Origin of the sequence: Rivularia sp. UHCC 0363 (assembly GCF_034931125.1) — a bacterium.
In the GTDB taxonomy this organism is placed as follows: domain Bacteria; phylum Cyanobacteriota; class Cyanobacteriia; order Cyanobacteriales; family Nostocaceae; genus Rivularia.
This window is the reverse complement of sequence record NZ_JAYGHM010000012.1, coordinates 63,033-105,114: the sequence shown is the minus strand read 5'-3', so window position 1 is coordinate 105,114 and position 42,082 is coordinate 63,033. Positions and strand designations below refer to the sequence as shown.

The following is a 42,082-nucleotide window of genomic DNA, read 5'->3' as shown; positions in this document are numbered from 1 at the left end:
GTTAGGAGTTAGGAGTTAGTAATTATCTTCCCAATTACCAATCCCCAATTACCAATGCCCAATTCACACTCAAAAATCATTACGATGGAAGAAGACGTAACAAAATTTATAATTTAAAGTCGGAAATCTAAAATCTAAAATCTAAAATTTATATGACTTTACCTTCACCGGAAGCCCAGAGCAATAATTATTCCAGTACTGAGGAATTAGATCAGGCAATTTTCACTTTTGAAGAGATTCAGGCAGAACTTCACTATAAACAGGCAAAAACGGCGCTGAGCGCGATGGTTGCAAATCTGGACTTGAGTTCTGCGGAAATTCAAGGGCTGGAAATGGAAATCGCCGATCTCGAAAGTATGGTGACGAAGTTGGAAAGCATGACGGTACAAATTGCTGCTTTTGGGATGGTGGGACGGGGTAAGTCTTCTTTACTTAATGCAATGGTTGGACAAGAGGTTTTTGAAACTGGTCCACTACACGGTGTAACTCGCGATGCCCAAAGGGTTAATTGGACTATTAATGAAGAAGTAGTTGGTGAGTCTCAACGGGCTTTACGAGTGACTCTCCCTAGCAGTAGCGGACAATCCCAAGTAGAGTTGATCGATACACCAGGCTTAGATGAAGTTGATGGTGAAACTCGCACTGCATTAGCCGAACAAATTGCTAAACAGGCAGATTTAATCTTGTTCGTGGTTTCTGGGGATATGACGAAGCTCGAACATGAAGCTCTGTCCCAGTTGCGAGATGCACGTAAACCAATTTTATTAGTATTTAATAAAGTAGATCAATATCCTCAAGCTGACCGAATTGCAGTTTACGAGAAAATTCGGAATGAGCGCGTCCGGGAGTTGCTTTCACCTGCGGAAATTGTCACCGCTGCGGCTTCACCTTTGGTGAGAACGTTAGTACGTAATGCTGATGGTTCTAAGAACGTCCAGTTACGTAAAGGTAAACCTCAAGTTGAGGAATTAAAACTGAGAATATTGGAAATTCTGCACCGTGATGGTAAAGATTTAGTTGCTCTTAACACCATGCTTTACGCTGATGACGTGAACGACCAACTAGTGCAGCGTAAACTGAAATTGCGCGAAGCTGCTGCGAATCAGTTGATTTGGAAATCCGCGATCGCCAAAGCTCTGGCTGTGGCTCTTAACCCGGTGACTGTATTAGATATTATCAGTGCTACGGCGATCGATGTGTTCTTAATTTTGGGATTATCCAAGCTTTACGGCATTGCGATGACGGAATCTGGGGCGGTAAAATTGTTACAAAAAATCGCCCTGAGCATGGGCGGCATTAGTGCCAGTGAATTACTCGCAAATTTAGGATTGGGTTCGTTAAAAACTTTACTTGGTATTTCCGCACCAGCTACTGGTGGCGCAACGCTCGGTCCTTATATATCCATTGCACTTACTCAAGCCGGTGTAGCTGGTGTTTCTTCTTACGGTATCGGACAAGTAACTAAGGCATATTTAGCGAATGGAGCGACTTGGGGACCTGATGGACCAAAAGCGGTAATCGGTAAAATTTTGGCAAATCTTGATGAATCTTCAATCCTGAATCGGATCAAAAGTGAGTTACAAGTCAAGTTGAAAAAAAGTGTGAAGTATGAAGGATGAAGGATGAAAATTCTCGATTCACCCGAAGTGGAGGGGAGAGGGAATAGAGAAGGGAAATGGAGAACAGGACATAAAAAGTAGGCAACAGTAAAAGCGAAGATATACTAAAACTTTATCTAGCTAACCTATTGCTCCCAGCCTCTCCCCTATTCCCTTTTGATTTCATGCTTCATACTTCATACTTTTCTAATTTTTGCTCTTAAAAGAGTTTAGCCATTGCTGTACTTGTTGAGCAGCAATATCGCGAGAACCAAGTCCGAAAGAGAGGGCGATCGCCACCGCTACAGCACCCAACAACAGACCAAAAGCTAAATTGACGATATCAGGAGCAACGCCGATTTGCTGCAATGCCATCGCCGAAACTAACACAATAATGGCAATTCTGGCTACTTGACCCAAAATTCTGGCTTGAGCATTACCGGAACTGGTAATAAGGCTGAATGCGAGATTTGCTAAGAATAAACCAACACCAAATACTACCAATCCAGCTAAAATTCGTCCCAAGATAATTACAATACCCGTGATTAGTGCAGTCAAAGCTGGAATATTCAGGATATTGATTGCCGCAACAGCAGCAAAAAGCATAATACCAATAAAGGCAATAATGCCGACGAATTCTGATGGGGTGCGGGATGTTGGTGAAGGTATTTCTCCCTCTGATGTAACTGTTGTTCTTCTCGCAGGTGTGGGTAAACCCAGGATGGAGAAAATATTGTTGAAGCCGATGCTGGTAAGAATGCTGGTGACTAATTCCGAGACAAATCTTCCCAAGAAATAAGCAACAGCCAAAATTGCCGCAGCAGTAAAGATTAAAGGTATAGCATTGAGAACCTGTTGCAGCATTACAATTGCAGGTACCGAAATAGCCTGAATTTGTAACGCATTAAGCGCTGCGATCGCTACAGGAATCAAAATTAAAACGTAGACAATCGTACCCAAAATCGACGATAAGGATTGTCCTGCTGTCGAAGTTTGTGAAAGTCCAAATCGACTTCCTAAATGGTCAATTCCAGTTGTGGCAAGCAGGTTAGTTACGATCCGGCGAATGATATTAGCTGCAAACCAGCCAACTGCGCCGATAATTACCGCTGCTAAGATATTTGGCAGAATTCCTAAAATTTCCGAAACTAAGCCTTCTATCGGTGCAAGAGCTGCTTCCAACTGGAAAGTATTTAGTACCGGAATCAGGAATAGTAAAAAGATGAACCAGTAAAGAGCAGTACCAATCGTCTGAGCAATCGAAAGTTGATTAGTACTAGCAGTAGTTGCATCTTGCTGTGCGTTTAACCGTTCGTCTACGTTTAAAGCGTTGAGGGCATTTACTGCCAAAGTTTTGACGAGAGTCGCGACCACCCAAGCCACTCCTAAAAGGATCCCCGCACCTAGTAATCTAGGCAAGAATTCCCCGATTGTATTGAGAAATCTATTCAGTGGCTCAGAAGCTACCCTTAGCTGTAAGGTATCTAGAACCGCAACTACAGTAATCAGCAGAATAGTCCAAAAAACCAAGCCACCAATGAATTTCTCTACTTGGAGAGAACTATTACCCGTTAATCCAGCAGCAATACGGTTATCGATGTTAGTCCGATTGAGCAGTCCTTGGACTATAGCTTTAGCTATGTAAGCAACCAGCCAGCCAACAAACAGAATCGCAACTGCACCCAGCAAGCGAGGTAATAAGTCAATTACTTGTGCAAAAGCATTCCGGCTATAAGCTTCAAATCCCTCTGCTCCATTTTGAGACAACGAAGGTGATTGTGCCAAAATTGTCCCTATTCTTATTGACAAATCAGCACCCACCACTTGGGTTATATCTTGCCAAGTTGAAATCATAGTTTTCCAGTTTTAAAGTTTGGTTTTATTGCGAAAAACACCTTAGATGATAAGGTAGTGCATTGCCTGAAACAATACCATACCGTGACAACTTCATCGGTGTTTTGCAACCTAATTTACCAGTAAATCTTACAAATAATTTATATCAAGGTTATTTTTTACTTTTTTTATTTTTATTCACTCTTTACCCAAAAGAAAACAAATGGGAATACTTGAAAATTACGCAGCTTGTTGTATTTTTCGATACAGCCAAAAGCATTGTAAAATACTTTGTAGTATTGCTGAAAAGCTTGTTTTATAGTGCTTGTTTTACGTTAATCTGAATGCGGAGATTACATGAAAAACTCAAAATGTCCGACAAAAAAGTTTTTGAGCAATCGGTTGATATTAATGCTACATCCGCAGTAGTAGAACAATGTATCATAGACCGTGTTTTAATGCATCGATGGTTAAATCCCGCTTTGTGCTGTGAACCAATTGGGGATTGGAGTACGGAAGTCGGTAGTAAAAGTAAATTTATTATTCAAATACCAGTAATAAAACCCACATTGATTAGTACAGTTGTGGAAAAGCAACCAGGTTTGGTAGTTTGGGGCTTTGATGGATTTTTTAAAGGACGCGATCGCTGGGAATGTCAACCGATAAACACGGGAACTCGTTTAGTTAATCGTTTTGAATTTGAGATTCCCAACCCTCTAATTAGTTGGGGATTTCAAACCTTTGCCGAAAAGTTCACAAAGGAAGATATGCAAGCACAATTGCGTCGTCTCAAACGGGTAGCAGAAAGTCTTGGGTAGGAAGATCCGGGATGGGGGGATGGGGAGATGGGGGGACAATTACCAATTCGCAATTACCAATTACCAATTCCCAATTCCCAATTCCCAATTCCCAATTGATTTACAAATTTCCCATTTGTGCGAGCAAACGTCTGATGGTAGAAGCGTCTTGAGCGTCGGGGACTTGGAGTAAGTATGCTTGTAAGTCAAGTGAGGCTTGATTGAAGCGTCCAGTTTGATAGGATAGTAAACCGCGATCGCGTATTTCTAATGTCGCATTGGGAAACAATAGTAAAATTCTTTCAACACACAATAAAGCTTTTTCTAATTCCTGCTGTTTGAGATAAATATATTTAAGGTTAGTTAGCATTCTTGCTAAAAATTGCCTGTTCGTAACTGGTGCCAAAAATTCTGGTTTTAACGTTACATTTTGCTGATAAATTTGATTGAGGCGTTCTTGGCAGTCTTGGAGAAACATAATTTCGCCATTGTTAAAAGCATCGACAAAAATTTCAACTTCCGGAATATCTGGACGAATCAAAAAATGTCCCGGCATTCCTATACCTATCATAGGAAAATCGATGCGACGGGCAACTTCGATATAAAGTAATGCTAAAGTAATGGGAATTCCGACTCTACGTTCGATAACATCATTCAAAAAACTATTTCGAGGGTCATAATAATTTTCTTTGTTACCAGTAAAAGCTAAGTCATCATAGAAATATTGATTAATGCATTGAATAATTTTTAAAGGATAATTTTCCAATGGCAAACGTTCTTCTAGTTCAATTGCCATTGCCTCAATCGCGTTAATATATTCTTCTATGTCAAGGTCGAAATACTCTTCTTGAGCAATGTATAAAGCAGCTTTTACTAAGTTAATATGTTCGTCGGGTTGTTGAATCTCATCACGAAAATATTGCCATGCTGAGGATAAATTCATAGGTAGTGTGACCAAAATTCTCATGTTTGTGAAATCTATAAAGATTCCTTATATTCATATTATAAAATTTGCGGAATTGGAGCCATAGAATTCAAACGTAAAAATCTGAATTTATTATGATATTTTATAATGATAATAAAATTTCAAAACGCACACAACTAGCATAAATTACCTACCTTAAGAAAGGTAGACGCTGATTCTCTGTAATCAAATAGCAGTAAAAAATTAATGTCAAGATTTAATATATTCAGTACAAAGTCTGTAAAAAATAATTCTCAGGAGTCAGCTATTTTACTAAGAAAAAAAATCGCTGCTTGGAATAACTGGCGGGGATTTTTGTGGGCGACTCGTACCCGCATCCTATTTTGGTACGTACTAATTATTACGTTTATTTATCTAGTTTCAATTCCGGCGTTTCGTAATCTGTTGTATTCCCGTGTCGATACACGAGTTCGTAGGGAACTGGTGGAAAAGATGGAAATATTTAACCAACTAATTGAAAATGGATCTAACGTCGAACTAAATCAAGCAGAATTAGAGGATTATGGTTGGATAAACGAACCCGATAGTCGTCTGGTAACTCCATCTTCCGAACAAGAATTGAAAGGTTTTTTTAATGCATTTTTAGCTAAACAGCTTCCGGAAGACGATACTTTTTTGCTTACTTTCGTAGATGGAGAGTTTTTTAAATCAAGTCCGAGAGGACGACCAAAAATATTTGATCGAGATTCAGAGTTAATGCGTAACTGGGCAAATTTAGTTAAACCAGAAGAAGGCGAAATAGAAGTGCCTGAGAGTCAAGTTGGTGGTATTATTTACAAGGCTCAACCCGTAAAAATACAGGGTGGAATTGTTGGAGTATTCATAGTAGCTCATACTATCAGGGGTGAGCGTGAAGAAGTAATTGAAGCCGTAGGGGTTGTGATTCAAATTAGTATTTTTGTGATGCTTGCAGCTTTAATATTTTCTTGGGTAGCTTCTGGAAAAGTGCTAGCTCCTTTACGTTCTTTTAGTAAAACTGCTCGTTCAATTAGTGAATCCGATTTAAGTCAGCGCATTCCGATTCAAGGTAAAGATGAACTTGCAGAAGTAGCAATTACTTTCAATGAAATGATGGATAGATTACAAACAACTTTTACTACTCAGCGCAATTTTATTAATGACGCAGGACACGAATTAAGAACCCCGATTACTATTATTCGCGGACATTTGGAATTAATGAGCGAGGATGATCCACAAGAAATCAATGAAACCGTAACTTTGGTAATTGACGAATTAGATCGGATGAGCCGATTTGTAGAAGATTTAATTCTGCTATCAAAAACGGAGCGCCCAGATTTTCTACTGTTAGAAACAGTTAATATTAAAACTTTGACCCAGGAGTTGTTTGCTAAAGCTCAAGTTTTAGGGGAACGTAATTGGTGTTTGGATAAAATTGCCACAGGAATCATTGTTGTAGATCGACAAAGATTGACGCAAGCGATAATGAACCTTGCACAAAATGCTACTCAGCATACAACTAGTAATGACACAATTGCAATTGGTTCTTCCATGACCAAAGGAAAAGTAAAATTTTGGGTACGTGATACAGGAGAGGGAATTCCCGAAGCTGATCAACAACGAATTTTTGAACGCTTTGCTCGTGCTGCTAATAGTCGTCGTCGTTCCGAAGGTGCTGGTTTAGGATTATCTATTGTTAAAGCGATCGCAGAAGCCCATCATGGAGAAATTACATTGCAAAGTCAGCCGGGAAAAGGTGCTTTTTTCGCTATAATTTTACCAGTTAAGAATTAATAATTAGTTATATTTTCTCTGACTATATTTTATAATCTGAAATCTTAATTATGAGTCAGATTCTCATTGCTGAAGACGAATCTCGCATTGCTGCATTTATTGCTAAAGGTTTGCGTGCAAATGGTTTTATCCCTACGATTGCATCGGATGCTAAAGAAACTTTGAATTTGGCAATAGGTAACAATTTTGATTTGCTGATTCTGGATTTAGGACTTCCTGGTAAAGATGGTTTGGAAGTTTTGGAAGAAATACGCGGACAAGGAGAAAATTTAGCCGTAATTATACTGACAGCTCGCGATGATATCAATGATAAAGTTGCAGGTTTAGAAGGTGGTGCTGATGACTATATGACCAAACCATTCCGATTTGAAGAGTTGCTTGCACGGATAAAGTTAAGGTTACGAGATAGTCAAACTTCTCAGAGTCGGGAAGAACATATTCTCTCAGCAGGTAATGTTTTGCTCGATTTACGAACTCGAAAAGCACGAGTATGCGGTGATACGATTGATTTACCAGCCCGTGAGTTTACTTTAGCAGAAACTCTTTTTCGTCATCCTGGGCAGGTTATGAGTAGAGAACAACTTTTAGATAGAGTATGGGGATATGATTATGACCCCGGTTCAAATATTGTAGATGTTTATATTGGTTATTTGCGTAAGAAATTGGGTAATGAGCTAATTGAAACCGTTAGGGGTATGGGTTATCGCTTGCGAAGATAATATTTTATTTTAATCTAGACGCAGTTTCAACCGCCGGATAAATTATTCTAAAAACCCGACTTATAATATTTGGAATTATTATTTCATGAGATTTTAAAATTATTTTAATCTCTTTTATTCTAAAAGTATTTATTATTATTGCCTTTTTGATAAACTGGTATTACTATCGTAATAGCAGGTGATAATTAGCCTGTGATTATGACTAAATTTTATCTATGAAATCTAACTGATATTCAGAGTAATATTCATTGACGAGAGAATTTATCTACTCGTTTTATAATCGATCAGCGATATTTGTTCGGATAAGTAACAAATTATCTTGTAGTAATTAGAAATTAAATAGCTAGGGATTCTTACTTTGATTCTACAGTGACTTTACTATTGTTTCAAGGTAGACAGTTAGTAAAAACTAATAGAGTCTAAGCGAGAAGTAAGATTAATTAATTTCACCTGTTCAGCTTTATTCGGGAAGGTAAAACTGCCGTATAAGCGAAGGAATAATATTGATTTTAGGGCAAGCTATTAATAATTTACAAAATAAAATTATCCAGTAGACGGCTTAAGAATAAAGCTTCATATTGGGCTAAATACTTATGTTTGCAGACTAAAAGCATCTAAACAAAATTATATTTTTGAGAGAAATATCAAGTGGAAAGCAGAAAAATATTTGTTCTACCGCATAAGTTGTTAATTGCTTTACTTCTTTTTACTATTACCTTATGCTTGAGTCTTGTAATACCGAAAAAGTTGAATTTATCTCAAATTATCGGTATAAATAAACCCGAAATCGAAATAATAAATTCTCAAGCAGACAATCAACAGCGAGTTGCAGAATTTCAAATTGCAATGGAAGCAAGCTTGAATCAACAGTTAAAGCAAAAAAGCTTACTTTCTGCTGCACCAAAAAGCTTTGATGGAAAGATAATTTATGAAATCAAACCTGCTGGAAATAAAAAAATTATTGCTTTAACTTTTGATGATGGACCATGGAAAAATAGTACTAGACAAACATTAGATATATTGAAAAAAAATAATATTAAAGCAACGTTTTTTGTAGTCGGACAAGCACTTAAAAATAATCCTCAATTAGGAAAGCAAATTATTACTGAAGGTCATGCAATAGCCAACCATACTTGGCATCATTGGTATCATTTTATGAATCCCCAAGCTGCTGCTTTTGAAATTGATAAAACAACAGAATTAATTTATCAAGTTACAGGTGTCAAAACAAATTTATTCCGTCCACCGGGAGGACATTTAAGTAATGGCTTGGTTTCTCACGCTAGAAATCAAAAATATGCTACTTTGATGTGGTCTGCGGATTCGAGAGACTTCCAGCAACCCGCACCAGCTACACTCGTAAATAATGTGATAAAAAACGCCGGTCCTGGTGGCATTATATTACTACATGATGGTGGTGGCGATCGCACTCGCACAATCCAAGCTTTACCTCAGATAATTGCTAAACTTAAGCAGCAGGGTTATAGCTTTGTAACTATCCCCGAACTGCTCGAAATGGAAGCAAAATAGCTGTTATTGAGTGATTAAAGTCATATATTCAAAACTAAACTAGAATATGGCTATTTTTAGAATTTTTTATCTAGAAATTTAAAATGAAATTTTAAATATCTGATTCTATGAAGACCCCCTACAGGGGATATTATTTTTATGACTTATGACTGATAATATAATTACTATAGAAATCCTACTTGAATCTTGCTAGGTATACTGAGAATCAAACCTTTGTACAGTAAGCTTTGAGCTAAATTATTTTTTCAAAAATAAAATAATAGTCCTATGTAGATGATAATTTTCTCATAAAAAATTAATGTTTTTTCACATTTACAACGTTATTATAATGATTATGATTAAAAAATAGGTTATTTTTTGAGATAAAAGCTCAAGCTGTTATTAAATATCAATAGTCTATAAAAATTGAAATATAACAATATCTTACAGAATTTGATTAGCTTAAATATTCTGATTTGTATATTATTATAATTAGGGCTTGCTGAATAGAATTGATAAGCCTTCTAGGTAAGGTTTTCAAGCATTTTGAATCAAAATAAGTGCAAGCTTATAGGAGCTACAGGCTCATAACCCTTGCACTTCTACGAGAAATTTTTAGGGAAGTTTAGTATTCAAGCCGCTAAACCCGCTATTTTGCTTGCTATATGGACTCTATTTTAAATTTGGAGGCTTTTTCAGCAAGCCCTAATTAATCTTTAATGATAAATATTATTTTTTATTTTGTAGGATATCAGGGATACGAAATGACCCATATATTAATTGTTGAAGATGAAACTCGTCTTGCAGCTTTTGTAGAAAAAGGATTACGAAAAAATGGTTACATTACTGTTATAGCTGAAAACGGAAAAGAAGCAATTGAGATTGCTTTAAACAAACAATTTGATTTGATAGTATTAGATTTAGGACTACCAATTAAAGACGGTTTTATGGTTTTACAAGAATTACGTAGCAAAGGGAAAAAGCTACCAGTTATTGTTGTTACTGCTCGTAGTGATGAGCAAGATAAACTGAAAGCTATCGCTTGTGGAGCAAATGATTATATTACTAAACCGTTTCGCTTTCAAGATTTACTTACCAGTGTAAAGGAAAATTTAGTTTTAATTAAAAGTTAACAGTTGTTCGTAACGTACCAAGATAAATAGTATCGTTATCACTGTTATGTTCTGGGTTCGTAATGATGACAATACCAGGAGTGACTGTCATATTATCATTAATTTGAAAACGATAAAAGGCTTCTAAATGTAAAGAAGTATCTCTATCTATATATTTTTCATTATCTAATTGATATTGATTATTTATAACTTTAGGTGGTTGTCCAATGATAATTCCACCTAGATTACCTTTATCACCTAAATCTGGAAATGCTAAAGTCAAAGCCCAGTTAAAAATATTTGCAGTAGGTTTATTTGGTAAATCGTTTGCTTGAGCGTCAGTATAACCAACCCAGCTTCCCAAGAAAATCTTTTTATTCAGAGCGACTGAACCTTGTAAACCGAAAGAATCGGCATTTATAGATTCACTATTATCATCAAACGGGTCATTAGCGCGATTGCTGCCAGTATTAGTATCGATGTTATTGTAAGAATGGATATAGTTTAGACCAAGTAAAAACGTTTTATTTGGTTTAAAAGTTAGTTGTGCGATCGCAGCATAGTCTGACTTATTTAAACCAGTTTTGGGTTGATCAGCATCATCAGCAACGTATCCCAAACCAAGTTCTAAACTATCACTTATTTCATATTCAAAACCGATTCCAGCACCTCCTCCTTGACGGTAGATAGGATTACGCTGTGCAAAACGAGAAACAGCACCATCATCATTAGCATCCAAATAAGGATTAATAGTATCAGCAAAATCATCGATTTCTAACCCTGTTGAACCGATATGAACTCTAGTTCTTTTTCCTACAGGAAAGCGATATGCAAAATCACCTAACTCAAATTTATTTTCATCATCACCTTCAGAACTTAAACGTGCCATATTGGTTCCTGTCGCTGAGTCAAGTGGCTGAATATTACTGGTTTTTAAAGAAGTTTTCAATCTATCTTTACCAGTGAAGGTAGTATTTAACTGTAATTTAACGCGACTACTCAAAGTTATATTACTATCAATTCTTTCATCATCATCAGCCTGATTTCCTTCTCCTACACCACTGAGCGCAAATATAACTTCTCCTCTCAGTTTACTTGTTGTAGAGAATTGGGGAAAGGTCTGTTTCTCTAATTTATTTATTCTTTTGTTGATAATATTTAATTCAGACGTAAACTCATTTTGTAATTTACTTAAATATTTTAATTCTTCCTGATTGATTGAGTTAGTATTATTGATATTTGTATTTGTAGTTTGTGAATTATTAATATATTGAATAACTTCATTTAATAGCAGAGCAAATTCATAACGTGTAATTACACCCTGACGCTGTAAATTGGCTAAAGGATATTTCGTATCAATGTTATAACGTTGAATAAAATCTTGTAAAACTTGAAAATTCCATTCTTCAGATTCAACCTCAGATAATTCAGAAACGCTGGGAATTTCGGTCATATCTTTGTGTATATTTTGTATTTCTTGAGCTTGTACTTCTGATGATAAAACCAAAGAAGTTACAAAAAGTTGTAAAGTAAACGCAGAAAATTTTTTGAATAAATATGACATTCTATGTTTTAAAATAGATGGAACTTTCGTTTTCTCATGATGCGATATACCTTATATTATTGTAGATAAATTATTAATTAAACATTATAAAGTAGAGATAATTTTTCTCACTAAATTATCCTCAGAGAATATAATCGATTTATTCGGTAATTTGAAAAACTGTCTGAGTTTCAGATTTATAAAAATCTTTATACCAGCGCACAAAATGTTCAATTCCTTGCTCAATATTAGTAGTCGGTTTAAACCCGACATCACGCATTAAGTCATCAACATCTGCATAAGTACGGGGAACATCTCCTAGTTGCATCGGTAAAAAATTCTTGATAGCTTCTTTACCCATAGCGTTTTCAATTACTTCAATAAAAGTTAATAACTCTACAGGTTGATTATTCCCAATATTATAAATTTTATAGCGAGCATTATTATTCTCATTAGTAAGCTGTGGTTTTGGAGGCTGATGCATTACTCTGACAACACCTTCAATTACATCATCAATATAAGTAAAATCTCGCTGCATTTTTCCATAATTAAATATATTAATTGGCTGATTTTCCTCTATTGCTCGAACAAATTTAAAATAAGCCATATCAGGTCTACCCCAAGCACCGTATACTGTAAAAAAGCGTAATCCAGTGATAGGTAAACTGTATAAATGGCTGTAGGAATGTGCCATCAATTCATTGGCTTTTTTAGTAGCTGCATACAGAGAAACGGGATTATCTACATTATCACTAACTGAAAAGGGAATTTTGGTATTTGTACCATAAACCGAACTAGATGAAGCGAAAACAAAATGTTGTGGTTGGGTATGACGACAAGCTTCGAGAAGATTGGCAAAACCAACTAAATTACTATCAATATAAGCAAAGGGGTTTTCTAGAGAATAACGTACCCCTGCTTGAGCTGCAAGATTAACTACACAATCAAAATTTTCCTGTTGAAATAGTTGTAATATTCCTTGACGATTATTTAAATCTAACAGTTGAAATTGAAAATTACTATTTGGTGTTAATTGCGCTAAACGTGCTTTTTTTAAATTAACATCATAATAATCATTAAGGTTATCAATACCATAAATTTGTTCGCCATCTAAAAGTAATCTTTGTGCTAAATGATATCCAATAAAACCCGCAACTCCTGTGATTAACACTTTCATAATTTTTATCCAAATATTTGTATTTAATAGCTCTAAGTCTGATGCAAATTTATAAAATCTCAGTAATATTCATCGCTTGCAGTACTGGTTTACTCTGACAGTTGGGATAAAAAAGAACACTTAGTTCTCCGGAATTTATTTGTAGGGATGTTGCTGAGTTTAACCCCAGAGCTTGACTTAACAGACTAGAAATCATGTTTGTATTCGCTATGACCAAACCAGTATTGAGCTCATTACATTTTAACGAACGTTTGGATATTTGTTGATGCCAAATATCGAGAAAATCTACTCGCGAAACTTGTAATATAAATGGAGGATTTGACTGATTGATAATTGATTCTATAATTAATTGAGTATCATAAATATCATGAGTAAAACAAAAATTTAATTCAACCTGTTTGAGAAAACTACGTAATTTTCCCAGATTACAATTTGCTTGGTTATTTGATAAATTAACAGGCAATAATAATAATCTCAAACCATGTTTACCATTTTTTAACTTTGGTAAAACCTCATCTAAATGCTGCGTTAAATTAATAGCAGTAATTCTAGCGTTTGATGAAAATGTATTTTGAAAATCGATAATGCTAATTCCGCTATTTGATTGTTGAATAGCATGATAATTATGAGCTTGAATTTGAGTTGCAGTACTGATTAAAGCGCGAATTGTACCACCATGACTTACGACTAAAACTGTTTTTCCTTGATGTCGTGGTAATATTTCTTGCCAAAAACTTTTAGCTTGTTCATAAAGCTGTAAAACAGGCTTAGTTTTAGTTTTAATTAATGTTTGTCCGCTAATTTCGGTTTTTTCTATAGTAAACTCATGAGGACTTTTTTCCCAAGTTTTATATTCTTCTTTTAATTCTTGACGAACATATTTATACTCTAAACCTTGCCATCCAGGTAAATCAACTTCTTTTAGATTTGAATTTAGATGTAATTGTACGGAAGAATTAGTAACCCTCAAAATTTCTTTTGCAGTTTCCTGAGTTCGTTTCAATGGACTAGCATAAATAGCATCAAAATTAATTTTACTTAATGCTATTCCCGTTTGAAAAGCTTGCTGTTTTCCTTGTTCTGTAAGTACAGATTCATCACAACAACCTTGATAACGTTGTTGCTCATTATATGTACTTCGTCCGTGACGTACAAGTATTACACGAGTTTGGTTAAAAGATTTATTTTGATGCATAATTTTTAAAGGTTAAAGTAAAAAAACTCCTAACTCCTAACTCCTCACTTCTAACTCCGTATTCCCATTACCCACAGCAGATTGTAAAGCATACATTGCAGCATACCTTCCACTTAAACGTATTAGTTGATTATGAGTTCCTTGCTCTAAAATTTTTCCACCTTCAATGTAGAAAATTACATCTACATCTTGAATCGCTTTGAGATTATGAGAAATCGTAATAGTTGTTTTTTCTTGAGTTAATCTATCCAAAGCTTCATTAACTAAATATTCGCTTTCTTGGTCTAAACCAGTAGTCGGTTCATCTAAAATTACTATAGGTGCGTTACGTACCGCAGCACGAGCGATCGCAATTCTTTGTCTTTGTCCCCCCGAAAGTGTACATCCTCTTTCTCCTAGTACGGTATCATAACCTTCGGGTAATTCCGTGATAAAGTTGTGGGCATTTGCTAAACGTGCTGCTCGTTCGATGTCTTCGTCAGTGGCAGCTAAATAACCGTAAGCAATGTTATCTCTAACACTAGCAGCGAATAAAATACTATCTTGCAAAACTATACTCACTTGCCGACGGTAGGATTGTAATTTATATTCTCTCAAACTATGACCATCTACGTATATTTCTCCTGTCGTAGGGTCGTAAAGTCGAAGTAATAAATTTGTCAAAGTTGATTTACCACCGCCGGAAGCACCTACTAAAGCAACACGCTGACTGGGTAAAACTTGAAAATTGATGTGTTTAAGTATCTTATTTTCTGGTTCGTAACCAAAACTTACATTATGAAATTCTATACATCCTCTTAATGGTGGTGCATCAATTGCAAAACGGCTATCACGAATATTGGGAACCCTGTCCAAAATATCTAATATACGTTCTCCAGAAGCTGTAGCCTTAGTAATTTGTCCCACATACTTTGCTAAAACGCGCATTGGTTTAAAAGCGATGCGGAAGTAGTTAACAAATATCAGTAAATCTCCGGGGCTAATATGATTTTCTAATACTAAATATACACCCCGCCATAAAACAAAAGCCGTAGCGAACCCGACTAAAAGCTCTACCAATCTTTCTAAACCAGCAGAGAGTTTTCGGATTTTGACAGTAGCTTGTAAACTTCTGCGGTTTTCGTCAGCGAAGGATTCTTCTAGCATTTCTTGTAAAGAAAGTGCTTGTACTACCTTAATTGCGCTGAGGGATTCCGCAGCTACCGCAGCAAGGTTTCCTTCACGTTTGCGATGAGATTTGACTACACCCCGAATGCGTTGCGTGAAACGGTAAGTAGAGTAAATAAATAAAGGAAATAAAATAACTGCAATTAAAGCTAATTCCCAATGCAACCAAAACATGATAAAAATCATACCTATGATAGTTAAGGAATTGGCAGCTAAAGGAAGTAGTGCCATTACCGTAACTTCCCGGATTTTGTCTATATCAGAAGTTATACGGGTAATCAAGTCACCAGTTTTGGCTTTATTGTGAAAAGAAAGCGAAAGGCTTTGAATATGGATGTAAAGTTCGGTACGAACTTCAGTCAGTACGTTACTAGCAGCAAGTGCCATTCCATACACACTAAAGTAAGCTGCACAAGCGCGTAGAGCTACAATAGCGATTAGAGAAAGTGAAAAAATTGTTACCAATGTAACAGGAGTAAATCCTGATAATAAAGGTAACTCGGAAATTTTATCTTTAAAATCTGGAACTAAGATATAGTCAAAGATTAATTTTAAAGGCCAAGGTTCAAGCAAGTGTAAAGCAATTTCAGCCATTAGTCCTAAAAAGGACATAATTAGCAAGTTTTTTTCTTTCTTGATTTGAGGTGCAAATCGCCGTAAAATCTGACTGATTCCAGGTAAAGCTTGTTTGATATTCTTGGGTTTATCGGGTTTGCTTTTTTGAGAATCTTGACTAACCATTTTTTAATTGTTTAAAGGAGTAGGGAATAGGAAGCTTGTACTGAGTGAAGTCGAATTCTAGAGAGTAAAAAAAGAGATATTAAAAATTTATTTTGCGATTAATTTTATAGTATTCGATTGCATCGATTCCGAAGGGTTGTAGAGACGTTATATGCAACGTCTCCTACAAGTTTTTACATAAAACGGACGGCTCAGATTTTAGAATTAATTAGTTACTAATTCTCGGTTTTTTTCGATAGCTTGAGGTGATGATAATTTTTGCTTTTGAGGAAGATTTTTCTCGTAATTATCAGTAATCCACTTATTAATTTTATGTTCAATAGAAATTGCCCATTTTTGTAACCATAAAGGATTCCAACCAAAAGTCAAGAAACTTAAAAAAGGTTTTAAGAAACCGTTATGACGACGATAACCCATCCGGTTATAGCGTTTTTCAAAATATTTATCTTTGGTAGGTAAATTCCATTTATCAGCAAAATGTTCTAAACTTGCAATTTCCCAAGCATCACTCCAACGCAACATAAAGAAAGATAATTCTGGAATTTCCCATTTCAAATCTGGTACGTAGGTAACAACAGAAGTCGGTTCGCAATAAATACTTCCACCAGCATGATTCACAGTCATGCAAAAATCAATATGTTCGCGAGTACTGAGAAAGCCTTCATCTAACAACCCAATTTGATCGAATATTTGAGTGCGAACTAACATACAATGAAATTCCGCAAATTCACATTTTTTACGATGTAATTCTTCTTTTACATCTGCAACTTTTCGATTAACAAAGTAGTGTACTTCATGAACTTTGCGCTTAGTTTTACCTTTATTAGTTATCTTTTCTTCAATCCGAGCTTCACCACCAGCTAAATGAATCTTCTCTCCAATATTCTTACCAATGCAAGTAAGTGGACAAACTACAGTAGCTTCGGTTTCTTCGGCACATTCTAATAAAGTTTTTAACCAACCCCGACTAACCAACACATCATTATCAACAAACAATAAATATTCTGTATCAACATGAGGTATTGCTAAATTGCGGGCTTGATTTGGTGCTAAATAATAATCCGTGCGAATTAATTGAAATCCTTTTTCTTGGGATTTTTCTTGAAGATATTTTTTGATTTGATTAGGAGAATTACCGTCTACATAAATTAGTTGAAAAGGTACAGTAGTATTTTCGTAAATACTTTCTAATGATTCGCGGCTAAAACTAAAACGTTCGCGAGGAGATACAACGATAGTTACTTTTGGTTGGTGCATCATAGTTAATTACTCCAAATTATCATTTATTTTTGATTTTTATTACTGGTAAAAGTTGTTTTTTTATGTAGTAAGTAGATGCAATAAAAAAAGATATCGTAATCAAACAACTTTCAATTCAGGAATTCGTACAAGATTAGAACTGTCTAATAATTCTTGATAAATACTCAACCAATTATTTAATTCTACTTGTGGTGCTAACTGTGTTTGTGCTTTGATTTTTGCGGCTTTTCCAAACTGCGATCGCAATTCGGATTTATCTGCCAAATATCGTAATGCTGCTGCTAATTCTGCTGAATTTGCCGGATTAACTAATAATCCACTGACACCATCTTCAATAATTTCCCCGATTGCATCAGCATTACTCCCAACAATTGCACAACCTGCTGACATTGCTTCTAATAATGCATTCGGACAACCATCAGTCAAAGAAGGGATAGCAAAAATATCCAAATGAGGTAAATACGCTAAAGTTTCTTGACGGGTATTCATTCCAGTTATCTGCAATCGAGAACCTAAGTCGTAATTTTTTAATTCTTGTTCCCAATAGCTTTTTTCTTTTGCAATAAAATCCCCAATTAGTAGCAAAGTTATTTCTACTTCTTTGCTTAATTTGCTGCAAGCCTCTAAGAGATATTCAATTCCTTTTTTACCACGAAATCTTCCTGTTGTACCAATTATTAAACCAGGTAATCCATTCATTTTTTCTGGCTTTGATAAATTTTCAAAATCAATTGGTGTAATTGAATTCCAAAAAGCACAAGACTTTATTTTACTATTAGGAGAAATTAAACCCGCTCTTTTTTGCAAAGTACGACTTACAAAAGTAGTCCAATCCGAATTATCTAAAACCCATGAAATAGGACCATGATTTTTGGGACTAAAAATATGTTTGTGTAAGTCAGCACCGCGCACGCTATTAATTACTGGTACATCATTTTCCTTTGCTAAAAGTGTTGTTACATAACCTGTTTCGATTAAGAAAAAAGCATGAAACAAATCATATTGATATTTTTGATACAACAATTTTAGCTGAAAATAAATATCACTTAAATAGCCACTTAACTCTGTGATATCAGAACTAATTGATGACTGAATGCGATGTACAAAAATCCTATCTTGTACAGTTGTTTCATAACCTGCTCGTCTATAAGTTTCATCAACACTACTTCTTTGACTGGAACGAAAAACAGCAATGTGAACTTCATAACCGCTGTTGTCAAGCATTTTAGCAATGCGATGTACAGATTCACCAACACCACCAATATCAGGTGGATATTCGATTGTTGTGATGCAAATTTTAGTTTTATTCATGATTTGTTGGATTAATTGATATAAGTAAGATGATTAAGCTACTTTCTGCTTAAAAACTAGATTGCTTATTAATGCTGCGGTATTTTCTACACCATTCGCATCAAATTTGATTGTGTTCGGTTCTGTTGCTAAATAATCAATGACTTGTTTTGCAAAAATTTCAGGTTGTAAATCTGACTCGTCAAGCATTTTTACAACACCTAAATTATCTAATTTACTAGCTCTAATTCTTTGCTCTTGGTCGTCATTACCTTTAAATGGTAAAATCATTGCTCTCACTCCTGTAGTCATCACATTCAAAGTAGTGTTATAGCCTGACATACTTATTGATAGGTCAGCTTTTTGCATATAACTTAATAAGTTACGAGTGTAGCGATTAACCCTGATATTACTCTTATTCTCAGTCAAACTTTGCCATTCTTGTATTTTTTCTTGCGGTGCAAATGGCCCAGTAAAAATTTGAATTTGATGTGGTATTTTTTCTTCAAAAATATCAGCACTTGCAACTATACAATCAATCAATTCATGACCAAATCTTCCACCACCAATACTAACTAAAACTAATGGTCGTTCTGAATCAATTATATCTTTATCTTCTTTGGTTAATTCCGGATTTACTTGAGGCTTCTGAACCACATAACCAGTATATTTAGTTTCACACTCAATATCATTTATCCGCTCAAAACTTTCATCTAAAGGTACAAAATTTTGGTCTCCATGAATCAATAACATATCAAAATATTGATTCATCAATCGACAAACTTTTTCTTCATATTTTTCTTGATTTGTTTTTGTAACAACAATATCGCGTAAACTAGAAACGATTTTAACTGGCTTCTCGCTAGCACGCAATTTTTCTAACAAAGGAATTAATTCAAAAGAAAACTTTCCTCTTCCAAATGGAAACAATTCAATCATCAATACATCAGGTTGAAATTCATCGGCAATTTTTAAAAGTTTATTCTTTCTAAATTCTTGAACTTCAGCCAAAGATAAAGAAGTATCCACAACTTCTAACTGTTTAAATTCCGAATCAGTTTTAATCGCGGGTAAATTTACTACCTCAATTCCTGATGGAAATTCAAATTCTTGAATTACTTGTCCACCATTGATAAAGCATACTTGAAAGTCTTGCATCAAACCGCGAACAATTTCCATGCTACGGACTAAATGTCCCATACCTAAAATATGCTGACAATAAAACAAGAGTTTCTTCATATGGATTGATTCCTAGAATAGATTTTAACTAATCGTGAATAATCACCACAGACACATTAAAAAATGTTCAACTAGCTAATAATTGCTGAAATTGGTTTGGCTGGGGATAAATCAATTCTGGTTGAGCTTCAGTAATCTTATCTGTTAACAAATTTCTAATGTGACGAGCAATTCTTGGTAAACCTTCTAAATCTATATTTTTTAGCTGTTTAGGGTTTTCCAATACTTGAAATAATTGTGTCATCAAAACTTGTGGAGTTAAATCCTTGGGATGTATGCTTTTCAACAAACCCAAATCCCGCATTCTTTCCGCTCGTACTAATTGTTCTTCGGAAGGTTTGATTCTGGGTACGATTACCGCAGGTTTAGCCGCTGAGAGAATTTCACAAATGGTGTTGTAACCTCCCATAGATACCACTGCATCTGCTGCTGAGATATAACTCATCAAGTTATTGGTAAACTCTCTCATTTCTACTTGAGGAAATTTAGTTGCGAGTTTATATAGTTCTTGCTTTTGTTCTTTAGGCATTTCCGGACCGCAAAACACTAAATTTTTGATAGAATATTGACTATTTTTTAATAATTCTTGTCCTTGAAGATATGTATTAACTAATTGATAACCATCTTCTCCACCACCGGGAGTAACTAATACTAATTTTTGTTTCGGTGTTAACTGTAATTCTTGACGAATAATTTTACTTGTTTTACATCCGTGAGGACGACGAATATAACCGCAAAAACGCACTTTTTCAACTATTGTTGCTGGAAGTTTATACTCTTGACACAAATCAAATACCTCTTCCAAGCCAACGACTAAAAGAAGTTGGTAAAATTTATCAATAGTTTGATGATATTGATGTTTTACCCACTCATTAATAGTTTTTTCTGGTGCATCTAAAATATCTCTCAAAAGTAGAACTAGTTTAGTTTTTGGTAAATGTTTGTGTAAATAATTAACAGTATTCTTTAACTCATTTTTGATTCCTAATGGTTTTTTATCTACTAAAAACACATCTGGCTTAAAATTTATTGCCGCTGATAAAATTAATTGCGACCGTAATTTTATTGTTTCATCTATACCCATTTCCAAGAATTTTACTGCAACTTCACCCGTGTTTCCCCGATTCAAACAAGGCAATTTAATATAATCTAGCCGTTTTGGCAAACGAAATCCTTGAAGCATTGGAGAACCAGACAGCAATAAAATTGATAGTTGCGGAATTTCGTTGACCAAGTGTTCGCAAATCGCTAACATTCTCCGAATGTTACCTAGACCAAATGCATCGTGAGAATATACCATTAATCTCATAATTTTTATTCCTAAAATTCACTTTGAATTAGGTACTTAACTGTATTCAACAAGTGCTAATAATTAACGTGATATATTCCATTTACAATACACAAATATTTATTCATTACAGTATTTTTTCTGTAGTATCCTCGCGTTTTGTTTGCTATATATATACAATCAACCTTACTGATGAAGTATCTGTGAAAGTTACATGAGAAAGTTCTCACAAAATTAATCTTTAATCATCAAGATTATGTAAGAATACTTACAAGTTATAATCAATGCAAGCGTGCTGAGACCAGTAACTTTAAAATATCTGAATTAAAGTTAGCTACAATACAAAAATATTATGTGACAAAATAATTATTAAGAGTTTAAATTTACGGAATTCTATTTTAGGAAGTGAATTAAACAGTAAGTGAAATGGCATGACGTATGCTCTCTTTGCAATTTAGTAAAGAGGGCTATTTTCTTTAGGAGTGAGGAGTTAGTTGACAGTTGACAGTTGTTATTCATTTCCCCCCATCCCCTTGTCCCCTCATCTCAAAAAGTTGTTGCTCAATTTTTGGCTAATAATAGTGTCGTTCGGTGCTAATCTTGAAGATGACATGAGTTAATCTTAAAGTCTCTACGTCTGTAAAGAGTAAAAATATAGCTTCGTAATTTAGGCTCAGTATGGTTTCCACCGCAGAAAAAACAAAAACTGGTTACATTACTCAAGTTATCGGTCCAGTTGTAGACGTAAAATTTCCTAACGGAAAAATGCCCGCTATCTACAACGCTTTGATAGTTAAAGGTACTAACGAAGCAGGACAAGAAATGTCCGTTACGTGCGAAGTGCAGCAGTTGCTGGGCGACAATCAGGTGCGGGCTGTTTCCATGACTTCCACCGATGGTTTGGTGCGGGGAATGGAAGCGACAGATACCGGCGCTCCCATCAGCGTACCTGTAGGAAAAGCTACCTTGGGTAGAATTTTTAATGTCCTCGGCGAAACTGTAGACAACAGAGGTCCCGTAGATACTGACGAACGTTCTCCGATTCACCGCGATGCTCCTAAACTTATCGACCTGGAAACCAAGCCTTCCGTATTTGAAACCGGAATTAAGGTTGTTGACTTGTTAACTCCCTACAGACGCGGTGGAAAAATCGGTCTGTTCGGCGGTGCAGGTGTGGGTAAGACCGTTATTATGATGGAGTTGATCAACAACATCGCTACTGAACACGGTGGTGTATCAGTATTTGGTGGAGTAGGGGAACGTACCCGCGAAGGTAATGACCTCTACAACGAAATGATTGAATCCAAAGTTATCAACTCCGATAACTTGAATGAATCAAAAATTGCCTTGGTGTACGGTCAGATGAACGAACCACCCGGTGCAAGAATGCGCGTTGGTTTATCTGCATTGACAATGGCAGAATATTTCCGCGATGTTAACAAGCAGGATGTACTGTTATTTATTGACAATATCTTCCGCTTTATCCAAGCAGGTTCCGAAGTATCGGCGCTGTTGGGAAGAATGCCTTCTGCTGTGGGATATCAGCCCACATTAGGTACTGACGTAGGTACGCTGCAAGAACGAATCACCTCTACCAACGAAGGTTCAATTACCTCGATTCAAGCGGTATACGTACCTGCGGATGACTTCACCGACCCCGCACCAGCAACAACCTTTGCTCACTTAGATGGAACCACAGTATTGTCTCGTGGTTTAGCAGCAAAAGGTATTTACCCCGCTGTTGACCCATTAGGTTCTACTTCTACTATGTTGCAACCCAACATCGTTGGTGAAGAACATTATCAAACAGCCCGTGCGGTACAATCCACACTGCAACGTTACAAAGAACTTCAGGACATTATCGCCATTCTTGGTTTAGATGAATTATCCGAAGATGACCGTCTTACAGTAGTTCGCGCTCGTAAAGTAGAGCGTTTCTTGTCTCAGCCATTCTTCGTTGCAGAAGTATTCACCGGCGCACCTGGTAAATACGTTAAGCTCGAAGACACCATCAAAGGCTTTAAAGCAATTCTTGCTGGCGAACTAGATGACTTACCAGAACAAGCTTTCTACATGGTTGGTAGCATCGACGAAGCCAGAGCAAAAGCAGAAAAAATGAAAGGTTAGTATTAGTTATTAGTTGTTAGTGTCCGCATCTTGCGGACATTGTAGCAACATCTTGTTCGTTATTAGCAATATCTTGTGGAGATTGTCACGAGCGACCAAGATGAATGTCACAAGCGACCAAGATCAATGTTGCGAGCGACCAAGATCAATGTTGCGAGCGACCAAGATCAATTTTGCGAGCGACCAAGATCAATTTTGCGAGCGACCAAGATGGTCGCACTACTGTAACCATCAACGAACAACTATGATTTTGGCTGTTCTTTCAAAGAGAAGACAATCTAAAATCTAAAATCCAAAATCCAAAATCCAAAATCAAAATGACATTAACCGTTCGTGTAATCTCCCCAGATAAAACAGTCTGGGATTCAACGGCTGAAGAAGTCGTTTTACCAAGCACCACCGGACAACTTGGTATCCTTAGCGGACACGCACCACTATTAAGTGCCTTGGATACAGGTGTAATGCGGGTACGTGCCGATAAAAATCAAAATTGGGTAGCGATCGCTCTTTTAGGTGGCTTTGCAGAAGTCGATGAAGATGAAGTCACAATTTTAGTTAACGGTGCCGAAAAGGGTGAATCAATCAACCTTGAAGAAGCCCGTAATGCTTTTAACGAAGCCCAAACTCGTCTCAACCAAGTTGCACAAGGGGACAGACAAGCCCAAATCCAAGCAAATCAAACCTATAAACGCGCCCGCGCTCGCTTTCAAGCCGCTGGTGGTATGGTGTAAATACTTAGTTATTTGGTATTTAAATCAAATAAATCAAAAACTCCTCCTTTGTATTGCCTTGGAGGAGTTTTAATTATGATGAAGGAGAGAAAAAGTCAAGAGTTAGGAGTTAGGAGTTAAGAGTTAGGAGTTAATAATTAAAAACTATCTTCCCATGCCCAATGCCCAATTACCAATTACCAATTACCAATTACCATCTTATTTCAATTCATATTTTAAACTAGGCATCAATCGCTGTAAATTCTTCAATAACTTTGCTTGCCAACTATTAGCGTTAGAACCGATAATCATGATTTGAACTGTCTTTTTCTTGCGCGTAGTAATAATAAACTTTGATAGCATATCGATTCCCGAACTATTGATCAGTTCTAGGTTTTGTAAATCAATAGAAATTAAATTTGCGTTTATTTCTACTACTTTATCAAACAAATCAAAAACAACAGTATATTCTTGCAATCCCCTCAGTCTGACTCTACCAGTGAAGTTGACAAATTTAGTATTACTATCGTAAAAAATATTAAAATTTTCGCCCTTAATTTCTAATTCAGTCGCAGCTTGGTTCGGTTGTTCGGTTTGCTTTACCATCAAACGCACTAAAGTAGTAACGCTCATTAATAAAGGATTTTGTTCTAAAGTTTGAAACTTCCAGCCTAACTTGGCAGAATAGTCATTAATTATGGTTAAAAAACCCAATCCAGAACTTGTATTGTCTTCTAATTCAGCTTCTGCTGTTTTTTCTAGCTGACGGATATAAAACTCATCTGGATCTGAATCAGTTAATTCTTGAATAAATTCTTTTAACTTTTCGGCATTTGCAGGAATAACTGTATTTTCCAGAAAAAATCTGATTTCATTAGCTGCTAATTCTACATGAAAAGTAACAGGATAATGTGTTTGTTCGTTGCAATATTTCATCCCATTTTCAAGCAATTCATTGGCAATATAGCTAGCCGAGCTTTTTATCTCAGCTAAATAATCTGCATTTTCAGATTCATTTTCATCAGCGTTTAATATAGTTGTTAAATAATCAGCAATGTAATCAGCAGATAAACCATTATTACGCCAACGTTCTTGAATTGGTACCGCAGAAGGAGAGAACCCTAAAGTTAAATTTTCTTTTTCTCGCATTGATTCAACGAAATCACCAAATACTTGCACCACCGGGATATATTCCTTTTTTAATAAATTTTGACTGTAATATGACCTATTAACAATTAACTATTAACGGTTAAACACCAATCGGTTCTAAATTTTCAGACTCAAGCTGATTTAAACTAAAACCTGTATCTTTCTGCTTCAAAATTAATAGCGTGATATCATCAAATACCTGTTGTAAACCAATATGCGATCGCACATCTTTAATTACAGCATCTTTAATTCCATTAGCATTAAAGTAACGGTTTTGTTTGACCATTTCACAAAGCCTTTCAATTCCGTAAAAATTTCCGTGAAGATCTTCAGCTTCGGTAATTCCGTCGGTGAAAAGTACTGCAATATCACCAATTTCTAACTGTATTTTCTTTTGAGCAATAAAATCGGCAATTTCGTCATCTAAACCAATTGGAAAACCAAGGTCTGTAGTATCTAACAGTTCAACTTCACCATTACTGCGTACTACTATCACTTCTTCGTGTTGTCCTGTCAGTTTGAGTTCGCCTTCGCTGTAATCAATTAATGATAAAGTCAAATTCTTACCAGAATCCATCCGCTGGATATTTTTGTAAATGGTACGGTTTAATATATCCATAAACCTTACTGGATTGGTTTCTTCAACTTCTTGTAAAGTACGGACGGCTGTTTGCACCATCAACATCAGCATTCCACTTTCTAAACCATGTCCGGTTACATCACCAATACCAATTTTTACACTTCCATTCAAATTGAGAACATCATAATAATCACCACCCACTTCATCAGCAGCTTCCATAAATCCAGCAATATCGAGTCCTTCCACAGATTCCAACTCCGAAGACTTGGGTAGAATCATTTGCTGTAAACGTTTGGTAACATCCAACTCAGACTTCATACGCATATTATCAGCCTGCAACCGTTCGTTGAGTTGAAGAATTTGTGAATTTGCTGTTTGAAGTTCTTGATCCACTCTTTTTAAGCGCTTAAAACTGCGGGACAAGAGAACGAAAAAGTTTCCTAAAACTAAAGCCATTCCTACAAGCTGAATCAGTTGCAAATATCCACTTCTTGTCTGAGAAATTTTTTCTTGTTCAATAGTTAACTGATTCATTAAGTCAAGCAACTTGAGATTATTTGCGCGAGAATAGTCAATAGCAGCTTGTAAGTCTTTAAATTGAATTGCTTTATCTGCTTTTAAAATCGGTTGGATCTTCTCTTTATAAGGGTTCCATAGTGCTAAAGCTTCTTTGAGAATTTGTTTACCTCTCTCAGTTTCTACAGCTTTTAAGTAAACTGGTTCAGTATCAGCATTTTTAACTATTTTTCCTTCTTGGAAAGCATTTAGAGTATTATCAAATAATTGATAAGCTTGATTTAATTCTTCTTGCTCCTGCTTAAAAGAATTGCCTGTTTCCTGTCTATTTTTTACTTCTAATAATGATTTAGACATCTTTTGAGAAAGCATTCTTTGCCTTCCCGCCAAATTAATACTTACTGCATCTTTTTTAAGTAATGTAGAAAAAATATAGTTAGGAATCAACACCCCTAAATCAAAGCATAAAAATAGTACTGCTGATATGAGAAGTGGTCGATATTTTTTTTCACTAAATATACTATGTAAGAAATTATCGTTCTTTTTATCTTGCATATCACATTTATCCTTCTATTTTAAAATAAAAAATTTGTAATTATTATTGGAAGCAGAATCGCTTCCTATTTATATAAAAATAATTATTGTAAATCTAAAGTTAATCCCGGCATCAATCTCTGTAAATTTTTCAGTGATTTGCCTTGCCAAGGAACATTAGTAGAACCAATAATTTTCATTTGTATGGATTTTTTTCGCATCCCAATTACAAATTTTGACAGCATACTAATTCCCGAACTATTGAGAAATTCCAAGCCCTGTAAATTAATTACCATATTTGGCGGTTCTGTAGAAGCTATTTCATTTAGTAGCTGTAAAATTGGTGCGTAATCTTGCATTCCGGTAAGTCTTAATGCACCATTAAAACTAACCGCACCATTATTTTTATCGTACCAAACGTTATAATTTTCACCCTTAACTTGCATTTCTAGTAAGCTCCTTATCTCCATATTAGTAGATTAAATATTCTAAACACTTTAAACAGCTAACTCAACCATAGTAGTTACAGTCATCACTGGCGATTTTTTCTCGACAGTATCAAACTTCCATCCAATTTTGGCCGAATAATCATTAATCATTGTCAAAAAACCTAACCCAGAACTAGAAGTATTTTCAGATAAAGCATTTTCTTCTAATTTACGAATAAAAAGCTCCTCCGGGTCAGACTCAAGTAATTCTTTAATAAAAATCTGAAAATTTTCTATTTGTGAAGCAAGAATACTATTATCAACAAACAATCTAATTTTATTATTATCCAATTGAATATGTAATGTAATCGGATAAAAGGCAGTTGTGTCAGAATATTTCATCGAATTTTCTAACAGTTCATTAGCAATATAGCTAATAGCACTTTTCATCTCCGCTAACTTCTCTATGCTGCCGGGTTCATCTGCTTTTGGTGGAAAAAATGTCGCTAAATAATTAGCAATGTAATCTGCTGATAAACCATTATTACGCCAACGTTTCTTTATGGGAATAAGAGACGGCGAAAATCCTAAAGTTAAATGCTCATCTTGTTGCGGTCTTTCCACAAAATCACCGAAAATCTGAGCTTTTTCTAAGTTATCCTTAGCGAATAAATTTTCTAAAAAGTTTCCAAATATCTGAATCACGGTTATCCTATCCCCGCTGACCTATCTTTGCTAAAAAATTGTGTACAGTGCTTCTATATGATATTTTTACAGAGCAAGCTATACACTTAAATAGTTGTTTTCTAATAATGCGTACTTGTTCGATACGATTTAAACAAAGTAATTCATACTAAATTACAATTACTTATTTATCTAATATCTGTTAACCATATTGCAACGATATTATACTTTATGCTTCAGTAATAGCACTCAAAAAAAACCATTCTACGTAAAAAACGGCTATTAGTCATTGAAACGCTTGAATTCAGACTATTCTAAGACTTTTGCTTGCTAAGTATTTTTTCTTACTTTACGCTATTGAAAAACCCGGTCTTTTCAAACGAAAAACCGGGTTTTTTAATTTTTACTTTGGTACAGCTTGCTGTCGTCTTATATTTTCATTACGATACCAAAGGTTAAAGTACGAATTTTAACCAAGATCCAGATTACTAGTTCCTTAATTACTACCTGTAAAAATAACTTCAGGAAATTTACCTTGAGCTTCTGACATCGGACGTTTTCTACCTTCTTCTTGCCAGTAATTAATAACTTCTGTTGCTTTGTTAAGTATCTCGACTCGCTCCACTTCATCAATCCAGTGTTTCGACTCTAACTCATTTTTCAACTCTTCCCACGCATCAGTCCGAGGCCAGAAAAAGTACTTTGTCAAAGGGCTAAAACCTTTACCTACCACCTGATCGACCGCTAGAGCGACGTTATCATCTAACCACAAAATCTTCAAAATAAACTTGGCTAACTCCTCTTGAGTTGGAGTTGAAGTTAGAGTTGGTGTTGGAGTTGCTGTTGGTGTTGGTGTTGGAATTGGATTTTCCATATATTTAAGTAACCATTAATAACAAGTAGCAATCGCCTATTTTAACTTATTACTTCACCACCTGAGCAATTGCATTTGGGAGATGGGGGGGATGGAGAAGAAATATTGATTCCTTCGTAGCTGGTAACTGGTCGCTGATTATTGTTAACTGATAATTGATAACTGATAACTGATAATTGATAACTATGAATCAACATTCTATTCCTGCGATTATTATTTTTGATATTGATGGTGTCGTGCGTGATGTGTCGGGTTCCTATCGACGAGCGCTAGCAGATACTGTAGAGCATTTTACAGCACAAGGATATCGTCCTACAGCAGATGATATTGACCTGCTTAAGTCCGAAGGTGTGTGGAATAATGATTGGGAAGGTTCTCAAGAGTTAATTTATCGTTACTTTGAAACTCTAGAACAATCTCGCGAGCAAATAAATATTGATTATGAATCGATTGTGGCTTTTTTTCAATCCCGTTATCGAGGTGCTGACCCGAATAATTTGACGGGATACATTCGCGACGAACCATTATTATTACAACCGAGCTACTTAAATCAACTTACCGAAGCTGGGATTCGCTGGGGATTTTTTAGCGGTGCAACTCGCGCTTCAGCGACCTATGTTTTGCAACAACGTCTGGGTTTACAATCTCCCGTATTAATTGCAATGGAAGATGCACCAGGAAAACCAGACCCCACAGGACTATTTTCGACACTGGAATTACTTGAACATGACATTGATAATGGGAATAATTTCCCAGCAGTCATTTACGTGGGAGATACGGTTGCGGATATGTACACTGTAGAGAAAGCGAGGAGTAATAAACCAAATCGTACTTGGATTGGTGTAGGAGTATTACCTCCTCACGTTCAGAAAACATCACAAAAGCGAGATGATTACGCTGAATCCCTTAAAAAAGCCGGAGCAAGAATAGTTTTAAGTAACGTCCAAGAATTAACTCCAGAAAAAATTCAGGAGTCAATTTAGCAGTTAATAGTTAGGAGATTTTAGATTTTGGATTTTAGATTTTGAATTGAAAGTTAGGAATTAAAAATTCTTTCTTCCCCATCACCTTGTCTCCCCATCTACCCATGTTAAAAAACAGACAACTTGCTGCCCACGAGCAAGCAATGGAAATTTTAAATAATCTTGCGGCTTCGTTTCATATTGTGACGATTAGCCGCATTAAAGGAATTGTTGGTGAAGAATTGCTCAGACAAGCGCTTGATGTTACTCAAAGTCGTCATCCTTTACTTAATTCTCGGATTGTCGCAAAATCAAATAGTTTTTGGTTTGAAACAGGAGCCGAGAAAATCCCATTATCAGTTGTGCAGAAGCAACAAATAGAGCAGTGGGAAGAAGTTGTTATCGAAGAATTAAATCAAAAAATCGATAGCGATCGCAATCTGCTACGAGTCACGCTGATTAATTTTGAGGAAGACGAAAATACTTGTTATCTGCTCACAACCATACATCACGCGATCGCAGATGCTTCATCATCCATCCAATTACACTCGGAAATATTAACTAATTGTCAAAATATTGCGGAAGGGAAAATAGAAACTAATGTTAATCGGTTAACTCAATTACCTTCTATTGACAAATTAATACCAAAATCAATTCAGGGTTTTACAGGACAAATAGGTAATATTGTTTATTTATTGAACTTGAAAATACAGTTATTGCGTTATCAACCTATAACTTTAATTTTTGAAAAAAACATACCTTTAGAATCTCGTAGCTGCGGAATGGTGCATAGAAAGCTAGATCCAGAATTAACTACACGCTTGCTAGACGTTTGTCGGCAACAAAAAACTACAGTACAAGCTGCTTTGGGTGCTGCAATGTTGTTTGCAGTTGCTAAAAAAACTAATACTTCCCAAATAAAAAATAATTATTTCAGCTTTCGCTCATCTGTGAGTTTACGCTTGCGTTTAAAACCACAATTAAATAACGAGGATCTAGGTGCAATAGCTTCTGCTATTCTTTCTTTTCATAATTTCCAAATAAACGATAATTTCTGGGATTTAGCACGAGATATCAAACAAAAATTAGAAAAAGGTTTAGCAAGCGGCAGTGCATTCAGACAAATGTTGATGTTTAAAACGATTATGACATCTTTTCTCAAAAGTCCTTATCAATCGGCTGTAAGTGCTGCTTTAACTAATATTGGTCGGATTAATATACCGCATAATTACGGTCAATTTGAATTAGAAGAAATTAGCTTTGTTACAGCACAATCAGCATTTGGAGGTGTTTTTGCTGCTGCTGTTTCTACTTTTCGCGGGAAAATGTTGTTGAATTTTATGTTTTCTCAACCTTCAATTAGTAAAGAAACAGTGCAAATTTTGGCTTCGGATATGATTTCTATTCTTACCGATAATTTGGTGCAAGTTTAAGTTTAAATAAACCTGAGTTCTATAAAAATAATTCAATTGTCAGAAGTCGGGTTTTTAGAAAATTTGTAAGGGTGTTACAGATACTCCCATTTCAAAGCCCGACTTCTCAACCCAATTTAGTCAACGCTTTTAAGGTTTTTGAGAGGTCGTTTTTTCGCGTCGAACTCTTCAAAAATAAAATTAATTATTATAGATACTTACAGTTTCAATCAACTGCTTGCTTCTAGGAATTGTAGATTTTTTAGTCGAAACTACTTTTTGAGCGCGAGACTTTTCGACTATTTGTTGTCCGGTTAGATAGTTCTGACTAATCAAAGTTGAATCACCATTCACACGATCAAAATCAAGAGTATCTTTACCAATTAATACTAATCTCTGAGAAGATTTATCTATCCAAAAACGGTATACAGTATTACGTGCCGATCGAGAACCACTTAACTGAGATATTGTAATAACTCCCGATTTAATTTCAATATTTGTGCCTGCTCCATCTGGACTACTGAGAACACCTGCACAGGATGAGCATAGTAATAATTTATTCGCAACTGCTAGACGTTGTAAATTTCCATTTGCCTGCTTGATTAAAACTACTACTGCACGGCTACGTTCAAATTCTGTTCCTGCTTCAATTAAGGTTAATACCGTATCTGGTTTCCCATCGCGATTGATATCTCCTTCCACTTTATCCTGAATTTTCCAACCTTTAGGAACAAAATTTTGAACTGTTTTTCCTTGAACTGGTACTAAATTTGGATTTAGCGATCGCACTGATTGAGCATTTGTAATTCCTGCGAACATCGAAGACACTGTAGTGGACATTACAATTCCACTGGTGAATAATCCGATACTTTTCCAGTTCATAGAAAATTTTATCCTTAATTACGTATTTATTTTATTTATACATAATCATCATAAATAAATACGTAACAAATGTAATTTTTAGTAGGATTTAAGTTGTAGTTGTCTCAAAAATATAATACAAGTAAAATCACTGCAACTTCAAAAACTTTTCCAAAGCAGCTACCATACTATCGGGCCAGCGTCGCACGTTTTTCACCCAATCAATATCTTTATAACGACGGTCTAATCCATAAGCTGCAACCCAATTACTTTCAGCTTCACCTTTTTCTCCTGCTACCCAAAGTGCAGCCGTAAGTGCAGCCCGTACATCGGGAAACTGAGGATATTTACGGATAATATTTTTCATCTCCCGAATAGCTTGATCTTTTTGATCCGTTTCATAAAGCGCAAGAACGTAATTAGCCCGAGCAAAAGCGAAATTTGGAGCAATTTCAGTTGATTTACGATAGTCTGCGATCGCTTCATCCCATTTTCCTAAACCAGCTTCGGCATTTCCCCGGTTATTGTAAGCCATTGCATCGTTGGGGTCTAATTCCAAAACGTGATTATAATCTGCGATCGCTTCATCCCATCTTCCTAAACCTTCTAAAGCGGTTCCTCTATTTAAATAAGGATCTGTGACATTAGGTGCAAGCTCTACCGATTTATTAAAATCTGCTAATGCTTGCTCTAATTTATTTTGACTAACTCTAGAGTTTCCCCGATTGCTTAAAGCTGCTGCATTATCGGGGAATGCTTCAATAATTTTCGTCCAATATTTTTCAGCGGTAGCAAAATCACCTTTGTTGGTAGCATCAAAAGCCTGATTTGCGAACTCATCCTGTTGGTTTAATTGGTCTTGTGTCAGGTTAAGAGGCTGAGTTGTTAAAGCAGCAACGGGTTCAACCCAGCTAAATATTAGAAGTAAACTTAATAAGATTGCAATTAGTTTGGTCATAGTAATTTCAATTGATATAGAAAGGACGGACTCGAAGCCCATCCCACAAAAATGTAAGTAGATAGGGAAAATTTATCAATAATACTTAACTCCGAACACGGATTAAATGGATGACACTGATGACACTGATTAATAACTTTTAACTCCTAACTTTTAACTCCTAACTCCTAACTCCTAACTTTTAACTCCTAACTCCTAACTTTTAACTCCTAACTCCTAACTCTTTTTATGTTAGGAAAGCAAAGATAATTGTTCGTTTGGTGGCTTAAAACCTAAATGCTTGTAAGCCGCAGGTGTTGCTACCCTACCACGATGAGTCCGCTGTAAGTAACCAATTTGCATTAAATATGGTTCGTATACTTCTTCAATAGTTTGGGTGTCTTCACCTGTCGCAGCGGCAATTGTGTCTAATCCCACAGGACCACCATTGAATTGTTCGACGATGGTGCTTAACATTGTGCGATCGGTCCAATCTAAGCCGCAGGGGTCTACCTGGAATAATTGCAGAGCTTCGGCTGCTACGCTTTCGTCGATCTTGCCAGTTGTTTTGACCTCAGCATAATCGCGGACGCGCTTGAGTAATCTATTGGCAATACGCGGCGTTCCTCGCGCTCTACGGGCGATTTCTAAGGCTCCATCTTTGGTTACATCAGTCTTCAGTAATTGAGCAGTTCGCAGGACAATTTGGCTGAGTTCTTCAACTTCATAAAATTTTAGTTTTTGAATTAAACCAAAGCGATCGCGCAGGGGAGAACTCAAGGCTCCGACGCGGGTTGTTGCTCCAACTAAGGTATATTTCGCTAGGGGAATGCTGCGAGTACGAGCGCTAGAACCTCTACCTACAGTAATATCCAAACGATAATCTTCCATCGCCGGATATAAGATTTCTTCGGTCATCCGGGACAAGCGATGAATTTCGTCAATAAAGATAATGTCTCCAGGTTTAAGATTGATTAGCAGTCCCATAATGTCTCGGGGACGTTCCAAAGCAGGGGCGCTGGTAATTTTGTAATTTACCCCCATTTCGGATGCTAAAATCATTGCCATTGTAGTTTTACCTAGCCCCGGAGGACCGTAAAGCAGCAGGTGATCTAGTACTTCACCTCTGGATTTGGCTGCTTTGATTGCAATTTCAAGTACATCTTTTAAATCTTTTTGCCCAATATAATCGGCAAACCGCTGTGGACGAATACCCTCTTCTTTATTATCAGTCTCATCTACGGCCGCTTGGGGTTGCAAAAGATTTTCATCGCTGGGTTCTTTAACAACTTCCTTTCGCTGACGCGGTTCTTTGTTTGGTTCTTGGGGCTGTTTTTTAGAGGAGATAATCGCCATAATCCGCTTATAGATAGTTTTTTGATTGTTTCAATTGGAGCAATGAGTCAGAATTTATCGCCGCAGTAAATGCGAGAAAGCACGGATGCCAAAATTTTTTTTGTCGAGTAAGCAAGTCAGTTCTAAAATTTATATTTCGGGTAAATACGATGGGAGTGCTTTCATAAATCATGCTAGCTAAGAGAATTTTACCGTGCTTAGATGTCAAGGCGGGACGAGTTGTCAAAGGAGTTAACTTTGTAGACCTCAAGGACGCTGGCGACCCAGTAGAATTAGCAAAGGTTTACGATGAAGCTGGTGCAGATGAGATCGTGTTTCTGGATATTACAGCTACTCATGAAGACCGAGGCATCATTCTTGACGTGGTTTACCGTACTGCCGAACAGGTATTTATTCCGCTAACCGTAGGTGGTGGAATCCAAACCTTAGAAAATGTTAAAGAACTGTTACGAGCTGGAGCAGATAAGGTTAGTATTAATTCTACTGCGGTACGAAACCCAGATTTCATTAATCGAGCCAGCGAACGTTTTGGTAATCAGTGTATAGTTGTGGCGATCGACGCTAAGCGAAGGTTAGATACAGATAATTTTGGTTGGGATGTTTATATTCGCGGCGGACGAGAAAATACTGGTTTAGATGCCCTTCATTGGGCGCAAGAACTTGAAAAACGAGGTGCAGGAGAACTGTTAGTAACAAGTATGGATGCTGATGGTACTCAAGCTGGTTATGACATTGAATTAACTAAGTCAATTGCCAACTCTGTAAATATTCCGGTAATCGCCTCTGGTGGTGCGGGAAATTGCGAACATATATATACCGCAGTTACCGAGGGACAAGCTGAAGCAGCATTGTTAGCGTCGCTTTTGCATTACGGACAGCTTAGTGTAGCGCAAATCAAGAATTACTTAAATGAGCGAAAAATTCCCATCCGAAACTCGCTTTAAAAAGTAAAATCTTCGCTTCTTCAACATCTAAATTAGTTCAACACAGTTCTTAGAAACGATGTTAATATAAGTTAACAATAATTAATATAACTTAAGAAAAATGTTGATACCTATTTTAGTTCTTGATGTAGCGTTAGTAGCTTGGTCTTTACACTTAATGGAAAAGGCTTTTGAAGACAAAGAATTTTCGTTGATGCTAGCTGGTATGTTAGTTGCTCTAGCAGCCGCCGCGATGATGGTAGTTTACTTTCTCATGGGACACTGTATGAGCTACTTGCTACAAGCTTCATCATAATTTTTTTGTTATTTTATGGTTATGATTAATTTCATTGTTATACTTCTTAGTTAAACATCTTCAAATTTATATATTGACAAATTGTAGGTTATTCAGGCATCATGAAAGATGCATTTTGCGGGGTTATAGCTCAGTTGGTAGAGCGCCTCAATGGCATTGAGGAAGTCAGCGGTTCGAATCCGCTTAGCTCCATTTTTACAATTAACAATGAGTAGTTATCAATGTGACTTTACTCATAACTTTGCCGCAACGGCAAGCTTATGCTTCCAATAGAATGTGGCAAACTTATTGTTCCGATTTTTGGATAGTTTTTAACCTGTATTTCGTGTTTCACTTTGTAGTATAAAGCAATATAAAAAATATGGTTAGCTTGGTGATTTTTTACTTACAAATACTTTACTTTTGCAAATTTTGTGCTTGCCAAGTTATCTATACTCCATAATCATTGCGTATTAGATAGTGAAGTGCAGAATGTGGGTTGTTAGTGTTTGAACAAGCAGTTGGCAAGGATTTGCAGTTATTGGGCGATTTAGGGAGAATCATGAAATCGTTGAAGATTGCCTCAAAAACAAATCAAAGTCAACCTTATCATTTGATAAAGTTGATTCTCTTCACCCCATGCGTCTTTACGGATGGTGTCTAGGGTAATGTTTTTCCCTTCCCAAATTCCGACTAGGGCGAAAAAGTCTTGATCTTGTTGGGGAGGTGTTTCGGGTTGTTGGCGATCGGCTTGAAATTCAAGGAATTATACAAATTCGATCACTTTTTTTTGTTGTTCGAGGGGGAGTTGTTGGATTTTTTGAATGGCTATTTCTAGGGTTAGCATATTGGGCAATAATGAGTAATGCTTTGATTCTATTCCCCATTCCCTGGTTCAAGGGTTAAACCGCGATAGACTTGTTCAATGGGGAAATTAAGGTTAATGCTTTTGAGTTCGATTGTGTCGCCTACTTTGTAGTTGATAATCAACCAGTCGCCTGCGTCGTTTTTGTGATACAGGTCGATTTCGATGCTGGTGGAACTGACTAGTAGGTAATCAATTAAGGCTGGGTTTTGGCGGTACATTCTGAATTTGCCACCGCGATCATAGGCTTCCGTAGTTTTTGAGAGAACTTCAACGATTAAGCAGGGGTAGGTAATATATTGGGTTGTGGTTTTATCGCGATCGTCGCAGGTGACGCTGACATCTGGATATGTGTAGTTATTTGTGCCAACAATGTTAATTCGCAGGTCTGAAGTTGCGGTGTCGCAGCCACTCCCTTCTAAATGACTAGTAAACAATGTGATGAATTTGGCAGCAAGTAAGCTATGGTTTTTGCTACCACCGCTCATGGCATAAGCTTGACCGCCGCCCATAGCATAAACTTGACCGTCGATCAGTTCGTGTTTTTCTAGTTGCTGTTCTTCCCAAGTGAAATATTCTTCGGGGGTTAGGGTGGGGAAATTTTCTTTGGCTGCGATCATGGTTCGTTACCTCCTATGGTTTGCAGTTGCTTGGGGTCAGTTTGGCTCTGGATTAGTTGATTTAATTTTAACAATCTACACAAACAGTTTTTGCGGTAAGCCTTTTTTGAATTGTTCGGTTTGGTCGATTTGACGGGAGAGGGTTTCGATTTTGCGATCAATCGCGGTTAGGAAGTTGGCTATTTTTTCTTGTTCTTTCTCATGGGGAAATTTAAATGGGAACGTAGAAATAAAGTCCCAATCAGATCTAGGCATTTTAGAACCTAAAGTGACATTAGATATTTTAAAAAATATATCTGATTGAACTAGATATAATTAGGAATCACGTTCTCCGGGTAGTTACAAGGCTCTAGCCAGCGCAGGCGGGCTTCGTAATTGTAGCCCCAGCCTTCTAGGCTGAGGGCGGTTGCTCAGGCATTATATTCGCCAGATAATTTTCCCTAAGACTATGGTGTGGGAACTGGCTTAATATCCTTAGCTTTATAAAAAGTCTCCAAACTATCGCGATCGCCAACAAATCTCCAGTGCCAAGGTTCGTAACTCACGCCTTGTATATTATCTTTAGGGAATGACAATTCAAAACTGTAACGTGCTGCGTTGGCTTGCAACCATTTAAAGGCTTGGGTGTTTTCAAAATTTGTACTCAGATTCGTTGCTGGGACCGCACCATCACCGATATCTACAGCGTAACCCGTGTGATGTTCGCTGTGTCCGGGAGGAGCGCTAACTGATGCTCTTTGGGCTGGTGTTTGATTGCGTGTAGCACCTACTTGAAAAAATAACTGTTCCTGTTCTTTGATGGAGCGAAACCCTGAAATTGGCACTAATCTAATACCCGAAGCACGGGCATCTTTGACCATCTGCTCAAATTTTTTAGCCGCAGATTCTCGCAGTCTTACCCGCCCGTTGGCATTAATTGCTACAATTTGCTTTGCTGAAGCTTCTTGGTATTTTAGATGACCCAAAATAGATTCTTTGTTAGAATTAGTATTTTGTGTATCGGGAGAAACCGAACTAGTAGGTTCCGGCTGCTTAGCAGTATTTTTCGGTGCAGCAGCGTAAAAGATCAAACCACTGATTGCAGCAAGCACAACAACACTCGTTACTCCGGCGATCGCTAAAAACCAGGGGCGTAAACCTAATTTGGGTGCCGCATCAGGAGTATCGCGCAAAGCTTGGGGAATATCTTCGCCAATTTCTGAGGGGGTTGAGTTTTGTACTTCTTCGGAAAACTCATTATTCAAGGCTCAACTCCTGATGAATGTTCACTAATCATTAAAGATTGTAGACTGTAGAGAAAGAAACCTGTTAGATTACAGGTTACATATGCAGTTTCCGATTTTGTCTTGATAAACCTCTTGGCTTCAATCGTAAGAAGCCTTACACTTTCCTCAAGTCGGGAAACTCGCCCACGAAAGTGTGCTTATAAATTACCTTCACTAAGTGAGCCGTTAGGCTAACCCGATTTTTAGTAAAATCAAAATGTAGGTGTAACCCAATTAAATGTAGAAATGCAGCCTACATATTAACAGAAAATTAATAAAAACCCGGTGCGGAGGGGCATCCCGTATCGCGAATAAAGCTCGGTCAATGTTCGATGGAATACCAGGAGTCACCGAGAAGCCTATACTGTAGGCAGTAGCATCAGTGTAGGAGTATGTCACAACTATACCTTAAGCTGTTTGGATTGGTTTTAATCGGATTTATCCTGGGACGCAGGCTCCCTTCAACGGTTCCAAATCGCTTAGGTCAGTTTCTCTTTTGGATCGGAGTACCTATAGGAATTGTTGCTTTTTTGCGCCAAGCCGACTTATCAGGAACAGTTTGGGTTGCACCCGTAATTGCTTACGCAGCCATTTTCCTAGGAGCCTTTTTTGCTTGGTTGGGAATAAAATGCCAAGCTTATTTTACAAATACAGTTCCTCAGTTGCCGACTCAGGGAAGTTTTATTTTATCGGCAATGGTAGGAAATACGGGTTTTCTTGGTTATCCCATAGCACTGTCAATATATGGGACTGAGTATTTTGCCTGGGCAATATTTTACGATTTATTGGGTTCGTTGTTCGGTACTTGGGGTTTGGGTGTGGCTCTTGCAGCCCGTTTTGGTGGTAGCGCTACCAATTTTTGGCAAAACACTAAAGCAATCTTAATCAATCCGGCTTTATGGAGTTTCGGATTCGGCTTGCTGTTTCGTCAAGTGAAAATTCCCCTCTTTGCAGAATTTTATTTAGAAAAACTCGCTTGGAGTGGGGTAATTTTATCTTTACTTTTGATGGGAATGCGACTGAGCAAGTTAAAATCTTGGCACAATGTACCCCAAGCAGGAGTTAGCGTCGCCATAAAAATGCTGCTAGTACCCCTCATCTTAGGCAGTACCTTACCACTTTTAGGTATAACAGGTACTCCAGCAAAAATAATTTTACTGCAAATGGCAATGCCTCCCGCCTTCTCCACTTTAATAATTGCTGAAGCCTTCAATCTCGACAGTGATTTAGCAGTAACAACAATTGCTCTAGGAACCGTATTATTACTCATCACCCTGCCGATGTGGCTCTGGCTATTTTAGATTTTAGATTTTAGATTTTGGATTACAAAAACGGGAAGACGCTTCCGCGTCAGTGGATTTTGGATTTAGAATAGGGTATCAAGCATTGGGAGAAATTTATACAGCTAACTCTTAAATCTTCACTCCTAAATCTTCTAATCCATTCGCGTAGCGTGTCCGCAGCACAAATCCAAAAAACGCATCAGTTGTTAAAATCCCATAACTGCTAAATCTTTTAATCCAAAATCCAAAATCCAAAATCCCTTAACTCCTCACTCCTAACTTTTGTTCGGCAAGTTCGGCTGGATTAATCGATTCATAATGTTCAAATGGTTGATGAATCCAAGGGTTATCAGATAGGTAATCTGTATAGTAATTAGGAGCGATTACCGAGCAAGCTTTATACCAAATAACGGCAGTACGAATTTCTTCAATAGGGGTCTGAATATTTTTCTTTAACCAAGGAATAGTTTCTTCGAGCGTAACTCCTGAATCTACCAAGTCATCAACCAAAAGGATTCGCGAGCCTAATGTTTCTGTAGTCATTGTTAAATGATGAGAAAAGGTTAATTGCCCCCTTTCTTGCTTGCCCGCACCGCTGTAAGATGATGTTGCTAATATTGCTAGCGGTTGCTGGTATATACGGGATATAATATCCCCTACTCGCAGTCCACCTCTAGCAAGGCAAACTATTTGGTTGAATTCCCAGCCGGATTGATAGATTTGAGCAGCTAGTTGTTCAATTTTGTGGTGATAATCTGACCACGAGATATAAAGGTCTGGCATAAGGGAGGTATAAAAATAATAGTAGATGCCAAACTCTTTATTGTAATACGAGTGTGGGTATTATGAACGATTCTGCTGCTGATGGTTATCCCCAAGTCGGTAAAGATAAAAAACTCAACTTAAAAACTAAGCTAGCTTACGGTGCGGGAGATTTGGGTCCGGCTATTACTGCAAATATTTCCGTATTCTATTTGCTGTTTTTCTTTACAAATGTAGCCGGTATTCCAGCAGGTTTAGCTGGCAGTATCTTGATGGTAGGTAAAATTTGGGATGCGGTTAATGACCCAATAGTAGGAGTTTTAACAGATCGAACTAAATCGGGTCGTTGGGGTCGTCGTCTTCCTTGGCTATTGTATGGTGCAATTCCTTTTGGGATTTTCTTCTTTTTGCAGTGGATTGTCCCAACTACCAACGTTTGGGGATTATTTTGGTATTACGTGATTATTGGAGTAATATCTCAAGTATTTTATACGGTGGTCAATTTGCCTTATACGGCAATGACTCCAGAATTAACTCAAGATTACGACGAAAGAACCAGTCTTAATAGTATCCGCTTCGCTTTTTCCATCGGCGGTAGTATCGTTTCATTATTACTAGCACAACTAATATTTTCGCCAACATTTTCGGAAATTTTTAACCGTCAACAGCAGTATTTAGTTTTAGCAGCGGTTTGTGCGGTAATTTCAGTTTTAGGATTATTTTGGTGCGTTTGGGGAACTCGCGATCGCGTTTTGGCTTTTGAAGCGAAACGTATCCAAAGTGAGGAAAGCGAATCGCTTCCCATTGCAGAACAAATAAAAATTGTTTTTAGTAACAAACCTTTTCTATTCGTCATTGGGATATATCTTTTTTCCTGGTTGGGGGTACAAATAACCGCTAGCGTTATCCCTTACTTTGTGATTTATTGCATGAAGTTAAACGAATCAGATGTACCCGCAGTCATGATCGGGGTACAGGGAACCGCTTTATTAATGTTATTTGTCTGGGGTGCATTAAGTAAACGAGTTGGCAAAAAAGCCGTTTACTTTATGGGAATGTTTTTATGGATGATCGCAGCTACGGGATTATTCTTCTTACAGCCTGGTCAAATTGGTTTAATGTATTTTTTAGCAGTAATGGCAGGTTCTGGGGTATCTGTGGCTTATTTAGTTCCTTGGTCAATGATGCCTGATGTAATTGAACTAGATGAATTACAAACCGGGCAACGTCGCGAAGGAGTATTTTATGGTTTCATGGTACTACTGCAAAAATTTGGTTTAGCTCTTGGTTTGTTTTTAGTCGGAATAGCCTTGCAAACTTCCGGCTTCTTAGCAAATATCCCCGGACAAACTCAATTACCCATCCAGCCAGAATCCGCACTTTCAGCTATCCGTATCGCTGTCGGTCCCGTTCCCATAGTATGTTTAATTTGCGGATTATTTTTAACCTATTTTTATCCCATAACCCGCGAAATGCACGCGGAAATGTTACTCAAACTTGAAGAAAGACGGAATAAAAGGAGTTAGAAGTTAATAGTTAGGAGTTAGGAGTTAGGAGTTAAGAGTAGTGCGAGCATCTTGCTCGCTGTTTAACTACCCCATCCCCTCATCCCCTCATCTCCCCATCCCCTCATCTCCCCATCCCCTCATCTCCCCATCCCCTCATCTCCCCATCCCCTCATCTCCCCATCTCCTCATCTCCCCATCCCCTCATCTCCCCATCTCCTCATCTCCC

The 42,082-nt window shown here is 36.9% G+C and carries 36 protein-coding genes and 1 tRNA gene; 15 read left to right on the top strand and 22 right to left on the bottom strand.

Going from position 1 to position 42,082, the window contains the following annotated elements:
• Nucleotides 1–152 precede the first annotated feature (152 nt).
• A complete protein-coding gene (locus VB797_RS09565; protein ID WP_323237438.1) occupies nucleotides 153–1,619 on the top strand; it encodes a GTP-binding protein in 1,467 nt (488 codons plus the stop codon).
• Nucleotides 1,620–1,805: 186 nt separating this feature from the next.
• Here the strand turns inward: VB797_RS09565 and VB797_RS09560 are convergent, their stop codons facing one another.
• Nucleotides 1,806–3,452, bottom strand: a complete 1,647-nt coding sequence (locus tag VB797_RS09560) for a mechanosensitive ion channel (protein WP_323237437.1) — start codon at nucleotides 3,450–3,452, stop codon at nucleotides 1,806–1,808.
• Between the two features lie 350 nt (nucleotides 3,453–3,802).
• On the opposite strand from VB797_RS09560, the gene VB797_RS09555 reads away from it, so the two are divergent.
• Nucleotides 3,803–4,249 carry an SRPBCC family protein gene (locus VB797_RS09555; protein ID WP_323237436.1) on the top strand — a complete coding sequence of 149 codons (447 nt, stop codon included), beginning with the start codon at nucleotides 3,803–3,805 and terminating at the stop codon, nucleotides 4,247–4,249.
• Nucleotides 4,250–4,349: 100 nt separating this feature from the next.
• Here VB797_RS09555 and VB797_RS09550 read toward each other — a convergent pair whose 3' ends face one another.
• The gene (locus VB797_RS09550) at nucleotides 4,350–5,171 is read right to left on the bottom strand and encodes a SirB1 family protein (protein ID WP_323237435.1); all 822 of its coding nucleotides are present in this window, start codon (nucleotides 5,169–5,171) and stop codon (nucleotides 4,350–4,352) included.
• A 228-nt stretch (nucleotides 5,172–5,399) separates the two neighbouring features.
• On the opposite strand from VB797_RS09550, the gene VB797_RS09545 reads away from it, so the two are divergent.
• From VB797_RS09545 to VB797_RS09530, 4 genes are all read left to right on the top strand, one after another.
• Nucleotides 5,400–6,965: a sensor histidine kinase gene (locus tag VB797_RS09545; RefSeq protein ID WP_323237434.1), complete on the top strand. Its 1,566-nt coding sequence runs from the start codon at nucleotides 5,400–5,402 to the stop codon at nucleotides 6,963–6,965.
• Between the two features lie 50 nt (nucleotides 6,966–7,015).
• Entirely contained in the window at nucleotides 7,016–7,684 is a 669-nt protein-coding gene (locus tag VB797_RS09540; protein ID WP_323237433.1) for a response regulator transcription factor, read from the top strand.
• 648 nt (nucleotides 7,685–8,332) lie between these two features.
• The gene (locus VB797_RS09535) at nucleotides 8,333–9,214 is read left to right on the top strand and encodes a polysaccharide deacetylase family protein (RefSeq protein ID WP_323237432.1); all 882 of its coding nucleotides are present in this window, start codon (nucleotides 8,333–8,335) and stop codon (nucleotides 9,212–9,214) included.
• 743 nt (nucleotides 9,215–9,957) lie between these two features.
• A complete protein-coding gene (locus VB797_RS09530) occupies nucleotides 9,958–10,326 on the top strand; it encodes a response regulator (protein WP_323237431.1) in 369 nt (122 codons plus the stop codon).
• On the opposite strand, the gene VB797_RS09525 is transcribed toward VB797_RS09530, so the two are convergent.
• From VB797_RS09525 to VB797_RS09490, 8 genes are all read right to left on the bottom strand, one after another.
• Nucleotides 10,316–11,869 carry an iron uptake porin gene (locus VB797_RS09525; protein ID WP_323237430.1) on the bottom strand — a complete coding sequence of 518 codons (1,554 nt, stop codon included), beginning with the start codon at nucleotides 11,867–11,869 and terminating at the stop codon, nucleotides 10,316–10,318. The two genes, VB797_RS09530 and VB797_RS09525, sit on opposite strands and share 11 nt — an antisense overlap.
• A 139-nt stretch (nucleotides 11,870–12,008) precedes the next feature.
• Nucleotides 12,009–13,025 (bottom strand): NAD-dependent epimerase, encoded by a 1,017-nt coding sequence (locus VB797_RS09520; RefSeq protein WP_323237429.1) that lies wholly within the window; start codon nucleotides 13,023–13,025, stop codon nucleotides 12,009–12,011.
• Between the two features lie 49 nt (nucleotides 13,026–13,074).
• Complete coding sequence (locus tag VB797_RS09515) at nucleotides 13,075–14,220, bottom strand: histidine phosphatase family protein (RefSeq protein WP_323237428.1); 1,146 nt, start codon at nucleotides 14,218–14,220, stop codon at nucleotides 13,075–13,077.
• Nucleotides 14,221–14,256: 36 nt separating this feature from the next.
• Nucleotides 14,257–16,128 carry an ABC transporter ATP-binding protein gene (locus tag VB797_RS09510; protein WP_323237427.1) on the bottom strand — a complete coding sequence of 624 codons (1,872 nt, stop codon included), beginning with the start codon at nucleotides 16,126–16,128 and terminating at the stop codon, nucleotides 14,257–14,259.
• A gap of 204 nt (nucleotides 16,129–16,332) precedes the next feature.
• Nucleotides 16,333–17,385 (bottom strand): glycosyltransferase family 2 protein, encoded by a 1,053-nt coding sequence (locus VB797_RS09505; RefSeq protein WP_323237457.1) that lies wholly within the window; start codon nucleotides 17,383–17,385, stop codon nucleotides 16,333–16,335.
• A 102-nt stretch (nucleotides 17,386–17,487) separates the two neighbouring features.
• The gene (locus VB797_RS09500; protein ID WP_323237426.1) at nucleotides 17,488–18,699 is read right to left on the bottom strand and encodes a glycosyltransferase; all 1,212 of its coding nucleotides are present in this window, start codon (nucleotides 18,697–18,699) and stop codon (nucleotides 17,488–17,490) included.
• 33 nt (nucleotides 18,700–18,732) lie between these two features.
• On the bottom strand, nucleotides 18,733–19,917 hold the full coding sequence (locus tag VB797_RS09495) for a glycosyltransferase family protein (protein ID WP_323237425.1): 1,185 nt from the start codon (nucleotides 19,915–19,917) through the stop codon (nucleotides 18,733–18,735).
• Between the two features lie 67 nt (nucleotides 19,918–19,984).
• Nucleotides 19,985–21,226, bottom strand: a complete 1,242-nt coding sequence (locus VB797_RS09490) for a glycosyltransferase family protein (RefSeq protein WP_323237424.1) — start codon at nucleotides 21,224–21,226, stop codon at nucleotides 19,985–19,987.
• A gap of 657 nt (nucleotides 21,227–21,883) precedes the next feature.
• On the opposite strand from VB797_RS09490, the gene atpD reads away from it, so the two are divergent.
• Nucleotides 21,884–23,332 (top strand): F0F1 ATP synthase subunit beta, encoded by a 1,449-nt coding sequence (atpD, locus tag VB797_RS09485; protein ID WP_323237423.1) that lies wholly within the window; start codon nucleotides 21,884–21,886, stop codon nucleotides 23,330–23,332.
• A gap of 317 nt (nucleotides 23,333–23,649) precedes the next feature.
• The gene (gene atpC, locus VB797_RS09480; RefSeq protein WP_323237422.1) at nucleotides 23,650–24,063 is read left to right on the top strand and encodes an ATP synthase F1 subunit epsilon; all 414 of its coding nucleotides are present in this window, start codon (nucleotides 23,650–23,652) and stop codon (nucleotides 24,061–24,063) included.
• Between the two features lie 198 nt (nucleotides 24,064–24,261).
• On the opposite strand, the gene VB797_RS09475 is transcribed toward atpC, so the two are convergent.
• The 5 genes from VB797_RS09475 to VB797_RS09455 form a co-directional block, all read right to left on the bottom strand.
• Nucleotides 24,262–25,224, bottom strand: a complete 963-nt coding sequence (locus VB797_RS09475) for a DUF6272 family protein (protein ID WP_323237421.1) — start codon at nucleotides 25,222–25,224, stop codon at nucleotides 24,262–24,264.
• Between the two features lie 67 nt (nucleotides 25,225–25,291).
• Nucleotides 25,292–26,842 (bottom strand): SpoIIE family protein phosphatase, encoded by a 1,551-nt coding sequence (locus VB797_RS09470; protein WP_323237420.1) that lies wholly within the window; start codon nucleotides 26,840–26,842, stop codon nucleotides 25,292–25,294.
• 83 nt (nucleotides 26,843–26,925) lie between these two features.
• Nucleotides 26,926–27,267: a slr1659 superfamily regulator gene (locus VB797_RS09465; protein WP_323237419.1), complete on the bottom strand. Its 342-nt coding sequence runs from the start codon at nucleotides 27,265–27,267 to the stop codon at nucleotides 26,926–26,928.
• 51 nt (nucleotides 27,268–27,318) lie between these two features.
• On the bottom strand, nucleotides 27,319–27,954 hold the full coding sequence (locus VB797_RS09460) for a DUF6272 family protein (protein WP_323237418.1): 636 nt from the start codon (nucleotides 27,952–27,954) through the stop codon (nucleotides 27,319–27,321).
• A 475-nt stretch (nucleotides 27,955–28,429) separates the two neighbouring features.
• Complete coding sequence (locus VB797_RS09455; protein ID WP_416350852.1) at nucleotides 28,430–28,717, bottom strand: 30S ribosomal protein PSRP-3; 288 nt, start codon at nucleotides 28,715–28,717, stop codon at nucleotides 28,430–28,432.
• Nucleotides 28,718–28,992: 275 nt separating this feature from the next.
• Here VB797_RS09455 and VB797_RS09450 point away from each other — a divergent pair, with 275 nt between their 5' ends.
• A complete protein-coding gene (locus tag VB797_RS09450) occupies nucleotides 28,993–29,790 on the top strand; it encodes a TIGR01548 family HAD-type hydrolase (protein ID WP_323237416.1) in 798 nt (265 codons plus the stop codon).
• 104 nt (nucleotides 29,791–29,894) lie between these two features.
• Nucleotides 29,895–31,202, top strand: coding sequence for a phthiocerol/phthiodiolone dimycocerosyl transferase family protein (locus tag VB797_RS09445; protein ID WP_323237415.1), 1,308 nt, complete (start codon nucleotides 29,895–29,897; stop codon nucleotides 31,200–31,202).
• 180 nt (nucleotides 31,203–31,382) lie between these two features.
• Here VB797_RS09445 and VB797_RS09440 read toward each other — a convergent pair whose 3' ends face one another.
• From VB797_RS09440 to ruvB, 3 genes are all read right to left on the bottom strand, one after another.
• Nucleotides 31,383–32,063 carry a hypothetical protein gene (locus VB797_RS09440; RefSeq protein WP_323237414.1) on the bottom strand — a complete coding sequence of 227 codons (681 nt, stop codon included), beginning with the start codon at nucleotides 32,061–32,063 and terminating at the stop codon, nucleotides 31,383–31,385.
• A 127-nt stretch (nucleotides 32,064–32,190) separates the two neighbouring features.
• Nucleotides 32,191–33,000, bottom strand: a complete 810-nt coding sequence (locus VB797_RS09435; protein ID WP_323237413.1) for a tetratricopeptide repeat protein — start codon at nucleotides 32,998–33,000, stop codon at nucleotides 32,191–32,193.
• A 231-nt stretch (nucleotides 33,001–33,231) separates the two neighbouring features.
• Nucleotides 33,232–34,335, bottom strand: coding sequence for a Holliday junction branch migration DNA helicase RuvB (gene ruvB, locus VB797_RS09430; RefSeq protein WP_323237412.1), 1,104 nt, complete (start codon nucleotides 34,333–34,335; stop codon nucleotides 33,232–33,234).
• A gap of 170 nt (nucleotides 34,336–34,505) precedes the next feature.
• Here ruvB and hisF point away from each other — a divergent pair, with 170 nt between their 5' ends.
• The 3 genes from hisF (at nucleotide 34,506) to VB797_RS09415 (ending at nucleotide 35,766) form a co-directional block, all read left to right on the top strand.
• Complete coding sequence (gene hisF, locus VB797_RS09425; protein ID WP_323237411.1) at nucleotides 34,506–35,279, top strand: imidazole glycerol phosphate synthase subunit HisF; 774 nt, start codon at nucleotides 34,506–34,508, stop codon at nucleotides 35,277–35,279.
• Between the two features lie 100 nt (nucleotides 35,280–35,379).
• Nucleotides 35,380–35,574 carry a hypothetical protein gene (locus VB797_RS09420; RefSeq protein ID WP_323237410.1) on the top strand — a complete coding sequence of 65 codons (195 nt, stop codon included), beginning with the start codon at nucleotides 35,380–35,382 and terminating at the stop codon, nucleotides 35,572–35,574.
• A gap of 119 nt (nucleotides 35,575–35,693) precedes the next feature.
• Nucleotides 35,694–35,766, top strand: a tRNA-Ala gene (locus tag VB797_RS09415).
• 663 nt (nucleotides 35,767–36,429) lie between these two features.
• On the opposite strand, the gene VB797_RS09410 is transcribed toward VB797_RS09415, so the two are convergent.
• The 3 genes from VB797_RS09410 to VB797_RS09400 all read right to left on the bottom strand — a co-directional run bounded on the left by VB797_RS09410 (nucleotide 36,430) and on the right by VB797_RS09400 (nucleotide 38,282).
• The gene (locus VB797_RS09410) at nucleotides 36,430–37,038 is read right to left on the bottom strand and encodes a Uma2 family endonuclease (protein ID WP_323237409.1); all 609 of its coding nucleotides are present in this window, start codon (nucleotides 37,036–37,038) and stop codon (nucleotides 36,430–36,432) included.
• A 75-nt stretch (nucleotides 37,039–37,113) separates the two neighbouring features.
• Nucleotides 37,114–37,320 (bottom strand): restriction endonuclease subunit S, encoded by a 207-nt coding sequence (locus tag VB797_RS09405; protein WP_323237456.1) that lies wholly within the window; start codon nucleotides 37,318–37,320, stop codon nucleotides 37,114–37,116.
• Nucleotides 37,321–37,484: 164 nt separating this feature from the next.
• Nucleotides 37,485–38,282, bottom strand: coding sequence for a M15 family metallopeptidase (locus VB797_RS09400; protein WP_323237408.1), 798 nt, complete (start codon nucleotides 38,280–38,282; stop codon nucleotides 37,485–37,487).
• A gap of 413 nt (nucleotides 38,283–38,695) precedes the next feature.
• Here VB797_RS09400 and VB797_RS09395 point away from each other — a divergent pair, with 413 nt between their 5' ends.
• Entirely contained in the window at nucleotides 38,696–39,604 is a 909-nt protein-coding gene (locus VB797_RS09395) for an AEC family transporter (RefSeq protein WP_323237407.1), read from the top strand.
• 243 nt (nucleotides 39,605–39,847) lie between these two features.
• On the opposite strand, the gene VB797_RS09390 is transcribed toward VB797_RS09395, so the two are convergent.
• On the bottom strand, nucleotides 39,848–40,369 hold the full coding sequence (locus tag VB797_RS09390; protein WP_323237406.1) for a phosphoribosyltransferase: 522 nt from the start codon (nucleotides 40,367–40,369) through the stop codon (nucleotides 39,848–39,850).
• Between the two features lie 62 nt (nucleotides 40,370–40,431).
• On the opposite strand from VB797_RS09390, the gene VB797_RS09385 reads away from it, so the two are divergent.
• Nucleotides 40,432–41,874, top strand: a complete 1,443-nt coding sequence (locus tag VB797_RS09385; protein WP_323237405.1) for an MFS transporter — start codon at nucleotides 40,432–40,434, stop codon at nucleotides 41,872–41,874.
• Nucleotides 41,875–42,082 lie beyond the last annotated feature (208 nt).

What these genes read in the sequence shown, in the direction of transcription:
- VB797_RS09435 (WP_323237413.1), bottom strand. Translation starts at nt 33,000, where the DNA reads ATGACCAAACTAATTGCAATCTTATTAAGTTTACTTCTAATATTTAGC.
- VB797_RS09525 (WP_323237430.1), bottom strand. Translation starts at nt 11,869, where the DNA reads ATGTCATATTTATTCAAAAAATTTTCTGCGTTTACTTTACAACTTTTT.
- VB797_RS09410 (WP_323237409.1), bottom strand. Translation starts at nt 37,038, where the DNA reads ATGATCGCAGCCAAAGAAAATTTCCCCACCCTAACCCCCGAAGAATAT.
- VB797_RS09465 (WP_323237419.1), bottom strand. Translation starts at nt 27,267, where the DNA reads ATGCAAGTTAAGGGTGAAAATTATAACGTTTGGTACGATAAAAATAAT.
- VB797_RS09560 (WP_323237437.1), bottom strand. Translation starts at nt 3,452, where the DNA reads ATGATTTCAACTTGGCAAGATATAACCCAAGTGGTGGGTGCTGATTTG.
- VB797_RS09505 (WP_323237457.1), bottom strand. Translation starts at nt 17,385, where the DNA reads ATGCACCAACCAAAAGTAACTATCGTTGTATCTCCTCGCGAACGTTTT.
- VB797_RS09420 (WP_323237410.1), top strand. Translation starts at nt 35,380, where the DNA reads ATGTTGATACCTATTTTAGTTCTTGATGTAGCGTTAGTAGCTTGGTCT.
- VB797_RS09450 (WP_323237416.1), top strand. Translation starts at nt 28,993, where the DNA reads ATGAATCAACATTCTATTCCTGCGATTATTATTTTTGATATTGATGGT.
- VB797_RS09550 (WP_323237435.1), bottom strand. Translation starts at nt 5,171, where the DNA reads ATGAATTTATCCTCAGCATGGCAATATTTTCGTGATGAGATTCAACAA.
- VB797_RS09490 (WP_323237424.1), bottom strand. Translation starts at nt 21,226, where the DNA reads ATGAGATTAATGGTATATTCTCACGATGCATTTGGTCTAGGTAACATT.
- VB797_RS09530 (WP_323237431.1), top strand. Translation starts at nt 9,958, where the DNA reads ATGACCCATATATTAATTGTTGAAGATGAAACTCGTCTTGCAGCTTTT.
- atpD (WP_323237423.1), top strand. Translation starts at nt 21,884, where the DNA reads ATGGTTTCCACCGCAGAAAAAACAAAAACTGGTTACATTACTCAAGTT.
- VB797_RS09565 (WP_323237438.1), top strand. Translation starts at nt 153, where the DNA reads ATGACTTTACCTTCACCGGAAGCCCAGAGCAATAATTATTCCAGTACT.
- VB797_RS09445 (WP_323237415.1), top strand. Translation starts at nt 29,895, where the DNA reads ATGTTAAAAAACAGACAACTTGCTGCCCACGAGCAAGCAATGGAAATT.
- hisF (WP_323237411.1), top strand. Translation starts at nt 34,506, where the DNA reads ATGCTAGCTAAGAGAATTTTACCGTGCTTAGATGTCAAGGCGGGACGA.
- ruvB (WP_323237412.1), bottom strand. Translation starts at nt 34,335, where the DNA reads ATGGCGATTATCTCCTCTAAAAAACAGCCCCAAGAACCAAACAAAGAA.
- VB797_RS09385 (WP_323237405.1), top strand. Translation starts at nt 40,432, where the DNA reads ATGAACGATTCTGCTGCTGATGGTTATCCCCAAGTCGGTAAAGATAAA.
- VB797_RS09510 (WP_323237427.1), bottom strand. Translation starts at nt 16,128, where the DNA reads ATGGTTAGTCAAGATTCTCAAAAAAGCAAACCCGATAAACCCAAGAAT.
- VB797_RS09540 (WP_323237433.1), top strand. Translation starts at nt 7,016, where the DNA reads ATGAGTCAGATTCTCATTGCTGAAGACGAATCTCGCATTGCTGCATTT.
- VB797_RS09470 (WP_323237420.1), bottom strand. Translation starts at nt 26,842, where the DNA reads ATGCAAGATAAAAAGAACGATAATTTCTTACATAGTATATTTAGTGAA.
- VB797_RS09515 (WP_323237428.1), bottom strand. Translation starts at nt 14,220, where the DNA reads ATGCATCAAAATAAATCTTTTAACCAAACTCGTGTAATACTTGTACGT.
- VB797_RS09495 (WP_323237425.1), bottom strand. Translation starts at nt 19,917, where the DNA reads ATGAAGAAACTCTTGTTTTATTGTCAGCATATTTTAGGTATGGGACAT.
- VB797_RS09395 (WP_323237407.1), top strand. Translation starts at nt 38,696, where the DNA reads ATGTCACAACTATACCTTAAGCTGTTTGGATTGGTTTTAATCGGATTT.
- atpC (WP_323237422.1), top strand. Translation starts at nt 23,650, where the DNA reads ATGACATTAACCGTTCGTGTAATCTCCCCAGATAAAACAGTCTGGGAT.
- VB797_RS09440 (WP_323237414.1), bottom strand. Translation starts at nt 32,063, where the DNA reads ATGAACTGGAAAAGTATCGGATTATTCACCAGTGGAATTGTAATGTCC.
- VB797_RS09390 (WP_323237406.1), bottom strand. Translation starts at nt 40,369, where the DNA reads ATGCCAGACCTTTATATCTCGTGGTCAGATTATCACCACAAAATTGAA.
- VB797_RS09500 (WP_323237426.1), bottom strand. Translation starts at nt 18,699, where the DNA reads ATGAATAAAACTAAAATTTGCATCACAACAATCGAATATCCACCTGAT.
- VB797_RS09545 (WP_323237434.1), top strand. Translation starts at nt 5,400, where the DNA reads ATGTCAAGATTTAATATATTCAGTACAAAGTCTGTAAAAAATAATTCT.
- VB797_RS09520 (WP_323237429.1), bottom strand. Translation starts at nt 13,025, where the DNA reads ATGAAAGTGTTAATCACAGGAGTTGCGGGTTTTATTGGATATCATTTA.
- VB797_RS09555 (WP_323237436.1), top strand. Translation starts at nt 3,803, where the DNA reads ATGTCCGACAAAAAAGTTTTTGAGCAATCGGTTGATATTAATGCTACA.